The organism is Methylomonas rivi, from assembly GCF_024505165.1.
In the GTDB taxonomy this organism is placed as follows: domain Bacteria; phylum Pseudomonadota; class Gammaproteobacteria; order Methylococcales; family Methylomonadaceae; genus Methylomonas; species Methylomonas rivi.
In genome coordinates this window covers 1-57,671 of sequence record NZ_JANIBK010000002.1, presented here as the reverse complement: position 1 = coordinate 57,671, position 57,671 = coordinate 1, and the positions used below count along the sequence as shown (strand labels likewise).

Annotated in this window: 47 protein-coding genes; 26 read left to right on the top strand and 21 right to left on the bottom strand. The window is 52.7% G+C overall.

The genetic code is table 11. The features are described from left to right. Window positions 1–592: 592 nt before the first annotated feature. Entirely contained in the window at window positions 593–2,485 is a 1,893-nt protein-coding gene (locus NP596_RS00900) for a thiamine pyrophosphate-binding protein (RefSeq protein WP_256613315.1), read from the top strand. A gap of 280 nt (window positions 2,486–2,765) precedes the next feature. Continuing rightward, window positions 2,766–3,254: a carbohydrate-binding protein gene (locus NP596_RS00895; protein WP_256613314.1), complete on the top strand. Its 489-nt coding sequence runs from the start codon at window positions 2,766–2,768 to the stop codon at window positions 3,252–3,254. A 29-nt stretch (window positions 3,255–3,283) separates the two neighbouring features. On the opposite strand, the gene NP596_RS00890 is transcribed toward NP596_RS00895, so the two are convergent. Then, entirely contained in the window at window positions 3,284–4,294 is a 1,011-nt protein-coding gene (locus tag NP596_RS00890; protein WP_256613313.1) for an asparaginase domain-containing protein, read from the bottom strand. A 48-nt stretch (window positions 4,295–4,342) separates the two neighbouring features. On the opposite strand from NP596_RS00890, the gene NP596_RS00885 reads away from it, so the two are divergent. From NP596_RS00885 to phoU, 6 genes are all read left to right on the top strand, one after another. Next, entirely contained in the window at window positions 4,343–4,837 is a 495-nt protein-coding gene (locus NP596_RS00885; protein WP_256613312.1) for a dihydrofolate reductase, read from the top strand. Between the two features lie 128 nt (window positions 4,838–4,965). Continuing rightward, the gene (locus NP596_RS00880) at window positions 4,966–5,955 is read left to right on the top strand and encodes a PstS family phosphate ABC transporter substrate-binding protein (RefSeq protein ID WP_256613311.1); all 990 of its coding nucleotides are present in this window, start codon (window positions 4,966–4,968) and stop codon (window positions 5,953–5,955) included. A 205-nt stretch (window positions 5,956–6,160) separates the two neighbouring features. After that, window positions 6,161–8,440: an ABC transporter permease subunit gene (locus NP596_RS00875; RefSeq protein WP_256613310.1), complete on the top strand. Its 2,280-nt coding sequence runs from the start codon at window positions 6,161–6,163 to the stop codon at window positions 8,438–8,440. Further along, window positions 8,437–10,092: a phosphate ABC transporter permease PstA gene (pstA, locus tag NP596_RS00870; RefSeq protein ID WP_256613309.1), complete on the top strand. Its 1,656-nt coding sequence runs from the start codon at window positions 8,437–8,439 to the stop codon at window positions 10,090–10,092. Before NP596_RS00875 ends, pstA begins: the two co-directional genes overlap by 4 nt. A 37-nt stretch (window positions 10,093–10,129) precedes the next feature. Next, window positions 10,130–10,963: a phosphate ABC transporter ATP-binding protein PstB gene (gene pstB / locus NP596_RS00865; protein ID WP_256613308.1), complete on the top strand. Its 834-nt coding sequence runs from the start codon at window positions 10,130–10,132 to the stop codon at window positions 10,961–10,963. 11 nt (window positions 10,964–10,974) lie between these two features. Then, a complete protein-coding gene (gene phoU / locus NP596_RS00860; protein ID WP_256613307.1) occupies window positions 10,975–11,697 on the top strand; it encodes a phosphate signaling complex protein PhoU in 723 nt (240 codons plus the stop codon). Between the two features lie 61 nt (window positions 11,698–11,758). On the opposite strand, the gene NP596_RS00855 is transcribed toward phoU, so the two are convergent. Next, window positions 11,759–12,088: a chaperone modulator CbpM gene (locus NP596_RS00855; RefSeq protein ID WP_256613306.1), complete on the bottom strand. Its 330-nt coding sequence runs from the start codon at window positions 12,086–12,088 to the stop codon at window positions 11,759–11,761. Window positions 12,089–12,091: 3 nt separating this feature from the next. Beyond that, window positions 12,092–13,048: a DnaJ C-terminal domain-containing protein gene (locus NP596_RS00850; RefSeq protein ID WP_256613305.1), complete on the bottom strand. Its 957-nt coding sequence runs from the start codon at window positions 13,046–13,048 to the stop codon at window positions 12,092–12,094. 110 nt (window positions 13,049–13,158) lie between these two features. Here NP596_RS00850 and NP596_RS00845 point away from each other — a divergent pair, with 110 nt between their 5' ends. From NP596_RS00845 to NP596_RS00825, 5 genes are all read left to right on the top strand, one after another. Beyond that, window positions 13,159–14,154 carry a hydrolase gene (locus NP596_RS00845; RefSeq protein ID WP_256613304.1) on the top strand — a complete coding sequence of 332 codons (996 nt, stop codon included), beginning with the start codon at window positions 13,159–13,161 and terminating at the stop codon, window positions 14,152–14,154. A 117-nt stretch (window positions 14,155–14,271) separates the two neighbouring features. Then, a complete protein-coding gene (gene glyQ / locus NP596_RS00840; protein WP_256613303.1) occupies window positions 14,272–15,186 on the top strand; it encodes a glycine--tRNA ligase subunit alpha in 915 nt (304 codons plus the stop codon). 2 nt (window positions 15,187–15,188) lie between these two features. After that, on the top strand, window positions 15,189–17,252 hold the full coding sequence (glyS, locus tag NP596_RS00835; protein ID WP_256613302.1) for a glycine--tRNA ligase subunit beta: 2,064 nt from the start codon (window positions 15,189–15,191) through the stop codon (window positions 17,250–17,252). Continuing rightward, window positions 17,249–17,791: a D-glycero-beta-D-manno-heptose 1,7-bisphosphate 7-phosphatase gene (gmhB, locus tag NP596_RS00830; protein ID WP_256613301.1), complete on the top strand. Its 543-nt coding sequence runs from the start codon at window positions 17,249–17,251 to the stop codon at window positions 17,789–17,791. The genes glyS and gmhB overlap by 4 nt, the downstream gene beginning before the upstream one ends. 103 nt (window positions 17,792–17,894) lie before the next feature. After that, the gene (locus NP596_RS00825) at window positions 17,895–18,518 is read left to right on the top strand and encodes a lysophospholipid acyltransferase family protein (protein ID WP_504129434.1); all 624 of its coding nucleotides are present in this window, start codon (window positions 17,895–17,897) and stop codon (window positions 18,516–18,518) included. Between the two features lie 397 nt (window positions 18,519–18,915). Here the strand turns inward: NP596_RS00825 and NP596_RS00820 are convergent, their stop codons facing one another. The 4 genes from NP596_RS00820 to NP596_RS00805 form a co-directional block, all read right to left on the bottom strand. After that, window positions 18,916–19,053 (bottom strand): hypothetical protein, encoded by a 138-nt coding sequence (locus tag NP596_RS00820; protein WP_256613299.1) that lies wholly within the window; start codon window positions 19,051–19,053, stop codon window positions 18,916–18,918. Window positions 19,054–19,230: 177 nt separating this feature from the next. Next, window positions 19,231–19,368: a hypothetical protein gene (locus tag NP596_RS00815; protein WP_013821086.1), complete on the bottom strand. Its 138-nt coding sequence runs from the start codon at window positions 19,366–19,368 to the stop codon at window positions 19,231–19,233. A gap of 111 nt (window positions 19,369–19,479) precedes the next feature. Further along, entirely contained in the window at window positions 19,480–21,387 is a 1,908-nt protein-coding gene (locus tag NP596_RS00810) for a DCC1-like thiol-disulfide oxidoreductase family protein (RefSeq protein WP_256613298.1), read from the bottom strand. Window positions 21,388–21,521: 134 nt separating this feature from the next. After that, window positions 21,522–21,650 (bottom strand): hypothetical protein, encoded by a 129-nt coding sequence (locus tag NP596_RS00805; RefSeq protein WP_013821084.1) that lies wholly within the window; start codon window positions 21,648–21,650, stop codon window positions 21,522–21,524. A gap of 266 nt (window positions 21,651–21,916) precedes the next feature. Here NP596_RS00805 and NP596_RS00800 point away from each other — a divergent pair, with 266 nt between their 5' ends. Then, complete coding sequence (locus NP596_RS00800; RefSeq protein WP_256613297.1) at window positions 21,917–22,282, top strand: hypothetical protein; 366 nt, start codon at window positions 21,917–21,919, stop codon at window positions 22,280–22,282. A gap of 63 nt (window positions 22,283–22,345) precedes the next feature. Here the strand turns inward: NP596_RS00800 and NP596_RS00795 are convergent, their stop codons facing one another. Continuing rightward, on the bottom strand, window positions 22,346–22,534 hold the full coding sequence (locus tag NP596_RS00795; RefSeq protein ID WP_256613296.1) for a DUF2970 domain-containing protein: 189 nt from the start codon (window positions 22,532–22,534) through the stop codon (window positions 22,346–22,348). Window positions 22,535–22,614: 80 nt separating this feature from the next. Here NP596_RS00795 and metH point away from each other — a divergent pair, with 80 nt between their 5' ends. The 3 genes from metH to NP596_RS00780 are packed head-to-tail and all read left to right on the top strand — an operon-like array spanning window position 22,615 to window position 27,061. After that, on the top strand, window positions 22,615–26,286 hold the full coding sequence (metH, locus tag NP596_RS00790; RefSeq protein ID WP_256613295.1) for a methionine synthase: 3,672 nt from the start codon (window positions 22,615–22,617) through the stop codon (window positions 26,284–26,286). A gap of 14 nt (window positions 26,287–26,300) precedes the next feature. Further along, window positions 26,301–26,801, top strand: a complete 501-nt coding sequence (locus tag NP596_RS00785; RefSeq protein WP_256613294.1) for a TIGR00645 family protein — start codon at window positions 26,301–26,303, stop codon at window positions 26,799–26,801. Further along, the gene (locus tag NP596_RS00780) at window positions 26,801–27,061 is read left to right on the top strand and encodes a glutaredoxin family protein (RefSeq protein ID WP_256613293.1); all 261 of its coding nucleotides are present in this window, start codon (window positions 26,801–26,803) and stop codon (window positions 27,059–27,061) included. Before NP596_RS00785 ends, NP596_RS00780 begins: the two co-directional genes overlap by 1 nt. A 104-nt stretch (window positions 27,062–27,165) precedes the next feature. Here the strand turns inward: NP596_RS00780 and NP596_RS00775 are convergent, their stop codons facing one another. Further along, window positions 27,166–29,070: a sensor domain-containing diguanylate cyclase gene (locus NP596_RS00775; protein ID WP_256613292.1), complete on the bottom strand. Its 1,905-nt coding sequence runs from the start codon at window positions 29,068–29,070 to the stop codon at window positions 27,166–27,168. Window positions 29,071–29,366: 296 nt separating this feature from the next. On the opposite strand from NP596_RS00775, the gene NP596_RS00770 reads away from it, so the two are divergent. Together NP596_RS00770 and NP596_RS00765 are read left to right on the top strand one after the other, a co-directional pair. Next, window positions 29,367–32,885, top strand: coding sequence for a sensor domain-containing phosphodiesterase (locus tag NP596_RS00770; protein WP_256613291.1), 3,519 nt, complete (start codon window positions 29,367–29,369; stop codon window positions 32,883–32,885). 180 nt (window positions 32,886–33,065) lie between these two features. After that, entirely contained in the window at window positions 33,066–34,586 is a 1,521-nt protein-coding gene (locus NP596_RS00765; RefSeq protein WP_256613290.1) for a fumarate hydratase, read from the top strand. 27 nt (window positions 34,587–34,613) lie between these two features. Here NP596_RS00765 and NP596_RS00760 read toward each other — a convergent pair whose 3' ends face one another. Then, on the bottom strand, window positions 34,614–35,051 hold the full coding sequence (locus tag NP596_RS00760; RefSeq protein ID WP_256613289.1) for an RNA recognition motif domain-containing protein: 438 nt from the start codon (window positions 35,049–35,051) through the stop codon (window positions 34,614–34,616). Between the two features lie 139 nt (window positions 35,052–35,190). Beyond that, on the bottom strand, window positions 35,191–35,457 hold the full coding sequence (locus NP596_RS00755) for a hypothetical protein (RefSeq protein ID WP_256613288.1): 267 nt from the start codon (window positions 35,455–35,457) through the stop codon (window positions 35,191–35,193). 171 nt (window positions 35,458–35,628) lie between these two features. Between NP596_RS00755 and NP596_RS00750 the strand changes: the two genes are divergently transcribed. Continuing rightward, entirely contained in the window at window positions 35,629–36,102 is a 474-nt protein-coding gene (locus NP596_RS00750; RefSeq protein ID WP_256613287.1) for an MEKHLA domain-containing protein, read from the top strand. A gap of 441 nt (window positions 36,103–36,543) precedes the next feature. Further along, window positions 36,544–36,789 (top strand): EexN family lipoprotein, encoded by a 246-nt coding sequence (locus NP596_RS00745; RefSeq protein ID WP_256613286.1) that lies wholly within the window; start codon window positions 36,544–36,546, stop codon window positions 36,787–36,789. A 338-nt stretch (window positions 36,790–37,127) separates the two neighbouring features. Here NP596_RS00745 and mpl read toward each other — a convergent pair whose 3' ends face one another. Beyond that, complete coding sequence (mpl, locus tag NP596_RS00740; protein ID WP_256613345.1) at window positions 37,128–38,477, bottom strand: UDP-N-acetylmuramate:L-alanyl-gamma-D-glutamyl-meso-diaminopimelate ligase; 1,350 nt, start codon at window positions 38,475–38,477, stop codon at window positions 37,128–37,130. Between the two features lie 14 nt (window positions 38,478–38,491). Further along, on the bottom strand, window positions 38,492–39,034 hold the full coding sequence (locus tag NP596_RS00735) for an ankyrin repeat domain-containing protein (RefSeq protein WP_256613285.1): 543 nt from the start codon (window positions 39,032–39,034) through the stop codon (window positions 38,492–38,494). Window positions 39,035–39,101: 67 nt separating this feature from the next. Here NP596_RS00735 and apaG point away from each other — a divergent pair, with 67 nt between their 5' ends. The 5 genes from apaG to fae all read left to right on the top strand — a co-directional run bounded on the left by apaG (window position 39,102) and on the right by fae (window position 42,586). Then, the gene (gene apaG, locus NP596_RS00730) at window positions 39,102–39,479 is read left to right on the top strand and encodes a Co2+/Mg2+ efflux facilitator ApaG/CorD (protein WP_013816821.1); all 378 of its coding nucleotides are present in this window, start codon (window positions 39,102–39,104) and stop codon (window positions 39,477–39,479) included. Beyond that, window positions 39,479–40,309 (top strand): symmetrical bis(5'-nucleosyl)-tetraphosphatase, encoded by an 831-nt coding sequence (locus NP596_RS00725; RefSeq protein WP_256613284.1) that lies wholly within the window; start codon window positions 39,479–39,481, stop codon window positions 40,307–40,309. The genes apaG and NP596_RS00725 overlap by 1 nt, the downstream gene beginning before the upstream one ends. Before the next feature lie 287 nt (window positions 40,310–40,596). After that, a complete protein-coding gene (locus NP596_RS00720) occupies window positions 40,597–40,998 on the top strand; it encodes an exosortase system-associated protein, TIGR04073 family (RefSeq protein WP_256613283.1) in 402 nt (133 codons plus the stop codon). Between the two features lie 35 nt (window positions 40,999–41,033). After that, a complete protein-coding gene (locus tag NP596_RS00715) occupies window positions 41,034–41,729 on the top strand; it encodes an OmpA family protein (RefSeq protein WP_256613282.1) in 696 nt (231 codons plus the stop codon). A 305-nt stretch (window positions 41,730–42,034) separates the two neighbouring features. Further along, window positions 42,035–42,586: a formaldehyde-activating enzyme gene (fae, locus tag NP596_RS00710; RefSeq protein WP_256613281.1), complete on the top strand. Its 552-nt coding sequence runs from the start codon at window positions 42,035–42,037 to the stop codon at window positions 42,584–42,586. Window positions 42,587–42,635: 49 nt separating this feature from the next. Here fae and NP596_RS00705 read toward each other — a convergent pair whose 3' ends face one another. From NP596_RS00705 to NP596_RS00670, 8 genes are all read right to left on the bottom strand, one after another. Further along, the gene (locus NP596_RS00705) at window positions 42,636–44,321 is read right to left on the bottom strand and encodes a BatD family protein (RefSeq protein ID WP_256613280.1); all 1,686 of its coding nucleotides are present in this window, start codon (window positions 44,319–44,321) and stop codon (window positions 42,636–42,638) included. A 78-nt stretch (window positions 44,322–44,399) separates the two neighbouring features. Further along, window positions 44,400–45,836: a TolC family protein gene (locus tag NP596_RS00700; protein ID WP_256613279.1), complete on the bottom strand. Its 1,437-nt coding sequence runs from the start codon at window positions 45,834–45,836 to the stop codon at window positions 44,400–44,402. Between the two features lie 7 nt (window positions 45,837–45,843). After that, complete coding sequence (locus NP596_RS00695) at window positions 45,844–49,002, bottom strand: efflux RND transporter permease subunit (protein ID WP_256613278.1); 3,159 nt, start codon at window positions 49,000–49,002, stop codon at window positions 45,844–45,846. Window positions 49,003–49,021: 19 nt separating this feature from the next. Continuing rightward, the gene (locus NP596_RS00690; protein WP_256613277.1) at window positions 49,022–50,134 is read right to left on the bottom strand and encodes an efflux RND transporter periplasmic adaptor subunit; all 1,113 of its coding nucleotides are present in this window, start codon (window positions 50,132–50,134) and stop codon (window positions 49,022–49,024) included. A 538-nt stretch (window positions 50,135–50,672) separates the two neighbouring features. After that, window positions 50,673–52,487, bottom strand: coding sequence for a VWA domain-containing protein (locus NP596_RS00685; RefSeq protein ID WP_256613276.1), 1,815 nt, complete (start codon window positions 52,485–52,487; stop codon window positions 50,673–50,675). Further along, window positions 52,487–53,473: a vWA domain-containing protein gene (locus tag NP596_RS00680; protein ID WP_256613275.1), complete on the bottom strand. Its 987-nt coding sequence runs from the start codon at window positions 53,471–53,473 to the stop codon at window positions 52,487–52,489. The genes NP596_RS00685 and NP596_RS00680 overlap by 1 nt, the downstream gene beginning before the upstream one ends. Then, a complete protein-coding gene (locus NP596_RS00675) occupies window positions 53,470–53,934 on the bottom strand; it encodes a DUF4381 domain-containing protein (RefSeq protein WP_256613274.1) in 465 nt (154 codons plus the stop codon). Before NP596_RS00675 ends, NP596_RS00680 begins: the two co-directional genes overlap by 4 nt. A gap of 7 nt (window positions 53,935–53,941) precedes the next feature. Then, window positions 53,942–57,671, bottom strand: a 3,730-nt coding sequence (locus NP596_RS00670; RefSeq protein ID WP_256613273.1) for a bifunctional diguanylate cyclase/phosphodiesterase, incomplete at its 5' end; no start/stop codon positions are given.

Below are 57,671 nucleotides of genomic sequence, written 5' to 3'. Positions count from 1 at the left end.
GCTTGGCTGGAATGGGATATCCGCAAATTGCGGATTATAAATATTCCGCATGAATATCGGAACCATAGTCCACGGTTACGCGACCGGCACAATTAATCTTTGCAATTCAATTTGTTATGTGGTTTCCGGGGCTGAATGCGGTACGACGGTAATTTTACATGAATATCTTGTCTAATTGGCGACCGGATATTGGTTTGAAATATTTTTATTTCGGCCTTTATTATTTTTTTAGAAAAATTTAAATGAATAAATAATGGCGCCGTGAATTATTGATTTATGCGAATACCGATTTTGGTATTTTGCGGTTAAACTCCTCTCGCATTGCTTGTTTCGGTACAAAACCAAGGGCCTTTAAAAAAGCTTGCAAAGCGCGATTTAATGGGTGTAAGGTTGAGCCCAACGGCATGGAAAATTTAATTTAAATTAGCGACTTATAAACAACGTCTTTTGTAAAAAAGCATCAATAATGTTGCTAATTGGCAAATTATTTTTTCAAGGTTTTAATGGCCGTTGTAGTTTTATACAGGGGTAAAATGACTGCACAATCCGATTGTGCGTCTATAACAATAATATATATACCAAGAGTTTGACTATGTCCCAATTTCCAATTGATCTCGGCGCTTATCAGCGCATCGCTTTAAACCCAAACAATCCAACTTTAACTGCCGAGCAAAGAGCCAGCCTCAAAGCCAATATCCAGCTTTGTCGCGACGCTATCGTATTTTTCACTGCCACGGGTGCAGCTCGCGGCGTGGGCGGACATACCGGCGGGCCTTACGATACGGTACCCGAAGTCATGATCATGGACGCGTTGTTCCGTGGTTCCGATAGCTTCGTGCCGATATTTTTCGATGAAGCCGGGCACCGGGTGGCTACCCAATATTTGATGTCTACCCTGAACGGCGATTTGCCGGCCGAACGCCTAATGGAATACCGCGCCGCGCATTCGCATTTGCCCGGCCATCCGGAGCTAGGTTTTACGCCGGGGGTAAAATTCAGTTCCGGTCGTTTAGGCCACATGTGGCCGTATGTAAACGGTGTGGCTATCGCCAACCCTGGCAAGATTTTATTTTGTCTGGGTTCCGACGGTTCGCAGCAGGAAGGTAACGATGCGGAAGCCGCCCGTCTGGCGGTGGCGCAAGGGCTGAATGTAAAACTGATTATCGACGATAACAATGTCACCATCGCCGGCCACCCGTCCGATTATTTAAAAGGCTGCAGTACCGCCAAGACTCTGGCAGGTCAAGGCGTTACCGTTCTGGAAGGTGACGGCGAAGATCTCGACGATTTGTATCAACGCATTTGCACGGCTATCAATACGCCGGGCCCGGTGGCGGTCATCAATCACAGACCGATGTGCCCGGGTATTGTCGGCCTGGAAGGTTCGACGCACGGCCACGACGTGGTGTCGGTCAAAGTCGCACTGGAATATCTGGAATCGCATGGCCAGCAGGCGGCGGCGGACCATTTGAGAACCGTACAAGCGCCTAAAAACGACGCGGTATTCTTGGGTTCCAGCGATAAATGGGATGCCAACCGCAATGTGTTCGGCGATGCTTGCGTGGAAATCCTCGGCCGCATGAGCGATGCCGAAAGAGTGGAAAAGGTGCGGGTGGTTGATAGCGATTTGGAAGGCTCTTGCGGCTTGATCAAAATCCACAAAGCCTTCCCGGAAGTGTTCATTTCCTCCGGTATCATGGAGCGGGGTAATTTCGCCGCCGCCGCCGGTTTCGGCATGGAAGCGGGCAAGCAAGGCATCTTCGGTACATTCAGTGCGTTTTTGGAAATGTGTATTTCCGAAATCACCATGGCGCGTCTGAACAATTCCAATGTGCTGAGCCATTTCTCGCATTCCGGTATCGACGACATGGCGGACAACACCTGCCACTTCGGTTTGAACAATATGTTCGCCGATAACGGTTTGAGCGACGGTTACGCTACCAATCTGTATTTCCCGGCCGATCCGCTGCAGATGAAAGCCTGTCTGGAAACCATTTTCTTCAACCCGGGCCTGCGCTTCGTGTTCTCAACCCGCTCCAAGGTGCCGACCATTCTGGACAGCAACGGCAACGAGTTCTTCGGCGGCGATTACAAATTCGTCTCCGGCAAGGACGAAGTGATTCGAGAAGGTAGCGCGGGTTACATCGTCAGTTTCGGCGAAGCCCTGTACCGGTCGCTGGATGCCGTGGAACGCCTGAAACAACAAGGTATCGATGTCGGCCTAATCAACAAACCGACGTTGAACGTCATAGACGAAGATATGCTGGCCAAGATCGGCAAATCGCCGAAAGTAATGGTGGTTGAAGCCTTCAATCGCAAGACCGGCTTGGGTAGCCGCATGGGGACCTGGTTGCTGGAACGCGGTTATACGCCCAAATACGCGCATTTGGGTACCCATAAAGAAGGCTGCGGCGGCTTGTGGGAGCAGTTCCCTCATCAGGGTATCGATCCCGCCGGCATTATGACCAGCTTCTTAAAAGATTAATCCCCCTCCTTAATATAGGGCACAGGATGTGCCCGTTCTTTAAGGGAATAATCTTATTCAGTTAATATCGATTTGTTCAATAAAATTTAAGTTATGTCTACAATTATTTATGCTTTAACCGTGCTTTATTTTTCTTATGTTATTTACGTTGTACTGGGAGATAAAATAAGCGTTTTTTTTAAAAATAATGTCTCCAATTATTTGTCGGGGTTACCGAAGTAACGTAAATCCTCGGTAAATAGACGGATTATTTCCGGGGATTATTAACGTGCGAGCGAAAATGGAAAAACGCGTCAGCGGCGACATTAGAACCGCCACAACGGCCAAGGCGGAAAACTGGCTCGACCTGGATACTCTTGCCAGCGTTGAAGTGAGCTCTGAAAATCCGGACCGTCCCATAGAAGCGGCTTTGCTGCCCGGTTTTAAGCAAGGCTGGCAAGCCGGCGGGCCGGGCGAGCAAACCATTCGTCTGTTATTCGGGCAAGCGCACTATATTCGCTGCGTACAGCTCGAGTTTTTGGAAGTCGCCGTTAGCAGAACCCAGGAATATGTGCTGCGCGTGTCCCAGGACAGCGGCGCCACATTCAGAGAAATAGTCCGGCAGCAATGGAATTTCAGTCCCGACGGATCGACTGTGGAATCCGCAATGCATTTTGTCGATATGGCAGGCGTAACGACTCTTGAATTGAAGATTACACCGGACATCGGCAATCCCTTGGCGGTTGCCACGCTAGAGAAAATGCGAGTGTTCGAGGTATTTTCAAGATGAACGCTCCGGCGAAAATGGGCAAATAAAAATTAAACCTGTTCCCAGGCGACATTCCGGGACAGAAAATCATCTATCGTTTTTATGTCGGTAAAGCTGGCAAAAGCCAAGCCAAGTTTGGCATAGGCCGATTCGATGGACGTATTCCAGATCATCTTGCCGCCGCAGTCGAGTATCTGCTGGGTGGAGCTATAAGCCGCGGCGGATTTGATGGCCGGCGCCATATAAAACGGTATGCCTTCTTGCCGGCAGCGTTCGCAAAAAGCCGGCAGGCTGTTGGCTAAGCTCCATTGTGCCGAGGCACAAGCCGTGCCTGAATGGTAAAGGTCGTGCAGTACGGCATCGACATTCGCCAAATCGAAACAACTGTAATTCAGGCCGGGATAAGGTTTGATCAACAAAAGGCGCGCAAATTGGTTTTGTAGATCGCTTACCGGGTTGTGTCTGGGCGGCAAGTCATGCAAGGGTGTGAGGCCGCCATTTTCAAAAGTCATATAGGGCTTGGATTGCACGCTGATAAAATCGCTGCTGAGGGGCTGGCAACTGTTTAGACGGGTGCCGATATGCACGTGCATGGATTGCCCGGGGTTTTGATAAGGCACGAAAACGCCGGCTTGGCGTTGTTGTCGGATGAATTCCACTGCGCAGATAAAATTGTTCAAGCCGTTTGCTTGCTGGTGTTCCAGCGGAAAATTGCTGGATACCAGCAGTATTGGGATGTTTAGGCCGTGAAAATAAATGCCGAAGCTAGCCGCGCTATAGGCTAAAGTATCCGAACCGTGGGTGACGATAATGCCGTCGAATCGGGATAAATCCTGGCTTTCTATGCCGGCAATGATGTGTTGCCAAGCATTCGGATGCATGTTTTCGCTGAGAATTTGCACCGGCCGTAAGCAGGTAAAATGAATTCGGCCGTGATCGGCATAATGGCGTTCGAATAGCCGAAGCAATTGAAAGCCGGCATTGGCATCGGTGTCGATAGTGCCGTGTTCGGCCCGGGAGCCGATGGTGCCGCCCGTAAAGACTAAAAGGATATGTTTCATATAAAATGCGCAGCCAAAAAGTTAAGCTGCGCATAGTAATCACAAACCATGAAAATTTCATTGATTGTCGCCATGGCCAGTAACCGGGTCATCGGTTTGAATGGGACGATGCCCTGGCACTTGTCCGCGGATTTAAAGCGCTTTAAACAAATCACGCTGGGTTCGCCCATTATGATGGGGCGTAAAACTTTTGATGCCATCGGCAGGCCGTTGCCGGGCCGGGAAAATCTCGTCATCAGCCGTAATCCGGAGTATCGCCAGCCCGGTTGCCGGGTCTTCGCCAATATCGATAGCGCGTTACGCTATGCCCAAACCTGTTCCGAAGTATTTGTAATCGGCGGCGCCACACTTTACGACGCCTTGCTGCCGCAAGCGGATTATCTCTATTTAACCCTGATTCAACGCGAATTTGCCGGCGACACCTATTTCCCGGAGATAGACTATTCGGCCTGGCGGGTGCTGGAGCGGGTCGATGTGGCCGATGATTCGAATGTGGATTTTTCGTATAGTTTTTTGAAGTTGGCCAGGCCAAACGGGGTTTAACGATAGCAAAAAGCCCAATAGCGGCTTACAATTGCATATTGTCACAAAACTGTCATATTCGCTTCATACTATTGTCACGCTCAAAGGGCAGTATAGACACTGGTTTTAAACATTGATTGAGAAATAATATGAAAAAAACATTTCAGCTGAAGTCACTCATCCTTGGATTTGGCTTTGCTTCTACCGCATTTATGGCAAGTGGCGTGGCGGCGGCCCCCGCATCCGTTGACGCCGCATTGCCGGAATATGCGCCAGCTAGCGGCGTATCGGGTAATATCTCCAGTGTCGGTTCCGATACCCTGGCAAACCTGATGACTTTGTGGGCTGAAGAGTTCGGCAAGTTATATCCCAACGTCAATATTCAAATTCAAGCGGCGGGTTCGTCCACCGCGCCGCCGGCGCTGACCGAGGGCACTTCAAACCTGGGACCGATGAGCCGTAAAATGAAAGACAACGAAATCGACGATTTCGAAAGCAAATACGGCTACAAACCGACCGCGATCCCGGTTGCGATCGACGCCCTGGCCGTATTCGTCAACAAGGATAACCCCGTTAAAGGTTTGAGCATTCCGCAAGTGGACGCCATCATGTCATCCACCCGCAAATGCGGTTATGCCTCGGACATTACTACCTGGGGCGAAGCGGGTCTGACCGGCGGTTGGGCAGGCAAACCGATTCAATTGTACGGCCGTAACTCGGTTTCCGGTACTTACGGTTTCTTCAAGGATGAAGCGCTGTGCAAAGGCGATTACAAAAGCAACGTCAACGAACAACCCGGTTCGGCTTCCGTCGTGCAAGCCGTCACCACATCCAATAACGGTATCGGCTATTCGGGTATCGGTTATACCACTTCCGGCGTAAAAGCGATTCCCTTGGCCGCCAAAGACGGCGCGCCTTTCGTCGAGGCAAATCCCGAGAATGCCATTTCCGGCGCCTATCCGCTGTCTCGTTTCCTGTACGTCTACGTCAATAAAAAACCAAACGAGCCGTTAGCGCCATTAGAACAGGAGTTCATCAAAATGGTACTGTCCAAAACCGGTCAGCAAGTCGTGGTCAAAGACGGTTATATTCCGCTGCCGGCTAAAGCAGTAGAGAAAGCCTTAACATTGATTCAATAATCATCATTTACGGACGAGTGATACAGGGAATTAATGGCAAGGATGCTCCAAGGAATTAAAGTAAAATCAATAATTTAAACATAATGTTTGATTTTACGCCCTCTTTAAGGCCGATAAATTACCCTGGTGATTTGTCGGCTTTTTTATACTTCAAATCCTTGTAGTGTGATACAAGGACGCCACGTATTATTACTTATGTTTTGTTATGTCTGAAACTCAATCTTCCGCGCCGAAATCGACGTTGTTGCAGCTGTCGTCAAGCGATTCTTATCAGCGTTGGCGGCTATTAAAAGATAAAATCGTGGCTCAAGCCGTTGTGATCGGCGGTTTGAGTATTATTCTGGCGATTGTGTTGATCTTTTTCTATCTGCTTTACGTGGTATTTCCGTTGTTACTGCCGTCGCATGCGGAATCGGTAAGCAGCTACGACACGCCGGAAGCCGCGATGGGCAGCACGGTGTTTCTGTCCATGGAAGAACAAAACGAGATCGGGGTTCGCTTTACCGATACGGGTAAAGCTATCTTTTTTGCCGTGGCGGACGGACAAGTAAACCGGGTAGTCGATTTGCCGATACCGGCAGGCGTCCGGATTACCAGTTATGCCCATGGCAGCGTCGATAAAGGCATCATCGTCTATGGTTTGTCGGATGGCAGGGCATTAGTCGTCAGGCACGAATACAAATTATCTTACCCCGAAGGCAAGCGTTTAATCACGCCGGCTATTTCTTATCCGCTCGGTACCCAGCCCATGATTATCGACAACAGCGGACAGGCATTGACCAAAATTACCGTTAAAGTCGGCGATAAAAACACCAGCTTTCTGGCCAAAACCGCGGATAGCCGCCTGCTATTTGTGACATTGGGCAAAAAAGAATCGATGTTTGACGATGAGGTGACCTGGGACCGCACCGATGCCGTATTGGATATGATGGCCGGCGATGTGGATTTCATGCTGCTGGACAAAGAGTTTCGTAACCTTTATTTGGCCGGCCGCGGCGGCGATTTGGCCGTGGTGGATGTCTCCAATAAGAGCGAACCGGTCATCAAGCACAAACTCAACGTCATGAAACAAGGCGGCGAAATCACCAGCATGGAGTTTCTGAACGGCGATATTTCCGTGCTGATAGGCGATAGCCGTGGCGATCTGGCGCAATGGACTATCGTGCGCGACAAACAAAATCATTACAGCGTGCAGAAATTGCGCTCGTTCAAGGTATCCGGCCAGCCCATCATCACCATCAATCCGGAACAGCGCCGTAAAGGCTTGTTGGCGGTCGACGCCAATGGCGAAATGGGTATCTACAATACCACCGCCGAGCGGGAATCGATCAGGGAAAAAGTGGCGGATGCCAAGCCGGTTGCCGTAACCTTATCCCCGCGCGCCAATGCCTTTTTGATGCAAACCGAAGACGGTAAAGTCCACCACTGGAAAGTGGAAAATGAACATCCCGAGGTGTCCTGGTCGTCGTTGTGGCAAAAAGTCTGGTACGAGAGTTACCCCGAACCCGACTACATTTGGCAATCCTCCGCGGCCAGCAATGACTTCGAACCGAAAATGAGTTTAACGCCGTTGGTGTTCGGCACCTTGAAAGCCTCGTTTTATGCCATGATAGTGGCCATTCCGCTGGCGCTGTTCGGGGCGATTTATACCGGTTATTTCATGGCGCCGGGCATGCGCCAGTACGTTAAACCCGGTATCGAAATCATGGGGGCATTGCCCACGGTTATTCTGGGTTTTCTGGCCGGTTTGTGGCTGGCGCCGTTTGTGGAAATGCATTTGACCGGCATCTTTGCCCTACTGATGATCGTGCCGTTGGGCGTGATGATTTTTGCCTATGTTTGGCAGTATGCGCCTAAATCGGTTCGCAATAAAATTCCCGAAGGCTGGGATGCCGTTGTGCTGGTGCCTGTCATCATCTTCTGCGGCTGGCTGGCGTTCGAATTGAGTCCTTTTATCGAAGAGCTTTGTTTCGGCGGCGATTTACGCACCTGGATGCGTAACGAATTCGGTATCGGCTACGACCAGCGCAATACCCTGGTGGTGGGTTTGGCCATGGGATTCGCCGTAATTCCGATGGTGTTCTCGATTGCCGAAGACGCCATCTTTAGCGTGCCCAAACATTTGACAACGGGTTCTCTGGCCTTGGGAGCAACCCCGTGGCAGACCTTGGCCAAGGTCGTGATTCTGACCGCCAGCCCCGGTATCTTTTCCGCCGTGATGATAGGCTTGGGCCGCGCGGTAGGCGAGACCATGATCGTATTGATGGCAACCGGCAATACGCCGGTGATGGACATCAGCATTTTTCAAGGCTTGCGCACCTTGTCGGCCAATATTGCCGTGGAGATGCCGGAAGCCGAGGTCAACAGCACCCATTACCGGGTGCTGTTTTTAGCAGCCCTGGTGCTGTTCATGTTCACTTTCATCGTCAATTCGCTGGCTGAATTGGTGCGTCAGAATTTGAGACAAAAATACAGTTCGTTATGATTAAAGCATGGTTTAAGAGCGGTTCGCCGTGGATTTGGATGACCGCGGGCGCGGTCAGCATCAATTTGCTGCTGGTCGTGGGTTTGTTGCTGCTGATTGCAATACGCGGTCTGGGGCATTTCTGGCCGGCCGATATCCTGGAATATCAATACCAAAATCAACAAGGCCAACACTCGGTCATCATCGGCGAGGAAGTCGACGAATCCTTGTTGCATGAAGCTCAAGCCAGGGCGGCTGGATTCGAGGTGCTGAACGATGTCGAATATCTGCATCAGTATCTGGTCAAAACCGGCAACCGCGACATTCTGGGCAGCGATTTCCGCTGGATTCAGGATCAATATATCCGCGAAAAAACCGCTCCGGACGACCTGATTGCCGTGGAGCGCAGGGAGTGGGGTAATTTTTACGGCCGCTTGCGGGCTGTGAAACAGAACGGCGAAGTGATCGCGGCAGGCGAGCAAGCCTGGCCCGTGGCACAGGAAAAACTGGCTAAAGACTTGGTCTTGTTCGACGAGATAGACCGCCTGCAGGATAAAGATGTGGGAGCGATCAATTACAATCTGGAACGGCTGCGCTTAAAGCAGCGCGCGCTGGAATTGAAAAATCAATGGAACGATACTAAAGCTCAGGAGTTTGCGGCGCTAAAAACAACTTACGAAGCGCAATATAAAGTCATTCAGGCGGAACTGAGCAAGTTGAACCGGGAAATCAAGACCTACAGCATCGTGGTTTCCGAAGCGGGCGGCCGAGAAATCGACATTCCGCTGAACAGAGTGGTGAAACTGAGCCGACCCAATGCCATGAGCGTGCTGGATAAATCCATCGAATACGTGAAAAACTTTAAAGCTTTCATTACCGAGGAGCCGCGCGAAGCCAATACCGAGGGCGGTATTTTCCCGGCGATCTTCGGCACGGTATTGATGGTGATGTTGATGGCTGTGGTGGTGACGCCGTTCGGAGTGATTGCGGCGGTTTATCTGCGGGAATATGCCAAACAAGGCTTGATTACCCGTATCATCCGCATTGCGGTCAATAATCTGGCCGGGGTGCCGTCGATTGTTTACGGCGTGTTCGGCTTGGGCTTTTTCGTTTACATCATCGGCGGTAGCATCGACAAGATATTCTTTCCGGAAGCGGCCCCTGCCCCGGTATTCGGCACCCCGGGTTTGCTGTGGGCGTCCTTGACCCTGGCATTATTGACCCTGCCGGTGGTGATCGTCGCCACCGAGGAAGGTTTGTCCCGCATACCCAAATCGATTCGGGAAGGCAGCCTGGCGCTGGGCGCCACCAAGGCCGAAACCTTGTGGCGTACCGTGCTGCCGATGGCCAGCCCGGCCATCATGACCGGCCTGATTTTGGCCGTGGCGCGCGCGGCCGGCGAAGTGGCGCCCTTGATGTTGGTGGGGGTGGTCAAACTGGCCCCGACTTTACCGCTGGACGGCAACTTTCCCTATCTGCATCTGGACAGAAAATTCATGCACTTGGGCTTTCATATTTACGACGTGGGTTTTCAAAGTCCTAACGTCGAAGCGGCGCGGCCATTGGTTTATGCCACCTCCCTGCTGCTGGTGATGGTGATTGTCGGCCTGAATATGTTCGCGATCGCCATCCGTAACAATTTAAGAGAAAAATACCGCGCACTGGAAAATTAACGTTGTTCATCAACACGACACGTTTGGATTAAACACAATGACAACAGAAGCAAGAAAAACCCATGCCATTGATATCAATGCGCTGAATCGAGCGGGCAAGTCCGGCCGCGACAAGTTCGATACCTGTATTTCGGTACAGGATTTGAATTTGTTTTACGGCAGCAAACAAGCGTTACACAATGTCAACATGGAAATGCCCCGTAAAAAAGTCACCGCTTATATCGGCCCCAGCGGCTGCGGCAAATCGACCTTATTACGCTGCATCAACCGCATGAACGATCTGGTCGATGGCGTCACCATTCAAGGCAAATTATTGCTGGATGGGGAAGATATTTACGATAAAAACATCAATGTAGCGGCCTTGCGGCGGCGGGTGGGCATGGTGTTTCAAAAGCCCAACCCGTTTCCGAAAAGTATTTATGAAAATGTTGCCTATGGTTTAAGGATTCAAGGCATCAATGACAGACGGGTGTTGGATGAAATCGTCGAAAAATCCCTGCGCGGGGCGGCGTTGTGGGACGAGGCCAAGGACCGCTTGAACGATAACGCCTTGGGCTTGTCGGGCGGTCAGCAACAGCGTTTGGTGATTGCCCGCGCCATCGCCATCGAGCCGGAGGTTATCCTGCTCGACGAACCGGCTTCGGCATTGGACCCGATTTCCACCTTGAAAATCGAGGAATTGATAGACGAGCTGAAGGAAAAATATACTATCGTCATTGTTACCCACAATATGCAACAGGCAGCCCGGGTCTCGGATTACACTGCATTTATGTACATGGGCGAGCTGATCGAGTTTGGTGAAACCAGCGAGCTGTTTACCAATCCGGCAAAAAAACAAACCGAAGATTACATTACCGGGCGTTACGGTTAGGAGCATCATTCATGGATAACAGCAGTTTCATCAATCAACACATTTCCCGTCAATTCAACAAGGAAATGGAAGACATCCGCAACAAGGTGTTGACCATGGGCGGCTTGGTCGAACAGCAGGTCGATCTGGCCACCAATGCCTTCATGAGTTACGACATGGAAAGCGCCGAAAAAGTGATTCAGCAGGATCAGCTGATCAACGCGCTGGAAAAAGACATAGACCACGAATGCACCGAAATCATGGCCAAGCGCCAGCCGGCGGCGTTCGATTTGCGCATGTTGATCGCCACCATCAAGATCATTACCGATTTGGAACGTATCGGCGACGAGGCGGCGCGTATCGCCAAAATGACCATGCGAATCGAGGCGGCCGATTATTATCAGGATAAATACTACGAAATCGAGCACTTGCTGGAAATGGTCAAGGAAATGCTCAACGGCGCGCTGGATGCATACGCGCGGACCGATACCGAGGAAGTGATCGCCATTACCGCTCAAGACCATAAGGTAGACCGCGAGTACACCAGTATTACCCGGCAGTTGATCACCCAGATGATGGAAGACCCGCGCAATATCACCCGCGCCCTGGATATGCTGTGGACCGCCCGTGCCCTGGAACGGATAGGCGACCATTCCTGCAACGTCTGCGAGCATGTGATTTATATGGTCAAAGGCAAGGATGTGCGCCATCTTAGCCATGAAGAATTGGAAAAGACCGTCAACGAGGCGCGCTAAGCAGGCAGTCCATTCCCGACGGGTTAGCCGCAAAAGGATTTGCGGCTAAATTAGGTACTGTCTAACGTTGCCGGTAACAGGGCTCCGTTTTACCTGCCCGTAACAACTGGCGCCGTAACTGATCGAGTTCTTCCTGCAGATCGGCTACCAAGGCAGCTAGTTCCGGTTGGGCTTCGAAATTGCGTTCGATGCTTACCATGCGTTTGGCCCGGGTCAGTTCCATGGCGGTGAAGCACCATTGATCCGCTTCGCACTTAGTGGCGGACAACAAGCCCTCCTCGATGCGCCGCCTCACCCACTCGGGTTCGACCGAGCACAGCGCCGCCAATTGCTCCACTGTTAGATAAGTGTCTTCAATTACAGCGGTTAACGTCATTTCGGTATGTGACATGATTTAACTCCTTGCCGCGCGCGGATCGAAGGCCAGTTCCTGTGCCATATTCCGGTAAAGTTGCCGGGCTGTTTCGGTGTCGGCGGGCGGTAATACCACTTGAATATCCAGTAACAGGTCGCCCGGAGGCCGGCTAGGAATGCCCTTGCCGCTCAGACGCAACTGCCGGCCGCTTTGCGTGCCTTCCGGTACGCGTACTTTCAATTGGCTATCGATCAGATTGACATTCACCGTTGCGCCCAATGCGGCTTCCCAAGGCGCCACCGGTAAATTGAGATGCAGGTTGCGGCCGTCGATACGGAATCTGGGGTGCGGGTTGAAACAGACTTCCAATAATAAATCCCCGGCCTTGCCATCGCCAACGCCGGGCGCGCCCTGGCCGGCCAAGCGAATGATTTGGCCTTCGTAAACGCCTTGGGGGATTTTAATATTGAGCAACCTGTTTTCCAGTAACACATGGCCTTGTTGGTCCATGCGCGGCACGCGCAGGCCGATTTGTCTGGACGTGCCTCTGAAGCTGTCTTCCAGGTCCAGCATGACCTTGGCGTGGTGGTCTTCTCCGCGGGCGCTAAAGTTTCCATGGCTGTAAAATCCGCTTTGTTTGCCCGCGCCGCCGCGCATTTTGCCGAACAGTTCCGCAAAAAAATCGCTAAATTCTGCCGCTTCTCCGGCATTAAAGCCACGGCCGGAGAATTCGAATCCGGCATCCCAGTTAGGCGGCGGTTTAAACTCCTGCCCGGGTTGATAGCCGCGGCCCAGCTGGTCGTAAGCGGCGCGTTTTTCGACGTCGGACAGCACGGTATAAGCCTCGTTGATTTCCTTCATTTTCGCTTCGGCATTCGGCTCCTTGGACACGTCGGGATGATATTTGCGGGCGAGTTTGCGAAAGGCCTTTTTAATATCGGCCAGCGCGGCATCTTTCTTCACGCCCAAGATTTGATAATAATCCTTGTATTGCAATGATCCCCCTTGTGATTGCTGTCACGCCAGGTACTCTGAGTGGGTAAATCCGTCCGAATAAAAAATAGCATACAACATCAACTGTTAAATTGTTGTCTGGAAAATAAGCCATGCCCATTACTCGACATTACTTTCAATCCGCATGGTGGTTGAATAACCCCCATTTACAAACCTTGTATCCGGCCTTATTACGTAAAGTGCCGTCGTTGCAGCGAACGCGGGAACGCTTGTCGACCCCGGACGGCGATTTTATCGATCTGGATTGGCATGGGGAAAACCACGGCGTTATCGTGATATTGCTGCACGGCTTGTCCGGCAGCTCCCGGTCGGGGTACATAATCGGCTTACAACGTACCTTGCAACAAAATGGTTTTGCTAGTGTAGCCATGAACTTTCGCGGTTGCAGCGGTGAGCCGAATCGCCTGGCCCGTTGTTATCATTCGGGAGAAACCGAGGATATCGATTTTGTCTACCGGACCCTCGGGCAACGCTATCCGAAAGCGGTTTTTGCGGCGGTCGGGTTTTCCCTGGGCGGCAATGTTTTGTTGAAATGGTTGGGCGAACAAGGCGACAAAGCCGGTTTAGCCGCGGCCGTAGCGGTGTCGGTGCCATTACTGTTAAACGAATGCGCCACTAAATTGGATCACGGTTTTTCCAGAGTTTACCGCAAGCATTTGCTGGATGAATTAAAGCATTACATGCATACCAAACAAGGTTTTTTGCTGGCCAACGGTCTTGAAAAAGAGGCTGATAAGTTGGCCAGTTTAGGCAGTTTGGCGGACATTCATTCGTTTTGGCAATACGATGACCAGGTGGTGGCCAAATTACACGGATTTAAGGATGTGCATGATTACTACCGTCGTTCCAGTTCTCGGCAATTTCTCTCGGCGATCCGCGTGCCGACCTTGCTGGTGCAAGCGGAAGACGATCCATTTATGACGCCGGCGGTCTTGCCGGATGCGGGTGAACTGGCGCCGCTGGTGCAGCTGGACGTGTGCAGCGGTGGCGGCCATGTCGGCTTTGTCAGCGGGCGAAACCGTTGCGGAGCCGACTATTGGCTGGAGCGGCGGATTCCGTTATTTTTAAGGAAATATCTGCCGAATTAGCGGATTTTCTGAGGGTTTAGGCTCGGTGAGCAAGCTGGCATAAACCTTGTCCAGCCTGCTTATACAAGCTTTTTCAGGTATAATTCAGCGATTTTTATCATTCAAGTGGCTCTCAGCGTGTCGACTAGCAAAAACGATGTCTCAACTTTTCAGGGCCTGATTTTGACCTTGCAGGAATACTGGTCGAATCAGGGGTGTGTGTTGCTGCAACCTTTGGATCAGGAAGTGGGCGCCGGTACCTTTCACCCCGCCACTTTTCTGCGCGCTATCGGCCCTGAGCCCTGGAATTCCGCTTACGTACAACCTTCGCGTCGCCCTACCGACGGCCGTTACGGCGAAAATCCCAACCGCTTGCAGCATTACTATCAATTTCAGGTGGTGATGAAGCCGTCGCCGGCCGATATTCAGGAGCTGTACTTGGGGTCGCTGCGTCATCTGGGCTTGGACTTGCTGGAACATGACATCCGTTTCGTCGAGGATAACTGGGAGTCGCCGACGCTGGGCGCCTGGGGCTTGGGTTGGGAAGTGTGGCTGAACGGCATGGAAGTCACTCAGTTTACCTATTTTCAGCAAGTCGGCGGTTTGGAATGCAAGCCGGTTACCGGCGAAATTACCTACGGACTGGAACGTATCGCCATGTATCTGCAAGGCGTGGAATCGGTGTTCGACTTGGTCTGGACTCGCGGCCCGCAAGGCGTGGTGACTTATGGGGACGTTTTCCATCAAAACGAGGTGGAAATGTCGGCGTTCAATTTCGAATACGCCAATGTCGAATTCCTGTTCCAATGCTTCGACACCTACGAAGCGGAATGCCTGAAATTACTGGAACAAAACCTGCCTTTGCCTGCCTACGAAATGGTCTTGAAAGCTTCGCATTCTTTTAATTTACTGGATGCGCGTCACGCCATCTCGGTTACCGAACGTCAACGTTACATTTTACGGGTACGCAACCTCGCCAAGTCTGTGGCCGAAGCCTACTATGCCCGCCGCGAAGCCTTGGGTTTCCCGATTCTTGCCAGACAGGGAGCGTAATCATGAGCAACAACGATTTATTATTCGAACTGGGCGGCGAAGAACTGCCTCCCAAATCCTTGAAAAAACTCAGTCAGGCGTTACTGGACGGCATGATCGCCGGTTTGCAGGATGCCGGTTTGAACTTCGGCGAAGCCAAAGCCTACGCCACTCCACGTCGTCTGACGGTGTTGATCCGCGATCTGGACAGTCGGCAGGCCGATAGGGTGGTCGAAAAGCGCGGTCCGGCGCTACTAGCCGCTTATGGCGCCGATGGCGCGCCGAGTAAGGCGGCATTGGGTTTTGCGTCGAGTTGCGGTGCCGGCTTCGATCAGCTGGAAAAACTGGAGACCGACAAAGGGGCGTGGTTGATTTTCAAGCAAGCGGTGAAAGGCCAAGCCACTGCCGAACTGATCCCGGACATCATCCGCAAAAGTCTGGCGCAATTGCCGATCGCCAAGCGCATGCGCTGGGGTGCCTACGAGCACGAATTCGTAAGGCCGGTGCACAGTGCGGTATTGCTGTTCGGTAACGACGTGATAGATGCCGAGATTTTGGGCTTGAAAACCGGTCGCATCAGTTTCGGCCATCGCATGCATGCGCCCGGCGCTATCGAACTGAACCATCCAAACGATTATGTCGAAAAATTGTTGGCGGCTAAAGTAACGGTCGACTTTGAACAGCGCATGGGGCAAATCGAGACCGGCGCGCAACAGGCCGCAATTGAGCTCGGCGGCGAAGCGCATATCGAAGCGGACTTACTGGAAGAAATCGCGGCGCTGAACGAATGGCCGGTACCGGTAGTGGGAAATTTCGATGCCCGTTTCCTGGAATTGCCGAAGGAAGTGCTGATCACCACCATGCAATCCAATCAAAAGTATTTTCCGGTCAAGAATGCGCAAGGCGGTTTGCTGCCGCATTTCATTACTTTCGCCAATATCGAAAGTTCTAATCCGGTTTCGATTCAGCAAGGTAACGAGCGGGTGGTGTTGCCGCGTTTGTCGGATGCGGAATTTTTCTGGAAACAGGATAGAAAGCAGACCTTGGCCGATCGGGTCGAGAGCTTAAAAAGCATCGTATTCCAGAAAGACTTGGGTACTTTGTTCGACAAGACCGAGCGGGTAACCGGTCTGACGGCACTGATAGCCGAAAAATTGGATGCCGATGTTGCGTTAGCCAAACGCGCGGCATTGCTGGCCAAGACCGATCTGATGACCAGCATGGTCGGCGAATTCGCCAATCTGCAAGGCACCATGGGTTTTTATTATGCTAGGGCGGATGGCGAGGATATATCCGTAGCGCGGGCGCTGGAAGAACAGTATTTTCCCAAGCAATCCGGCGGCGAAATCCCGCGCGCGCCGATCAGCGTGGCGCTGGCGTTGGCGGAAAAAATCGATACCTTGGCCGGCATATTCAGCGCGGGTTTGATCCCGACCGGCGATAAGGATCCTTATGCCCTGCGCCGAGCCACCTTAGGCATTTTGCGGATCATCATTGAAAACGGCTTGCGGTTGGATGTAGTCGAACTGTTGGATGCGGCGCTGGAACAATTCAGCCATGCTTTTAACAAAGCCGAAACGCGGCAAAAGGTGAGCGGTTTTATCTTCGACCGTTTGAGAGGTTATTGTCTGGATCAGGGCTATAGCGGCGATGAATTCGAAGCGGTATTGGCGGTCAATCCGACCCGGCCTTTCGATTTTTGGCAGAGAATTCGGGCGGTACAGACATTTAGGCAGTTGCCGGAAGCGGAAAGTCTGGCGGCAGCCAACAAACGCATCATCAATCTTTTGAAAAAATCCGAACAAGCGGTTTCCGCTGCTATCGGCGTGCTGGTTGCAGCCGAGGAAAAGAACCTGTTGGCCGCGGCCGAAGCGTCGGAGTCGGATATCGTGCCTTTATTGGCCGAGCAAAATTACCAGCTGGCATTGAACCGCTTGGCGCAACTGCGCGACAACGTGGACGCATTTTTCGACCACGTTATGGTAAATACCGATGATGTCGCCTTGCGCAACAGCCGTCTGGCTCTGTTATCCATGCTGTCCAATCAATTTTTACAAATTGCCGACATATCAAAACTGCAACCGTGACGGAGCGTTGGGTCATACTGGATCGGGACGGCACGATCAATGTCGATTCCGATGAGTTCGTTAAATCGCCCGAAGAATGGCTGCCGCTACCCGGTAGCCTGGAAGCCATCGCCGAGCTGAATCGGCATGGCTTCAAAGTGGTTGTCATCACCAATCAATCCGGGGTGGCGAGAGGCTTGTTCGACCTGTCTACGCTGTCGGCGATGCACGACAAAATGCAGCGCATGGCGGCGGCGCTGGGCGGACGAATTGAAGCCATTTATTTTTGCCCCCACGGACCGAAAGATCGATGCGGTTGCCGAAAACCCAAGGCGGGACTGTTCGAGGCTTTTGCCAGAGACAAGCAGGTTGATTTACAGACGGTTTATGCTGTCGGTGACTCATATCGCGACATAGAGGCCGCTCAGGCCGCGGGCGCTTGTCCCGTGCTGGTTAAAACCGGCAAAGGTCTGAAAACCCTGCAGAACCATCCTCGGCTCAATTTACCCATATTTGATAACCTTTATGACGCAGCACACTACATCGTCTCGACAAGCTGATTTCAAAGTCTATTTAGGCTCGACTTTATTTTTTATCTACGTTTTATTTTCCACGCCGATTGTCGGTGTAGCGATTTTAGGCGGTTTTTTTCTGCCTTTTTCGATGAGGTATAGATTTGCGGACATCTGGATCGATTGTCTGTTGTACATGCTGAAATTATGTTGCGGCTTGAGCTACGAAGTGGAAGGAACGGAAAATATCCCTAAAAACCAGGCGGCCGTCATTCTAAGCAAGCATCAGTCGGCTTGGGAAACCATCGCCTTACGGCAAATTATCTCTCCGCAAACGGCGGTTCTGAAAAAGTCGTTATTGCAAATTCCATTCGGCGGCTGGGCGTTGGCCACCCTAAAACCGATTGCAATCGATCGCAGCAACCAGAAAGAAGCTTTGAAGATGCTGCTCGAACAAGGTGTCGAGCGTTTGCGGGAAGGTTTGTTCGTGCTGATTTTTCCCGAAGGGACGCGGGTAGCGCCGGGCGCGTATAAAAAGTTTAATGCCGGCGGTGCCATGCTGGCCAATAAAACGGGTTTTCCGGTGATTCCTTTGGCGCATAATGCCGGTGAGTTTTGGCCGCGTAACAGTTTCGTGAAATACCCCGGGGTAATCAAAGTCAAAATCGGTCCCATGATTTCAACGCTAAATAAAAGTACCAAGGATATTAATGCGGAGGCGGAGGCTTGGATTTCTCAAGCCATGCTGAATATTTCAGCGGAATCCGGTAAATAATCGGTTTTCGCGAGTGGGGGTATTGAAAGGAGGATTATGAAAAATAAGAAGGCCCACCTAGGTGAGCATGAGCCTTACGTCTAAAAGTTACAGCTGTACTGAAGTAGAGCTGGAAACTTTTTGTTTTGACGCATCAGGATCATCCATGCAACCGCTCAAGCCAACAATCATCAGGGTCATCGCTAAAAGAGATAATACTTTTTTCATAACATCCTCCAAATTAAGTTTTTTATTTTTGGTTGTACTAAATATATTAAGCACTGTTATTTATAACACGGAATACCGCGCGTGTACCAAAAAAAAGCAATTTTGAAGGTAAAGGCCCTAAACGCATAAGGCCCACGGATGTGGGCCTTACAATGGATTTAAACCAAATCCTGTCAACGCGCGCTACTACTTAGTTGACTCCAGAGCCTACTTGGTTGGGCGTGCCGTAATTTTTTGGTTTTGGATTGCCTTGATCAGGGTCGTCCATGCAGCCGCTCAAACTAACAAGCATCAGACTCATCGCTAAAAGAGATAATATTTTTTTCATAACATCCTCCAAATAGGTATTTTTATAGTTTTGTTTGTACTAGATATATTAAGCACGGTAAGGCTTATAACACGGAAAGCCTTGGCTGCAAAATAAATATAGGCTTGGAGGAAGGCATAAGGCCCACGGAAGTGGGCCTTACAAAGGATTTAAGAGAAATCCTGTCAACGCTATTGCTTAGTTGACGCCAGAGCCTACTTGGTTAGGTGTGCCGTAGTTTTTTGGTTTTGGATTGCCTTGATCAGGGTCGTCCATACAACCGCTCAAGCTGACAATCATAAGCGCCATAGCTAAGACAGAAAATACTTTTTTCATAACATCCTCCGAGTAAAATAAGGTTTTTATAATTTTGTGCACTTAAGTTAAGCACATAAAATTTATAGCATGACCAAAAGCAGCATGCAAGACCCAATTTAAATGTGATTTTCAAAGCATGTCGATATCCCTGGGCAGATTGATCTTGAACTCTTTGCCGCTCCATTGCGCCGAGCCTATGGCCTGCCACGCTCCCGATAGGTTCTTATTCCTTAGATCTTTTTCCCAAACGGACGGCGCGTCGGTTTTTTTCATTTTGATGATGAAGCGGGTGTTTTCAAAATCAAGATCGAGTTTTTTGCCCCAGAATGCGGTTAGTTTCATGATGAATTTTTTTAAGCGCAATTCATCGATATTGGGGGTGACGGCTATGTTGGCCCACATCGAATGGACTCTACCCCAATTGGGTGCCAGCAGCCGGCCTTGTTCGTCGACAAAGGGTAGCCAGTGTTCGATGCCGTTTGCATCCAGGTAGGTAATCGCCAGCAAATGGTTGTAGCCTTCGAAATGGTCATGCAGATACAAGGCATGTGGAGTAATACCCAGGAAAGTATGCGAGAACATCAGTATGGCATTGCTCATATCGGCCATGACGCTGGCGATGGGCGATTGCCGGGTGTCCACTTTTAGACGGTACAGTAAGCCATAGTGCAAGCTGCTGTTCAGTTGCAGCAAAATGATGGCTAACAGCACCTTGCTGATTTTATGAGCGTTGCGTTTTTGTTGTTGGGCTGTTTCCGCTTCGAAAATCCGCTCGTAGAGCGTGGGCTGGAAAATGCTTCGCGGCTCATTTATGCAACTGACGTCGCAGTTCAGGCGGGCGCGATTGTCGGCGATGCGGCGGTAGCTGGCGCCGGCCAGGGAATGGACCAAAGGCAGTTTGATGATCCAGCCGATTACCGCCGTGTAGCCCATGGCAATAAAAATTTGCGCGTAGGTGTCGATACCTGCGTACAGCTTGTCTTGGGCGTCCAATGCGTAGAGATCGGTTAATAAAGTGGCGTCGTCCAGTTGATCCAGTGCCGAATATTGGCGGGCATAGGTTTGGGCCGGCTTGAAGTCGACGGCGTGCAGAATATCGAAATGATTCAAAATCAGCACGGTGCGATTGCACAGCGGGCATTGTTGGTCGAAAAAAACCGTCAGGATGGGCCGCGGTTTTCTGAGCCATTCGCCTAGTTGTTTATACCAGGAAAAGGGCATCATCAGCGTGTAGAAAATCAACATGCCCATGCCGAAGGGGTAGATGTTGAAGGACAGAGTTATACCCAGATGTAAGCCAGTGCCTATTAAAAAATACAGCGGCCGTAATAATTTGAAATAAAACAAAGGCAAAAAGCTGAATTGGAACGCAATGATGGTGTAGCCAATGAGTTTTTGCAGCGGCTCGACGTTTAATAGCCGGGACATGTCCAGCGCGGAAATGTAATAAGGCATGGACGACGGCAGCCAAGCGCCAAGACCGTTGCGCCAGTGCTCGGCGAACATTTTATGGATGGCCGAATCGAAATACAGAAAGCCTAGGCAGGCGATCACGGGCAGATAATAGGCTAGTTTGGATACGTGCGCGGCGGCATATTGGGCATAGTGAACAAAAGGCGTGGCCAGTTTTTTTCTGAGTCCGTCAATTGCAAACGCCTTATCGGTGGGCATAAAGATCAGAAAAAAATTGGCGCCGATCATGAATAAATCGAAACCGCCGTCGAAATCCCGTTGCATGGGGGTGAAATTGACGAAAACCAGCCAAAAAATGTAATTGGCGATGCTGCTGGCCTGGCAGCGGTAGCCAATCGTCAGGCAAAAGGCAATGGCGGCCCATAGCCACAGAAAAAAAACGATCATCGGAAACTCGACGTCCATATAGGGTATGGGGTCGAAAATCAGGTGGTTAAAATAAATCAGGAAAAGTATTTCCTGTAAGGTGATCAGGCCGAACAGCAGTCTGAAGAGGCCGATGCCGGTGGCGGGTGCTTGTTGTTGATAAAGGGTGTGAATTTTGGATGCGAACAAGTTAGACATCTAATCGGCCAGACAAAAAATATACAAAGTATAAGGTATTTTGGCTGGTGAAATCGCTCGGACACAAAAAAGGCGGCCCCGGGAAACCGTGCCGCCTTTAATCAGAAAAACTAGGCTCCGAGAAGCTATCTAGCTTATTCCTCGTCTTTAGGCTCTTGGAACACCCATTTTACGAAGAAGTATCCTGCAGCGATAATTACTACCGCTCCAATCATACCTGATGGTTCTTTTAACATTTCTGTTAAGTCTAAGATCGCTCCCATGGGTGCCTCCTACCTTTTGTTTAGTTGTTATAAAAATTGCCAGCCAACCGGCCTTCGAGGCTGATATGTTACTTTAGCTGACTTTAATGTCAAGCGATTGATAGCTATTTAAGTAAAGATGCCGCCACAAATTGCCAATGCGTTGGTTTATGGTAGTATGAAGTTTCAGACTGACTTTACAAAAATAAAAACAGTTAATTAAGGGGAAAGATATGATTGGCGGTATTATTATGGTTTTGACAGTGATCTGGGTTTATCAATCACTGATGAAAGCGAAAAAAGATAATGTGTTGATGTGGGTGGGCATTTGCGCCATCGTCTATTTGGTGGTTCAGGTGCTGTTCTACAACATCAACATCATGATTATCGACGGTTTGGACGGCAGAGACGTTGGCGGCGAGTATGACCGCGAATTAACCAGCGTTGGCGACCGTAAAACTCAGGAAGGCGCGGGGGGATGGATTATGCCGGTAATTTTCGAATTATTACCGCCTATCGCCGGCTTTTTGGCGGTTTCGGTGATCCGCTCTTTGTTTATATTTAAAGAAGCTCCGACGCCCGCCAATCTGTTCGGCGGCGTTAAGGAAATGTTCGAAAGCATTAAAAACAGCTTTAAAACTTCCGGCAATTAACTTGTTGGCGGCCTGAAAAAAGCCCAAGTTTTCTTGGGCTTTTTTCGTTAAAAGCCCCCAAGATCAACCGGTAACCAGCGATACTATCGTTACAATAGCCAAAATAAATAACACTGTCCCAATCAAGCCAACAATGATATAGGCGGGCAGCGAGCCGTGCTTGAAATCCACTTCCCGATTTTTGTCGCTTTGTACGCCAATTGCGGCGGCAAGAACGCTTTTTACAACATGTAGTAGATTGGGTTTGGACATGATTTCCTCAATTTCCAAGGTTCAAAAAACAATGCGGCTGTTACGGCCCATTCAGAATTAACATCGATTTATTCCCGCCAATGAACAGCATACAACGATTAAACCAGCAATTAAAACAACGGATTTTATATCTGGATGGGGCCATGGGCACCATGATACAGAGCTATAAGCTGGGAGAAAAGGACTATCGAGGGGCGCGTTTTGCCGATTGGGATAGCGATCTTAAAGGCAATAACGATCTGTTGTCGCTGACTCAACCGGACATCATCAAGGCCATTCATAAGGCCTATCTCGAGGCCGGTTCCGACATTATCGAAACCAATACCTTCAACGCCACCAAGATAGCCATGGCCGACTATCGCATGGAAGACTTGGCCTATGAAATCAATATCGCTTCCGCGCGCTTGGCCAAGCAGGCCGCGGACGAAATGTCCGCATCGACGCCGGACAAACCGCGATTTGTCGCGGGCGTATTGGGGCCTACCAATCGCACATCCTCCATGTCGCCGGATGTCAACGATCCCGGCTTCCGCAATATCAGCTTCGACGACTTGGTCGATGCTTACAGCGAAGCCACTCAAGGCCTGATAGACGGCGGGGCGGACATCATTCTGATCGAGACCGTCTTCGATACCCTGAATGCCAAGGCGGCGATATTCGCGGTCGAACAAACTTTCGACAAACTCGGTTATAAATTGCCGGTGATGATTTCCGGCACCATCACCGACGCCTCCGGCCGCACGTTGTCCGGGCAGACCGCCGCCGCGTTTTGGTATTCGTTGAAACATGTGCAACCGATTTCAATCGGCTTCAACTGCGCGTTGGGCGCTCGGGAATTGCGCCAATACATCGAGGAATTATCCGGCATTGCCGATACTTACGTCTCCGCCCACCCCAACGCCGGCTTGCCCAACGAATTCGGCGAATACGACGAAACGCCTGAACAAATGGCCGCCGAACTGGCCGACTGGGCGGCCAGTGGCTATTTGAATATCATCGGCGGTTGTTGCGGCACTTCCCCGGACACCATCCGCGCCATCGTCAAGGCCGTTAGCAAATACCCGCCGCGGCAAATTCCCGAGCAGGAAAAGCGCTGCCATCTGGCCGGACTGGAAGCCATGAGCATCGGTCCCGAGACCTTGTTCGTCAACGTCGGCGAACGCACCAACGTCACAGGTTCCGCGGTCTTCAAGAAAATGATCGTCGAAGAGCGTTACGAAGATGCTCTGGAAGTCGCCAAGCAACAAGTCGAAAACGGCGCGCAGATCATCGACATCAACATGGACGAAGGCATGCTGGATTCGAAAGCCGCCATGGTGCGGTTTTTGAATTTGATCGCCGCCGAGCCGGATATCGCCAAGGTGCCGATCATGCTGGATTCCTCGAAATGGGAAATTCTGGAAGCCGGCCTGAAATGCATTCAGGGCAAGGGGGTCGTCAACTCCATCTCGATCAAGGAAGGCGAGGACAAATTCATCGAACAGGCCAAACTGGTGCGCCGCTATGGCGCGGCGGTGATCGTGATGGCCTTCGACGAACAAGGCCAGGCGGACACCATGGCGCGCAAGGTGGAGATTTGCGGCCGCGCTTATAAAATTCTGACCGAACAAATCGGCTTCCCGCCGGAAGACATCATCTTCGACCCCAATATTTTCGCGGTCGCCACCGGCATCGAGGAACACAACAACTACGGCGTCGATTTCATCGAAGCCACCCGTATCATCAAGCAGACCTTGCCGCATGCCTTGATTTCCGGCGGCGTTTCCAACGTGTCGTTCTCGTTTCGCGGTAACAATCCGGTGCGCGAAGCCATCCACGCGGTATTTTTGTATCACGCGGTGCAAGCCGGCATGGATATGGGCATCGTCAACGCCGGCCAATTGGCGATTTACGCCGACATTCCGGAAGAATTGCGTAACGCCGTCGAAGACGTGATCCTGAACCGCACCCCGGAAGGCACCGAAAAGCTGCTGGAAATCGCCGAAAAATATCGCGGCAGCGGCCAGGCCGCCAAGCAGGAAACCCTGGAATGGCGCGAATGGCCGGTCACAAAACGCTTGGAGCATGCCTTGGTGAAAGGCATTGCCGATTACATCGATGAAGACACCGAACAGGCTCGGCAGGAAGCGGAAAAACCCCTGCATGTTATCGAAGGGCCGCTAATGGACGGCATGAATGTGGTCGGCGACTTGTTCGGCGAAGGCAAGATGTTCCTGCCGCAGGTGGTGAAATCGGCCCGGGTCATGAAAAAAGCCGTGGCTTATTTAATGCCGTTCATGGATGCCGAAGTGGACGGTTCCGTGCGTCAAACCAACGGCAAGGTATTGATGGCCACCGTAAAAGGCGATGTGCACGACATCGGCAAGAACATCGTCTCCGTGGTGTTGCAATGCAACAACTACGAAGTCATTGACTTGGGGGTAATGGTGCCGGCCGACACCATTTTAAAAACCGCCCGCGAAGAAAAAGTCGATGTGATCGGTCTGAGCGGCCTGATTACCCCATCGCTGGATGAAATGGTGCATGTGGCCAAGGAAATGCAGCGCCAGGGTTTCAGCATTCCGCTGATGATAGGCGGCGCCACCACCTCGCGCGCGCATACCGCCGTCAAAATCGAACCGAATTACCGGCATCCGACTATTTACGTTACCGACGCCTCCCGTAGCGTGGGGGTGGTCAGCGCCCTGCTCAGCGAGGACTTGAAAGCGGATTTCGTGGCAAAAACCCGCGAAGAATATGAGCAGGTGCGCGAACGGCACAAAGGCCGCCATGCCAAAAACCCGCAGCTCGATCTGCAAAAAGCCCGGCATAATAAATTCGATTTTGCAGGGTATCAACCGGTAAAACCCAAATTCCTCGGAATCCGGGTTATCGATCATTTTCCCCTCGATAGCTTGGTTTCGTATATCGACTGGACGCCGTTTTTCCAGACCTGGGAATTGTCCGGGCGTTATCCCGCCATACTGAGCGATCAGGTGGTCGGCCAGGAAGCAAGCAAGCTGTTCGAAGACGCCCGGGCCATGCTGAAACGCATCGTCGATGAACAATGGCTGACCGCCAAAGCCGTGATCGGTTTCTTTCCGGCCAACAGCGTCGATGACGATATCGTGCTGTACACCGACGACAGCCGTAGCCAGCAACGGGAAGTGCTGCATCATTTGCGTCAGCAAAACGTCAAGGCGCCGGGACGGCCCAACTACTGTCTGTCCGACTTTATCGCGCCGGTCGGCTGCGGTATCGCCGATTATATGGGCGGCTTTGCCGTGACGGCCGGTATCGGCATCGAAACCAAGCTGGCCGAATTCGAACAGGATCACGACGATTACAGCAGCATCATGCTGAAAGCCTTGGCCGACCGCTTGGCGGAAGCGTTTGCCGAATACATGCATCAAGCGGTCCGCAAGGATTATTGGGGCTATGCCGCGGACGAAACGCACGAAAACCATGCCTTGATCGAGGAGGCTTATCAGGGCATTCGCCCTGCTCCCGGTTACCCGGCCTGCCCCGATCATACCGAGAAAGCCAAGTTGTTCGAGCTGTTGAACGTGACCGAGTCGACGACCATCGAATTGACCGAAAATTTCGCCATGTACCCTACCGCGGCGGTCAGCGGTTGGTATTTCTCGCATCCCGAGTCGCAATATTTCAATGTCGGCAAGATAGACCAAGACCAGTTGCAGGATTACGCCAGACGTAAAGGAATCAATATTGAAGTCGCCGAGCGCTGGTTGGCCGCGCATTTACACCATTAACCACGGTAAACCGCATGCAATTACGCCTCGAACATTTTATGGAACGCCTGATGTATGCCAGCCGCTGGATCATGGCGCCGGTTTTTCTGGGCATGAGCCTGATCCTGTTGGTGCTGGCGGTTAAGTTCTTTCAAGAGCTGTACCATTTCATCCCCCATGTTCTGGACATCGACGAAGGCCAGATCATCCTCAAATTGCTGACCTTTATCGATTTGACCCTGGTCGGCAGTTTGACACTGATCGTGATGTTCAGCGGCTACGAAAACTTCGTCTCCCGGCTGGATATCGGCAGCGAGGCCGAAAAGCTGGAATGGCTGGGCACGCACGATTACGGCTCGTTAAAGCTGAAAGTGGCGACTTCCATCGTGGCCATTTCGTCGATCCGCTTGTTGAAAGTGTTCATGGAAGTGGAAAATATCAACAACGAGAAGATGCTCTGGTATGTAATCATTCACCTTACCTTGGTGGTTTCGGCTTTCATCATGGGTTACCTGGACAAAATTTCCAAACACTGATGGCCGACTTGGTTTTATTCGGTACCGAGGGCTGCCATTTGTGCGAGGACGCCGAGGGTTTGCTATTGCGGACCGGTTTGAGTTTTGAGAAGCAAGACATCATGGCCGGCGAACAATGGCAGCAACGCTATGCGATTCGCATACCGGTATTGCTGCATCCGCCGAGCGGCTCGGAACTGGGATGGCCGTTCGACGAGGAAGGGATTCGGGATTTCTTGGTGCAAACCGGGATTGAATTCGGGAGCGAAATATCGCGCTAGTTTGCCGTGAAAGTGGGGAACGCCTGCAGGGAAGTATTCACGGCGTCCTGTACGGCAAGCAAGCGTTCTTGCATGGGACGAGGCGATTGTCCAGGCTTTAGAACTTAGGCCGCGATACGAATGCAGTTGCGGCCCTGGTTTTTGGCGGCATACAAGGCTTGATCGGCGCGCTCCAGCAACGGCTCAATGTCGGTGTCGTCCGCCCATGGGGCGATGCCGATACTGACGGTAAAGCCTACATCCGCAACCCGGAGCTCCAATATCCTGGCTTTCAGGCGTTCGGCAACGTTGACGGCTTCGTCCAGTAGGGTTTCCGGCAACAGAATAAAAAATTCCTCGCCGCCAAAGCGGGCGAAAATATCGGCGGGACGCAGCGCGTTTTTAGCGGTTTCGGTCAACGCGACCAATATTTTGTCGCCGGTAACATGTCCGTGTTGATCGTTAATTAATTTGAAATGATCGATATCGATGGCAATAACCGACAGCGGGCGCCGATGCCTAATAGCGCGCTCGAGTTCCTCGCCGGCATGCGTTAAGAAATAGCGGCGGTTATAGGCCCCGGTCAACGGATCGGTTGCGGCCAAGCCTTCAAGTTTCCGATTGGCTTGTTGAAGTTCTCGGGTGCGTTGTTCTATGCGTTGTTCCAGATCGCGATTAATCTCTGCAAGTTCATCCCTGGCACTACGCAAGGCGGTTTCGGTTTCCATGATGTCGGTAATGTCATGCTGAATGCCGATGAAATGGCTGACCTGGCCTCTGTCGTCGCACACGGGATCGATGATGATATTGTTCCAGAAAATCGAGCCGTCCTTCCGGCGGTTTCTTAATAAGGCGCGTACCTGCCGCCGGCCGGCAATGGCCTGCCTGACTCTGTCGAGCACGGCCGGATCGAATCCTGCCTGCAAAAAACGCGGATTCCTGCCCTTGACTTCGTCGCCCCGGTAACCGGTAATAGCTTCGAAACCGCTGTTGACGTAAATAATCGGGTTATCCTTTGCTCTGGCGTCGGCGATCAGAATGCCGTCGTTGACGGCGTCTATGGCGCGTTCCAGAATTTTGAGCTGCTCGTTTTGTAAATTCAGTTCCTGCAGTAGCGCGGCCAGTGTCAGCGACGATAAAGCCAAGGCGGCAATATATTCCTGCAATCGGAGTACATTGTCGGCCGCCTGCATCGAGACGAATGGGCCCATCTGATTGATGGTGCAATAAATGCTGATGGCGGCAATCAGCAGATTGATCGAAGCCGCCCCGCGCATGCCGAAACGCCCGGCGGCCCAAATCGTCATCGGCAGCAACAGCATGGGGCTGATCGGAAATTGGTTGGTCAAATACTCGGATTGAGAAAATATCCATATACCCACGGCAATGGTTGTAACCAGCAACAGCGCGGCTTCGGGCAGGCGTTTGGCCGTAGGTGAGGGTTTGTCTTGGATTTGAGGCTGAAACCAGCTCAGCAATACCGGCGTGATAATCAACAGTCCCAAGCCGTCGCCAAACCACCAGATGCGCCAATTCGCCCAGTAAGAAACCTCGCCGTCGGCCGTTGCCGTATAAACGGCGGCTCCCAGCAGGGCCGCCAAGCCGCTGGCCAAGACCAGGGCAAAAAAACCGAATAATGCGACATGCCTTAGGCGATCCAGCTTGACCGGCAGGCCGATGCTATGTTTCAGAAAAACAGCGGTCAGGACGGCTTCCAGAATATTGACCGCTGCAAACATCAGTGCTTGTTTTATGCTGAAAGTCGGCCAGTCCGCCAAAATTTCGGCGGGAACGATGGCGCATGCGAAGGCGGGCCAGTACCGTGGCGGCGACAGCAGCAATGCCGTCAGTAAAAACGCATTCGGCGGCCACAGAATGGCGATGCCTTCCGACATGATCGAAGCCTTAACGCCGAGCACCGCGCCAAGATAATAGCCGATGCCGACCAGGATGGGTGCAAGGTAGGCCGCATGCGCCGGGTGAGAGAATAAGGCGCTGGCAATGGTTCGGATTCGGGAAAGCGAAGGCATAGAATTAAAAAACAATCCTTTAACGGTCAAACACGCGGGGATGCAATGAGCAACAGTATATCCGAAGCCGATTGTAAGTCGTTACCTACACAAGGGAAGTTTAGAAGCCGAATATACGGGCTTGTCGCTGAGCGAACTTGAGCGGCTGTTTTGCCCGCTCGATCCGTTCATCCCTGGCCCGAGGCCATTAATATTCGTATCCGCCTTTCTAATTCACATAGAATAAGCATTAAAACAATATCGAATTTGATGTTTTTTGCAGGCAATATCCAACGCCTAATAATCTAAAAGACACCATGACGTCTCTCAAGCAGTATTTGTTCCGATTCTCCGCCGGTCTTTGGCTGACCATGGCGATGTTCATCGTATTCGCGGTTGTGTTTGCGATCTATGTCCGCTCCGAAAAACAAATCGATGTAGCCAACGAACAACGGTTCCAATCTTTTTTGTTGGCGGACGAATTGCGCCAATCGTCCGACGATTTGACACGGACGGTTCGCAGTTATGTAGCAACCGGCGACCCCATCCATAAACGCCACTTTCAAGAAATCCTCGATATCCGTGACGGCAAGCAGGCAAGACCGGTTGATTATCATTTGATCTATTGGGATTTGGTGTTACAGGACGATCGCCGGCCCAGGCCGGACAGCTCAAGGAATATTCCCTTGTTGGACCTGATGCGACAGGCCGGATTCACCGAAGCCGAATTTGCGAAGTTGGCTGAAGCCAAAGACAAATCGGACGCGCTTGCTCGCACCGAATATGCCGTGATGCAGCAGCTCGAGTCCGTTTCTTCGCCAACCGAGGCCGATCGGAACCGAGCGAACCTGATGCTGCAAGATACGGCGTATTATCAAGCCAAGGCCGAGATTATGCGGTTGATTGATGAGTTCTATCGGAGTGTGGATAGCCGTACCTCGGCGGCGGTTCAAAATGCATTGTTTAAAGCCGGACTATTGAGAGGGGTGTTCATCGCGTTCGGCCTATTGTTGGTGCTGATGTTATGGCGGGCTTATCGGAGTTTATTCAACATTTTGGGCGGCTCGCTTGATCAACTGCATGACGCTCTTGTCCGCCTGGGCAGCGGCGATTTTTCATCGGTGATTCCGGCCGGCCGCGGCAGGAAAAACAACATCATGGCGTGGGTGTCCGAAACGCAAGTCCAGCTGGCCCAACTCGATGCCGAACACCGGCAGGCCGAAGCCAAAAATCAGCGCTTGACGCAACTCTATGCCGCCTTGAGCCAGTGCAATCAGGCTATCGTGCGTTGCGGTAACCAGCAGCAGCTGTTTTCGGAAATCTGTCGCGCCGCGGTGACCTTCGGCGGCATGAAGCTGGCCTGGATTGGTTGGCTGGATAGTGAGAGCGGGAAAATCAAGCCCGTGGCTTGGTATGGCAATGACGCCGATTATCTACAAGACATCGAGATCTCGATCGATCCCGATAATCCGTTCGGTAGCGGGCCAACCGGCACGGCCATGCGCGACAACCGTCCTTTCTGGTGCCAGGATTTTCAACAAAACCCCGCTACCGCCCCCTGGCGCGAGCGCGGTGCCAAGTTCGACTGGAAAGCGTCGGCCGCGCTGCCTTTGCATGGAAATGGCGGAGTGGTTGGGGCGCTGACGCTTTATGCCGCCACCGTCAACGCCTTTGACGCAGATGCGCGTAACCTGTTGGTGGAAATGGCGATGGACATCGATTATGCCCTCGATAACCTTGAACGAGAAAGTCAGCGTAGGCAAGCGCTGGCGGAATTGGCGGACTCCCGTAATTTGCTGCGGACCATCATCGACACGGTACCGCTGCGTATTTTTTGGAAAGATTCGGAATTGACGTATTTGGGCTGTAATCCGGCCTTTGCCCGCGATGCGGGCGCCGACAGTCCCCGGGACATCATCGGCAAGAACGACACTCAATTGGCGTGGCGGGAGCTGGCCGAGTTATATCGAAACGATGATCGCCAAGTGATGAGTTCCGGCGTGCCCAAGCTTTTTTATGAAGAGCCCTTGACCAAGCCGGGTGGCGAGGCTATCTGGTTGAGAACTTCCAAAGTGCCTTTGCTGAGCTCCGAGCGGCAAACCATGGGCGTACTGGGCGTCTATCAGGATATAACGGCGATAAAGCAGACCGAGCTGGCACTGCTGCGTAGCGAAGCCAACCTGAATCGGGCGCAGGCCGTGGCCAAAATCGGCAGTTGGCGTCTGGATTTGGGGCAAGGCAGTTTGGAGTGGTCGGCGGAAACCTATCGCATTTTCGGATTATCCTCGGATATTCCGGTGGACTACCCATTATTCCTATCCCATGTGCATCCGGATGATTTGGACCATCTCAATAATGCCTGGCAAGCCGCGCTGAAAGGCGCGCCTTACCGCATCGAGCACCGCATTGTCGTAAAGGGCGACATTCGCTGGGTGGAAGAGCGGGCAGAATTGGAGTTCGATGCGGCCGGTAACTGTTTAGCGGGTGTCGGCACGGTGCAAGACATCACCGAACGCAAGCTGGCACAGGCGCGCATCGAACTGCTGGCTAACTTCGATCCATTGACCGGTTTGCCCAATCGGGCTCAGTTGGACGACCGCGTCAGGTATGCCGTTAGCCTGGTCAAACGCGGTCATGGATATTTGGCTTTGATGTTTCTCGATCTCGACCGCTTCAAGGATATTAACGACACGCTGGGCCATAGCGTCGGCGACGCTCTGTTGGTTAAGCTCGCCGATCGTTTGCGCCGATTGCTGAGGGAGGAGGATACCGTCACGCGCCTGGGTGGGGATGAATTCATTTTGCTGTTGCCGGGCATCGATGCCAGCGGAGCCGCCTTGGTGGCGCAAAAACTGTTGGATGCCATCGCGGAGCCGTATTCGATCGGGCACTATAACTTGACGCTGACCGCATCGATCGGTATTGCGCTTTATCCCGGCGATGGCGAGGATCCGGAAACATTATTCAGAAGCGCGGATGCCGCGATGTACAGCGCTAAACAGGAAGGCCGCCAAGGCTATCGGTTTTTCACGCCGGAGATGCAGGCGAGAGCAACGCGTAATCTGCTATTGTTAAATGCCTTGCGCCACGCGCTGACACTCGAGCAATTGCAGGTCTATTACCAGCCGCAAGTTTCGATGTTCGACGGCCGTATCATCGGCGCGGAAGCCTTGTTGCGTTGGCGGCATCCGGCTTTAGGTATGGTCTCGCCGGCGGAGTTCATACCGGTTGCGGAAGATAGCGGATTGATTCTGCCGATCGGAGAATGGGTGTTGCGTAGTGCCGTGAGGCAGGCTAAGGCCTGGCAAGCCGAGGGACTGGGCTCATTGGTGATGGCCGTCAATTTATCCGCGGTACAGTTCCGCAACCGAGAACTGCCGGACTTGGTCACGCGCGTGTTGGAGCAAGAAGGCTTGGCGCCAGACTATCTGGAATTGGAATTGACCGAAGGCGTGGCAATGCTGAATCCGGAAAGCGCCATCGATTTGATCGACAATCTGCATGAACGCGGAGTACGCATGGCTATCGACGATTTCGGCACCGGTTATTCCTCGCTGAGTTATCTGAAAAAATTCAAGGTCTACAAGCTCAAGATCGACCAATCCTTTGTGCGCGATATCGGCACCGACGCCGAGGACAAAGCCATCGTCAGTGCCGTGATCAGTCTAGCCAGGAGCCTGGGGTTGCAAACTATCGCCGAAGGAGTCGAAACCATAGAACAACAGACTTTCTTGAATCAGCAAGGCTGCGATGAAATGCAGGGCTATTTATTCAGCCAGCCGCTACCGGCCGAGCAGTTTGCCGCGTTACTAAAACGGAGTTTGACTATTGAGTAATCGGTTATCGTATCGCCGCAATGCCGATAATCGGTGTTGCCAAGTTCAATCCGCGGGATCGAACTTTTGTCGGCTCGGTTTCGAGCATCGTCCGGTTTCGAAGTTTCGGCATGGGATTGGTCTTGGCGAGGGCTGCCGTGATAAATTTCCCGGATTATGTTAATCCTATCGGAACCAGCCATGACCACTATCCGCCAAGACGATTTCATCCAAAGCATTGCCGATGCCTTGCAATACATTTCTTATTACCATCCCCAGGATTTCATCAAGGCCTTGTATTCGGCCTATCAAAAAGAACAAAGCCCGGCCGCCAGGGATGCGATGGCGCAAATTCTGATCAACTCCCGCATGTGCGCGGAAGGCCGGCGGCCGATTTGCCAGGATACCGGCATAGTGACGGTGTTTTTGAAGATCGGCATGGAGGTGCGTTGGGATGCCAATCTGGATGTAAGCGAGATGGTCAACGAAGGCGTGCGCCGCGCTTACTTGCAGCCGGATAACGTGTTGCGGGCTTCGATTTTATCGGATCCGGCCGGCAAGCGCATCAACACCAAGGACAATACCCCTGCGGTAATCCACATGGAGCTGGTAGCCGGCGACAAAGTCGAGGTGGAACTGGCCGCCAAGGGCGGCGGTTCGGAAGCCAAAGCCAAATTCGCGATGCTCAACCCTTCCGACAGTATCGCCGACTGGGTGATGAAAACCGTACCGACCATGGGTGCCGGCTGGTGTCCGCCCGGCATACTCGGCATCGGCATAGGCGGCACCGCCGAAAAAGCCATGATACTAGCCAAGCAGGCCTGCATGGGTTCCATTGATATTCAGGATTTGATCGTCCGTGGCCCCGGCAATGGGTTGGAAGAGTTGCGGCTGGAGTTGTACGAAAAAGTCAACGCGCTGGGCATAGGCGCGCAAGGTCTGGGCGGCTTAACCACGGTATTGGATGTGAAAATCCTCGATTATCCGACCCATGCCGCCAACAAGCCGGTGGCGATGATCCCCAACTGCGCCGCCACCCGCCACGCGCATTTTGTCATGGACGGTTCCGGCCCGGCGCTGTTGACGCCGCCAAAACTGGCGGATTGGCCGGTCATCACCCAAGCGGCCGGCAATGCCCGCCGGGTCAATATAGACACGCTCAGCAAACAGGACGTCGCAGACTGGAAACCCGGTGAAACCCTGTTGCTCAGCGGTACCTTGTTGACCGGGAGGGATGCCGCCCATAAGCGCATCGTCGATCTGTTGGCAAAAGGTGAGTCCTTGCCCAGCGGTGTCGATTTTACCGGCAAATTTATCTACTATGTCGGCCCGGTCGATCCGGTGGGCGACGAAGTGGTCGGTCCCGCCGGCCCCACCACGGCGACCCGGATGGATGGCTTTACCGACACAGTGTTGGAAAAAACCGGTCTGCTGGGCATGATAGGCAAGGCCGAGCGCGGACCGGCGGCGGTGGAGGCGATCAAGCAACATCGGGCCGTTTATCTGATTGCGGTCGGCGGCGCGGCGTACTTGGTGTCCAAGGCCATTCGCAAGGCCCGTATCGTGGCCTTTCCGGACCTGGGCATGGAAGCCATACACGAGTTTGTGGTTGAGGACATGCCGGTCACGGTGGCAGTGGATAGCCGCGGCGAATCGATTCATAACACGGCCCCGAAATACTGGCAGGCCAGGATCGGCAAAATTCTCGTGAAGTTGGAATGAAGCGGACGGCGGCATGCCGAACGCGGCCTAAAGGGTAATGTCGGTTTCCCAGCCTTTGATGGTTTGGCTGTTGGCCAAGGTTTTCCTTTCCGCGGTAATATCGGTCAACTGCAAATCCGAACGCCTGCGGTCTTTCCGGCGCCTGTCGGTGAGCGGTTTTTGACCGCTGCCGCGGCGGTCATTGTCGCGCAACCGCAAATAATATTCGGCTATGTTGATGGGCTTGCCGTTCAGCGGTTTTCTGTTTAACTGTTTGATGACGCGTTTGGCCGCCGCGTCGGGTTCTATGCGGACCAGCGCATTGAATTCCGCTGCCTCGCAATTGGCCGCCCGCAGCATCTGAATACTGATTTTTTCCAGGTGGCCGGATTTTGCAAACAATCCGCCTTTAAGCGCGGGTAGGATGAATACTTCGATATCGGGAACCAAAGTGGAATGACTGATTCTTTTTAAAATTAGGATCATCGTGCTACACCTTGTAGAGAACCGGGGCCAATTAAAGCTAAAGGGGGGTAGTAATTACCTGCCGGGCGATAGCGGCATTTGGCCGGCGGGCTTGAGAGCGAGAATCTCCGGCGGTATCCAGCCGCTCAACTAAGCGGCTTTATTCGGATAAACGCTTGGCGATACGCTGATAAGTTTCCTTGAGTTCCTCGCCGACGATTTTCGCTTTGGCGATGAAGTCTTCCGATGTCTCAATGGAGTCGTCGGCGATTTCCGCCGCCTTTTGCTTGATTTGTCGCCAATGCTGCTCGGCCTGCTCGAATTCATCCTTGGCTTCCAGGCCGGCAAGATGCAGTTTTAGTTGCAGCTCTTCGCGCTCGGTGTTCAGTTTGGAGAGCAAATTTTCGAACTCGTTTTGTATGGACATGAATCACCTCGGTTAGTTATGGCTGAGAGTCAACCGCATCAATCGACAGTTGCTACTCTGCAAAGTTTAGTCCTTATAAGGGATAAATGGATTTTTTTAATCTAATGGTAATATTCCGACAACGATACATGTCAAAAACGGTCATGGCGATCATCAAATCGAGGCTGCCAAATGCAAAAAATGCTAGCGCCCTGCGCGGGCAATCATTTTTACCGGGACCATGTGGCTTTGCTGATCGATAGTTATCAAAACCTGTTGCACCGGTCTTTTTTGGAAAACATCGGTGAAGACACCTTGGGGCGGCGGGTGTTTACGGCTGAATTTGCGCTGCTGTCGCACAATACCGACCCCGACCCTGTGTTTAATTATGCCAATGAAAAGGCCTTGGATTTGTTCGAATTGAACTGGGACGAACTGATCGGCATGCCGTCCCGGCTGTCGGTAGAGCCCGAAAATCAACAAGCCCGCGAACGTCTGATGGCGGCGGTCACGAATAATGGTTTTGTGGAAAATTATACGGGTATCCGCGTCTCCAAAACCGGCCGACGCTTTCGAATCAACAATGCAGCGATCTGGAATGTCCATGACCGGCATGGCCTGTATCGAGGACAGGCGGCCTGCTTCAGCGATTGGATTTATTTGTAATCCGCTTTGGCTAAGCGAGCGCCCGAAAGATAGCGATCAGCCAAGTAGATGCTTTTGTCGCAAGGCACACAACTTGATTGGCAATCTCATTGATGGATACCGGTCGCGGAAATACATCCGACGGATTTTTTCCAGGCTGTTTAAATAAATACTGGAACAGGCGGTCAAATTGATCGCCAGCTAAAATAAAACCAAGCGCAATAGAAACTTCATGATTATCTCCCGTGAACGAAGTCAGCCATTATAGTAATTGGCTCAGGCAGTATAAACGCCGATTTTATCGAGTCTTGAACGCGCAGTTTCCTAGCAACCAAACTCGTGACAATTTGTCGCGCGGCAATCCGCCACATTTTCCGAAATTCGGTTATTGGTTAGACTTTGGGCCGCTCGGGGATCCCGGATTTGCGAGCATAAACCAGCAATTTTATAGGGAGATAAACCATGAAAAAAAACAGTATCATTCTGCTTGTTGCCTCGTTGGCATTAATGTTAAGCGCATTTAAAGTGATCAGCGCGGAAGAGGCTAAGCCGGCAGAGCAGGCCAAATCCATAGCTTGGTATGTGGCTAATGTCAAAGAAGCACGCGCCAAAAACCAACAATGTTTCGACGATCCCAGCCTGAAGGCCACGGAAGATTGCGAAAATGCCCTGCACGCACTCCAGATCAGCTTTAAGGGCGGTAACTAAGCCGATTCAAGTCCCTCCCGTAGGCCTGTTGGGCGGGCTGTCGCTCGGCGAATCCGCCCATTTTTTTAGTTAGGTTATTTTGTTTGGCTACTGCCTTCGCGGGCGGCTCTTAAATCCTCATATTCGGCCGTTAAATATAGACAATGCCATGGTTTATTACCCGTATGCGACAGTTTGCCGCACGTGACAATCGGTCACATTTCGGATTAACTATGCGTGGTCTATAATTTGCCCAACTCAAGTATTGTTATGCGCGACTGAGTTGCTTTACCCTTCTTTCCTAAGCGGCCCCTTCAGGCCGCTTTTTTTTGCCCGTCATTTACGATGACACCCAAAAACTATAATTCCGTTCTCAGGCGTTGATAAATGCCGCCGAAACTGCCGTTACTCATCAGCAATATATGGCAGATATTTCCCGCTTCCGCCTTGATGGTTCGAATGATGGTGTCCAAGTCGGTACAAATTCGAATGTTGTTGGCGTATTGCAATAATTGGCTCAAATCCCAACCCAGGTTATCCGGCTGATACACAATGGCCTCGTCGGCTTCCGATAAGGATTCGGCCAACGATTGAGTGTGAACCCCCAGGCGCATGGTGTTGGAGCGGGGTTCGACGATGGCGAGTATTTTTTCTTGGCCCACTTGTTTGCGCAAGCCGTCCAGTGTGGTTTTAATCGCGGTCGGATGGTGGGCAAAATCGTCGTACACGGTGAGCCCCTTGGTTTTGACGATGACCTCCATGCGGCGCTTGACGTTTTGGAATTGTTGCAGTGCCGATATGGCATCTTTGGGCGCGATACCGATATGGCGGGCGGCCGCCAGGGCGGAAAGCGCGTTGTATACGTTGTGTCGGCCGGTCAGGTTCCATGTCAGCGTGCCCTGAGATGCTCCGGCAAAATGGACATTAAAGCAGCTGCCGTCCGCTTTAATTAATTCGGCTTGCCAGTCGGCCTCGGCGCCGATGGCGGTTTTCATCACCGGTGTCCAGCACCCCATTTTCAGCACTTCGTCGATGTGCTGTTCGTGGGACGGGGCGATGATCAGGCCTTCGCCGGGAACAGTGCGAACCAGATGATGAAATTGTTTTTTAATCGCGTCCAGGTTTTCGAAAATATCGGCGTGGTCGTATTCCAAATTATTCAAAATTGCGGTGCGGGGGCGGTAATGCACGAATTTAGAACGTTTATCGAAAAAAGCGCAATCGTATTCGTCGGCTTCAATCACAAAAAAATCCGACTCGCCCAAACGGGCGGAGATGCCGAAATTCAAGGGTATGCCGCCGATTAAAAAGCCGGGCTTGAAACCGTTGAATTCCAATATCCAGCTCAACATGCCGGTAGTCGTGGTTTTGCCGTGGGTGCCGGCCACGGCCAGCACCCAACGTTTTTGCAGGACATGCTCAGCCAACCACTGCGGGCCGGAGATATAGGGCAGATTGCGGTTTAACACTGCCTCCACTTCGGGATTGCCTCGCGACATGGCATTGCCTATCACCACCAGATCGGGTTTGCAATCCAGGTTGGCGGCTTGATAACCGTTCATCAGGCGGATGCCTTGCTCTTCGAGCTGGGTGCTCATGGGCGGATAGACGTTTTGATCGGAACCGCTAACGGTATAACCCAATTCGCGGGCGATCAAGGCCAAGCCGCCCATAAAGGTGCCGCAAATGCCTAGGATGTGAATGTGCAAAGGTTGTTGTGCTGTCATGGTTTGGGGTCCGCAGGTTTCTCTTCTGTAGCGGGTTGACTGTCCGGTTTGGTTTCGGCATCGGCCGCCGGAGGGTTTTCCGCCGGCGCTTCAGCCGCTTTGGCGCCGGCATCTTCCAGTAATTTTACGATGTCGGGCCGGCCGATTTTTTTGGCTTTATCCAGAATCGTGGCTTTTTGGCCGTCGGCGGCATTGACGTTGGCGCCGGCGACAATCAGAAGTTTGACGGCTTCCGCATTACCGAAAAGCACGGCGTCGGATAAGGCGGTCGAGCCGAGCTTATCGGCCAGATTGACATCCGCGCCGTAGCCCAATAGTAGTTTGATGATGCGTTGATTGCCGTTAAAGCTGGCGGCCATCAGGGGGGTTCTGTCCTGCTCGATTTTGCTGTTGACGTCTATGCCTTGAGCCAACAAGGCCTGCACCCGCTCCAGTTTTCCGTCGGCCGCCGCCGCGAACAAGTCCTTGCCGTCTTCGGCCGTCGATAAAGCCGGCGATAGTGCCAGCATTAAGGCAAACAAGAGGCGGTTTATCTTCATGTGTCGGCTTGCGTTTGCAAATCAGTTGGGTTGAAATACGGCGGATACGGAATGACATAATCTATCAATGAGCGAAAAAAACAAAGTATTAGTTGAGGCGAAGCCGCAATACATCGAGAGTCAATCGTCGCCCGAGCAAAATCGTTTTGTGTTTGCCTATACCATCACCATCACGAATGTCGGCGCCGTACCCGCGCGTCTGCTGACCCGGCATTGGCTGATTACCGACGCCAACGGTAAGGTGCAGGAAGTGAACGGCGACGGCGTTGTGGGCGAAAACCCGCACTTAAATCCCGGAGATTCATTCCGTTATACCAGCGCGGCCATGATCGAAACCCCGGTGGGCGTTATGCAGGGTAAATATAAGATGGTGTCCGATACCGGCGAAAATTTCAGTGCCGCTATTCCTAAATTTACCTTGTCGATTCCCAGAACCCTGCACTGATGGCGATTTATGCGATTGGCGACATTCAGGGGTGCTATGACGAATTACGCCGTCTGCTGGATGTCGTAAAATTCGATCCTAGCCAGGATCAATTATGGCTGGCGGGCGACTTGGTGAACCGCGGGCCGAACTCCTTGGAAACCTTGCGTTTTATCAAAGGCTTGGGCGATTCGGCCGTCAGCGTTTTAGGTAACCACGATCTGCATTTGATCGCCACCGTGGTGTCGTTAAGCAACGCCGGCAAAAAAGATACCCTGGGCCCCATATTGCGCGCCGCGGACTGCGATGAATTAATCGATTGGCTGCGCCGGCAACGTCTATTTTATTTTAACGATCGGTTTTGCATGTTGCATGCGGGTCTGCCGCCGCAATGGGATTTTCAGCAAACCAAAGCGATGGCGGCGGAAGTCGAGCAGGCCATCGGAGGCGACGATTACCGGCGTTTTTTCCGCTCCATGTACGGCAACAAACCGGCGGCTTGGCAGGATGATTTTCCCAAAACCGAAAAACTGCGCTTTGCGGTGAATTGTTTCACCCGCTTGCGCTATTGCACGCTTACCGGCGAGCTGGATTTTCATCAAAAAGGCCCGCCGGGCAGCCAGGGACCGGATTTGGTGCCTTGGTACGCCGTGCCGGGACGCAAAAGTCTGGATATGCGGATTATTTTCGGCCATTGGTCGACACTGGGCTTTTACGAAGGATACAACGTCTATTCGATAGACACGGGTTGTTTGTGGGGCGGGCAGTTGACGGCGTTAAAACTGGATGCCGTTAACCCGCAACGAATCAGTATCGACTGCCGGTGTGCGCAAAAACCGGTATTGGCCTGAGTGCATAGTTAATCAAGATGTTAAATCGGTTGCAAAAATAGCCTTGAACATATCGGCGGGCGCATAAAATCCCGGTATAGTTTCAAGCCCCAAATGTAGTGCAATTTCGGGTAAATCAAATTTGACAAATTCCCGTATTAGGGAGCATTGTTGCGTTACAGCCTTTCCAATCTTGCGGTTAGCGTCTATGCTTAGGGTTGAAAGGTCGAAACAACCGTTGCAAGTTTTTTTTCGTGCCGGCCCGCGCGGTATCGGGCGGTATAAATCTGTAAAACAAGGAGCTACTCATGAATAAAAATAAAATATTGGCCGCCTGCGTTTTATCCGGCGCATTAATGGCGGCACCAGCTGCTCATGCGGAAAGTTATATTCAGGGCTTTTCCAACAAAGTTAGCCAAGGCTTGGCAAATATTGCTTTTGGGTTTGTCGAAATCCCCAAAAACATTATCAACATCTCGAGCGAACAAAATATTTTTGTCGGTATGAGCTGGGGACTTTTGCGCGGGGTTGGACATACTGTCGGACGTACCTTGGTCGGGACTGCCGAGCTGGTGACCTCCCCGATTCCAACCAAGGAATTTGCCGCGCCTGCTTATGTCTGGGATCGGTTCAGTGAGGACAGTCGTTATTTCGGTTTGCATTATCCAGGCTATTGGACCACTTACGGTCCATTGGACGATGGCGAGTAAACGATTACGACTAATTGAATCACGAGGATAACATCATGAAAAAACAACATTTATACCTGCCGCTTGCGGCTTTGGCTCTCGCGTTGACTGCTTGTTCAACACCCAAAATGGATTCATCCGATCTGAAAGCCGAAATCGATACGGCAAGAGCGGGCCACTATGGGCAAGCGATGCTGCACGAGGAAATGTCCGAAGAAGCCCTGGAAGATGCCAACAAGGTACTGAGCCATATCGAGAAAGACTGGTACTGGAACATCAACGAAAAACAAAAGGGCCTGGATGCGGCAAAATCGGCCGCCGAGCACCGTATAGCATCCGAAAAGGAGATGTGCCTGTGGTTGACGGAAGTGCACTCGCAAAACCACCACATGGAAGAAGCGCTTCATGAAACCGTGGCCTACTTCAAATCCGGCAGTGCGGTGCCTTTTAAAGTGAAGGATAACGCCATTCAGCACATCGGCCATTGGCTGCACCATCATCCCGATGCGACCGCAACCGTTACCGCGTCAGCCGACACCGTGGGCAAGCCGGCCGCCAATCAGGCTTTATCCGAGAGACGGGCCAAGGCGGTGGCCGACCGTTTAATTGGCAAAGGGGCAAGACCTAGTCAGTTGGATGTCAAAGCGATTGGCGAGGCGTCAGGTCCCGATAACACACCGAATCAAGAACATCGTGTTGCCATCGTCATTACCTCTCATCCAGAATACATCGATTGCCCTAATCTGAAATAAGGGTTAACCGCCGCTCCGCAAGTCCAGGTACTTGCGGAGCGGCCTATTTGTTATCCCCTTCCACTTTAAACTGGCGTTTGTCTTTTTCCGCGATTCCGCATTTTTCAATCTCCCGCTTCACTACTTTGGCTTTTCCTCGTTATTAGCGAGGAGCTTACGCTTTGGACATGGCCTTACCAGTATAAAGCGCTCATAAACTCAGCTTTTCGTTAATGCCCATAACTCTAATAATGACCGGCTGTTGCCGATTACGAGATCGAGGGCATAGAATGAGCGCTTTACTCAACCAGCATAAGGATAATTCCATGTCAGATTCATATTGGTTCAGAACCGGCGAAGCCACCGTATTTTCCAGCGAAGGACAAGGGACCGATGCCATGCCGGAAATCTTGATCGGCGACGTTAAGGGGCCGGCCGGGCATGCGTTTGCCAATTTGATGGGGCAAACCGAGGGACACACGCGCATGTTCGCTATTCGAGCCTGTAATCAGCAAGTGCGGCCGGCCACTATTATCGTGCCGAAGGTCACGATCAAATCCTCGGCTTACGTTAACCTGTTGGGTGGCCCCGTGCAATCGGCCGTGGCCGACGCGGTGATAGACTGTGTCGCCGACGGCGTGATACCTCGCTTGCAAGCTAACGAGTTATGCATCATTGCCATGCTCTGGATAGATCCCGCCTGCGCATCCAATCCGAATCTGGACCGGAAAGATCTGTATCGGACTAATTATGAGGCCATGAAATTGGCCATACAGCGGGCCATGAGCAATTCGCCCAGCATTGAGGAATTAATAGCCAATCGGCATAAAATATCGCATGAAATGTACGACCCGGAGACCGGCGAATCCCAGTGGTAAAATGAGCGGGGTTTGCCGGTAACCGGCCGGCGTTACCGGTTTTGGGCGCCTAAATTTTATACAGCGGCGCTAAAACCTCGTCCGGTTCGGCATGGGTCTTTGCGGCTATGCCGGTTTTGCTAAACGCATCCCAGAGCGGCCGCCCGTCCCAGTCGGTTTGGGCGGCGGAATACAGATATTGATTTAATAACTGTATTTCCGCCCGCAACGGCTCCGCACAGCGGTCGGCAAGCGCGGTTAGATTATCCGCGGCAAAATGCTGTCTCCCCCATTCCAACAAGGCCTGCTTGGCTGCTTGCGGATTGTTATGCAGGCAGGCGGTTTTCAGTGGTTTTTGCCGGTCGGACTTGGCTTGTTTTTCGGACTGGAGAGGCTCCGAAACCCGGGGGATCTTGGCGCGGCGATAAAGCCATAACAGGTGCGTTAGCCAGCCGAGCCCTAAAAATCCCGATAAAGCTTGCCAAAACAAAGCGTTGCCGGATACATCCGGGCCGGGCTTTTCGGCGGCCGGTTGCTGTTGCGGTTGAGTGTCCGGCATAGCGGCTTGGCTGTTGCCGCTGGCGCCCAAGGCAGTCAATTCAAACGCGGGCAGGCGGGCCACCTCGGTTTGTTGCGTTTTGGTGTTGAACCAGCTGATAGCCAGGGCCGGCAAGGTATATCGACCGGGTTGGCCGGCAATATAAGCGATTTTTTCTTCCCGTACGGCGATTAAACCGTCGCTTTGCTTATCTTCTTTCAACAAAGGTTGATCCGGGTAGGTCTTAATGCCTTGAATGGCCGGGGGTTTGGACAACTCCGGCAACTGGCCTACTGTTGCGCCTTTTGCGGTCAGGGTAATGGTGCGGGTCAGCGGCTCGCCAACCTTGGACTGTAGCGACTGGGCGGACCAGGTTTCCTTGAGTTCCAATGACTCCGCGCTTAACCAAGCCGGATCGGTAAAGCTCGGCGGTACCGGTAATACATTTAGGGTAATGGCATCGGAGGATACCCGGCGGGTTTCGGTAATCTGGCGGTTGAAAAAACCGTTGAAGCGCGGGCGGCGATTGTTGGCGTTGCTAACGACTTCGGCGGTCAATGTCAGCGGGGCTATGGTAAACAAGCCGCTTTGTTGGGGGAAGATCGCGTATTTGCGTTCCGTTACCCAATAGTCCATGCCGTTAATCTGCGTGCTGTAAGTGCTGTCGTCGCCCAATTTTTCCACCAAGGCGTCCTTGATTTCCGGGTCGTTCAGGCTGGCTTGGGTAATCTGCACTCTTCTATACAATTTCAAGGTGTACAACACCTGGGACTGCACGTAAGGCTTGTCGGGAGTGGCTTCTACTGTTAGAAATACCTCGTCGTTACCGCCGGGTTGCGCTTGCGAAGCGTCGCTCACCGACACTTTACTGGGTTGGCTGCTATCGGCGCCGAAAGCGATCGGCGGGATCAATAATTCGCCGGGCTGCTTGGCCATCACGCTGACAACCCATTGTTCGGTACGGCTGCTTTTACCGTTTACCCAAGACATATTGGTGCTGCGTTCTTGGTTCAAAATCTCGAAATTGGCCCGCAGCGGGGTGAAGTCCGGATTGCCGTCCGGCGTTTCCGCGGCGGTAAAGGTAATTTGAAAAGACTCGTTCAGGCCGACGGGGTTGCGATCGATGCTGACCCGGATGTCGGCGGCCAGCGCCGCGCAGGCCAGCAGCCAGCCGGACACCGCCAAAAGCCACTTTACGGTATTGCAACTATTCGGCATCGGCATAAAAGTATGATTTCCCGGAACGCATTAAATCGGCTATCGCCTCAACCAAGCTAACCGAAAGCCGCCATGCCATTATTGCCATCCTCCGCCCAAGGCCTTGTACAGATTGATTCGGGCAATACGCTGCTGCTTGGTCACGTTGATCAATTCGATATTGGATTGCAACGCACTCTGTTGCGCTATCAGCACTTCCAAATAGCTGGCCTTGGCCGACCGGTATAGTTCCTTGGAAACGTCGACCGACTGTTTCAAGACCTCGCTTTGCTGCTTTTTGAGTGCATTGATTTGCTGCAAGTTTTTAATATTGGCCAGTTGGTTGGCCACCTCGACATAGGCATTCAGAATGGTTTTTTGATAATTATACATTGCGCTCAATTGATTGGCTTGGGCCGTATTGAAACGCGCTTCCAGGGCTTTCATGTTAATCAGCGGCGCGATCAATGTGCCCATAACCGAATAGGCGATTGAAGCCGGCGAGGTAAATAAAAACTGCGGGTCGAAGGCTTGAAAACCGAAGGTGGCCGTAATATTGAAATTTGGGTAAAAAGCCGCCTTTGCGGCTTTTAAATCGAACTTAGTCGCTTCAATCTGAAATTCCGCCGCCCGTATGTCGGGGCGGTTTTCCAGTAGTTGCGAAGGGATGCCCACCGAAATTTCATGCGAGTTTTCTTTAAAAAAGTCGTGTTTGGTTCTTTCAACCGCTTGCGGGAAACGGCCGAGTAAGTAATTGATTTTATTTTCGGTTTCGGTGATTTGCTGCAGAACGTTGGTTTCCAGTACCTGCATGCTGAGCAACTCCGCCAGGAATTGCTGCACCGCCAATTCATTGGCTCTGCCGGCCTCTTTTTGCAATCTGATGACATCCAGCGCTTCTTGCTGCTTGCCTATGGTTTGCCGGATAAATTCCAGTTCATTATCCAGTGCCAATAAGTCGTTATAGTGAATGGCGACATCGGATACCAAATTGGATATGACGAAGTTGGTGCCTTCGATACTCGCCAAATATTCCGAAGCGGCTGCCTTGCGCTGATTTTCCAATTTGCCCCAGACATCGATTTCCCAGGACGACTGTAAACCGACAAACATGTCCGGCAAATGCTCCGGCACGGTGTTACCGGGGGTAATTTGGGTCGAGTCGTTACCGGCCCCGTCCATGGTGTACAGGCCGAATTTCCGCATGCTGCCGCCGACCAGCAACTCGACTTTCGGCAGCATGGCGCCGTTGGCCAGCTTCACGCTGGAGCGGGCCGTTTCTATGCGCTGCAGGGCAATCTGCATATCGAGGTTATTGCCGATCGCCGTATCGATCAAACTCAGCAAATGCGGATCCGCAAAGTACTCGCGCCAGTTGATGTCGGTTACCTTGGCGGCCTGCCGGTTTTCCTGCGGGGCGGGAAAATCGGCGGGGATGGGTTGTTCCCGGATGGATAGGTCGGTATTCAGGCCGCAGCCCTGTATCGATAATGCCAACAGGGAAATAGCTAAAGAGGGGGAGTATGTACGCTTCATTGAACAATTAAAAAGTTTCGGTAAAAGGGGCTTCTTCTTTCTTGCCGTTGTGATGGTGCTTATCTTGAATGCCGGCAAAAGCCACATATAAGCCCGGAATAATAATGACGCCGAAAATGGTACCGAAAATCATGCCGCCGGCCGCCGCGGAGCCGATAGTGTTGTTGCCGATCTCGCCGGCGCCCGAGGCAAACATCAACGGAATCAAGCCGGCGATAAATGCGAACGAGGTCATCAAAATAGGCCGCAAACGCAACACGCCGCCTTCGATGGCCGCTTCGAAGGACGATTTGCCTTCCTTATGTTTCAATACGGCGAATTCTATGATCAAGATGGCGTTTTTACCGAGAATACCGATCAGCATGATCATGGCGATTTGCGCGTAGATATTGTTTTCCAGCCCCATCGCCATCAGTAAAAACAGGGCGCCGAACACGCCTATCGGCAGCGAAAAAATCACGGCGAAAGGCAGCAGGAAGCTTTCGTATTGCGCGGCCAGCAGCAGGTAAACGAAAACCAGGCAAATCAGGAAAATATAAATGGCTTGGTTGCCGGCATTGGCCTGATCGCGCGACGAGCCGGCCCAATCGTAGCCGAAGCCCTTCGGCAGAGTTTGCGCGGCCGCTTCTTTAATGGCCGCAATTGCCTGCCCGCTGCTATAACCGGGCGCCGGCTGGCCGTTGACCATGGCGGCGGTATACATGTTGTAACGGGTAATCTGCTCGGGGCCGTAAACCTTTTCCACGCTTAAAAATGACGAAAACGGCACCATGTGACCGGCGTCGTTTTTGATGTAAAGTTTTAACAAGTCGTCGGGTTGGGCGCGGTATTCCGGCAAGGCCTGCACCATCACTTTATACATCTGTCCGAAGCGGATGAAGTTGGTGGCGTATTCGCTGCCGATCAGGGTTTGCAGGGTGCTCATGGCATTGTCCGCGGTTATCCCCTTTTGCGCCGCCTTATCGGTGTCGATATGCAGTAAAAACTGCGGGAAACTGACATTGAAAGTGGTAAAGGCGTTGTTAATTTCCGGACGTCGATTGAGCGTTTCCACAAAAGCGTCCGCCACTTTCTGCAATTGCCGAAGATCGTCCGAACCGGTTTTGTCCAGCAGCCGCATTTCAAAGCCGCTGGAATTGCCGTAGCCCGGTACCGGCGGCGGCGTGAAGAACTCGATACTGGCGTCCTTGATGTGGCGGGTTTTCTCTTCCAATTCGCGAATGATGTCCTTATCGGACGCCTCCCGTTCCTCCCAGTTTTTCAAGCTGATCAGGTTCATGCCGTAAACCGCGCCGGTGCCTTCGGAAAGCAGGCTGAATCCGGCCAGGCCGGAAACCGATTTGACGCTATCCAGGCTGGAAGCGACCTGTTGTACTTCATTCGACACTTTTTCGGTACGCTCCAGCGTGGCGCCGGAAGGCGCGGTGATGTTGGCGTAGATGGTGCCCTGGTCTTCTTCCGGAATAAAACCGGTCGGTACGACGCGTCCGATTAAACCGGCGCCGACGGAAAAGCCCAGTAAGATGAGGAAGGTGACGATGCGCCGGTTGGCGATCAGGCGGATCAGATTTTGATAACGCTCGGACAGCCCGTTGTAGCGCCGGTTAAAACCGTCGAAGAATTTTTGCAAGACCGATTTTTTTTGGCCCGGCTCGTGGTGGTGTTTCTTCAGGAATACCGCGCAGAGTGCCGGCGTTAACGTCAAGGCGGTAATCCCCGACAGCACAATCGAAATCGCCATGGTCAGGGAAAATTGCCGGTAAAACACCCCTTCGGGACCGCCCATGAAGGAGACCGGTAAAAACACCGCCGACATCACCAGCGTTATGGCAATAATAGCCCCGCTGATTTCGCGCATGGCGTGTTCCGTGGCCCGGCGCGGTCCCATGCTGGTATGTTCCATTTTGGCGTGTACCGCTTCGATCACCACAATCGCATTGTCCACCACGATGCCGATGGCCAGTACCAAGGCGAACAGCGTTATCAGGTTGAGCGAAAACCCCAATAATTGCATGAAGAAAAAGGTGCCGACCAGCGATACCGGCACGGCGATAATCGGGATGAGCGTGGAACGAAAATCCTGCAGGAAAATGAACACCACCAAGGCCACCAGCACGAAGGCTTCCAGCAGGGTTTTCAGCACCTCGTGGATGGAGGCGTCCAAAAACTCGGACACATCGTAGCTTAGGGTGTAGTCCATGCCCGGCGGGAAAGAGTTGGCCTTGATTTCCGCCATGGTGGCTTTGAGATTGTCGATAACCTGCTTGGCGTTACTACCCGGCCGTTGCTTTAACAGGATGGCGGCGGAAGGCTGGCCGTTTTCCTTGGACAGCACGTTGTAATCCTTGGAATCGAATTCGACGTCGGCCACATCCTTCAGGCGCAGGATCTCGCCTTCTTCCGTACTGCTCAGGACGATGTTTTCGTAGGCCTCCCGTGTGTTGTGCTTGCCGGTGTACTTTAAAACGTATTGCAGCGCTTGCGCCTCCTTGCCGGAGCTTTCGCCGATTTTACCCGGCGCGGCCTCAACGTTTTGCGCTCTGAGTTTGTCGATGACTTCCGTCGCCGAGATGTTATACATCAACAATTTGTCCGGCTTTAGCCACACCCGCATGGCGTACTCGCGCGCGCCCAAAATCTCGGCAAAACCCACCCCTTCGATACGTTTCAGTTCTTTCAGGACATTGATGTCGGTAAAGTTGAACAGAAATTTTTCGTCCAGCGTGGGGTCGTCGCTGAGGATGTTGATGTACAACAGCATACTGTTCTGCACTTTTTCGACGATAACCCCGGCCTTGATCGCTTCTACTGGCAGTTCGTCCAGAACCGTGGACACCCTGTTCTGCACGTTGACCGCGGCGACTTCCGGATCGGTGCCGCCTTTAAAAATAATCTGAATGGCCGCGCTGCCGTCATTGCCGGAGACGGATGTCATATAGGCCATGCCGGGTACGCCGTTGATGGCCCGCTCCAGCGGCGTGATAACCGCTTTAACCACCACTTCCGCGTTGGCGCCGGTAAATTTGGTATTGACATTGACCTCGGGCGGGGCAATATCCGGAAATTGGGTAACGGGCAATTGAGTCAGGGACAATAAACCCAGCAAGGTAATCAGCACCGATATCACAATGGACAATACCGGGCGGTGAATAAATTTAGACGTCATAATAGTTTGTCCGGCCCGGTTAATCGTGTTTATTTTGCGACATGGCTTGCGCCAAATCGATAATGACAGGTTGTATTTTTTCGCCGTCCTTTAAGTTTTCCACCCCTTCGAATATTATTTTGTCTTCTTTGGTTAAGCCGGATTCGACCGCGTAATAATCGGGAAAGCGCATTTTCGGCGTAATATTGCGCTGTTTTAACGTATTATCTTTATCGACTACGAATACATACAGTTTTTCCTGAATTTCGAAGGTCGACTTTTGCGGAATGATCAGTGCATTCTTCAATTCTTTATTGATAATAATTTCCCCATTGGCGCCGTGTTTTAACATGCCTTCCGAATTCGGAAATCTGGCCCGGAAAGCGATATTGCCCGTTTGCCGGTCGAATTCGCTTTCGATCATTTCGATTTTACCTTTGTGGGGGTATAGCTCATTATTGGCCAGCCGCAAGCTGACGATTTTCATTTCTTCTTCGTTATTGGAAATATAATTCAGATAATCGACTTCCGAGAGGTTGAAATAAGCGAATATCGCGCTGTTGTCGGAAATGGAGGTCAACATGTCGCCTTCCTCGATCAAGCTGCCGACTTTGTGCGGGATACGGTTGATGACGCCGTCGTATGGGGCCTTAATCTGCGAAAAAGCCAAGTGTAAAGCCACCTGCTCCTTATTGGCCTGGGCTTCCTCTACCTTGGCCTTTAAGGCGTTAATCTTGGCGTCCAATACTTCAAGCTCCGTGTTCGAAACTATATTTTTTTCCACCAAGCGCCTGACGTTGGCCAATTCGACTTCGGAAGCCTTTAAATCGGCGATGGCCGCCTTATAATCGGCGTTGGCTTTTTGCAGTTCCTTTTCGTGTTCCATAAAACTCAGGCTAAACAACAGTTGGCCCTTGCCGACTGTTTGGCCCTCGTCGACATAGTTTTTTTCGATGAAACCTTTAATTTTACTCCTGACTTCGACGTATCTTACCGATTGAATTTCAGCCACATATTCGCTGGTGTAAGGGGTATTTTTTACGATGGGGTTGACGACTTGATAGCTCTCGGGCTGTTTTTCGGTTTCTTTTTCCGATGAGCATGCCGAGGCGATTAAACATGAGGCAATTAATAGTATTCGACTAGTTTTCATTTTGAAAGGATGGGTGATGAGTTACTTCCCGTAAAACCGGCCTAATTGCGCGCGGCTTAGCAGCCGTTGCGTGTAGTAAGGTTTCAATAAGGGGATTAAGAATTCGGTCCCGAGCCGTGGCGCGGGGTATTTGCTTAACATTTGCTTGCGTCCATGCCCGGCCAAGACAACGCGGATTCGGAGAAAAAGTTATTCGGAAAATTGCACGCAAAATAATATCGAATAAATACAAACTTGCTCGGCCAAATAACATTCGCCGAATATTTCCCGGACGGAGCGGAAAATTCGAAAAATGCCGGCTATCGCTTGATTTTTCAAGAAAAATATTATTTGCGTATCCCATTTCTATCATAAGTTTTTGAGTTTCTTATTTCAATAACTTTTTCAGAATAACCCGCCTGCATCATGTTGCCGCAGTGGAGGGAAAATACCCTTTTTACCAAGCGGCAACCGCCGGCGGACGGCATCGGAACGGAACTTTACGGCCCGCGCTTACAAGCCGAGAGCCCTGCTTATCCCGTGGCTGGCGAGTTAGCGGTTACCAGTCCGGGCCGCTATGGGGAGGTGGGGCGCGCTGGCCGTATTGATATTTGAACTTGCGTTTCAACAACCCGGTGGGTTCGTCGGGAATGCGTTTTAATAATTGTTGGTTGGCGCGTTTGGTTTCGTCTAGTTCGGTAGCCGGCCGAGCCGCTTGTTCCTGGTTGGATGACTGATTCGGTTGGGGTTTTTTAGGTTCGCGGCGGGCGTCGTCCGGTTTGTCGGTCTGTTGCTCCGGTTGCGGTTGTTTGTCCTCGGTTTGTTCGGGCTTGTCCGCCGTCTGGGATTGGCTTTGGTCCGGCTTTTGCGGCTGTTGGTCTTGGTTCGGCCGCCGGGATTGATCCTGATTTCGCTCCGGCTTTGGCTGCTCCGCTTGCTCGTTTTGCCGATCTTGCGGTTTATTTTGTTCGGATGACGGATCTGAAGACTGCCGATCCCGATTCTGCTGCTTCTGTTGTTCCTGCTGTTGTTTTTCCAGCAGCTCCTTGTTGTATTTGGCGTCGGCGTGATTGGGGTCTAGCTTTAGCGCTTCCCGATAAGCTTGTAAGGCCTCCTGCAATTGCCCCGTTTTGGCCAGGGCGTTGCCTCGGTTGTAATGGCCGTCCGCGCTCCGGGTGTCTTTTAGGGTTTCCGCCGCTTCCTGAAAGCGGCCGGCTTTATATTGGGCGGCGGCCCGCCAGTCGGGGTTGTCGAATTGTTCCGCCGCTTGTTGGAATTGTTGCTGCCGAAACGCCTGTTGGCCGCGCTGGTCCGGGGTTTGCCACAGGCCGTGCCAATCCAATGCCGAGGCCGGTCTGGGCAGCGGCAACAGGCACAGCAAGGCAAGGGCCAGCAAACCTTTTCTAAAGTGCAGCGCCGCCCATGGCAAGACCAACAATAACAGCCATGGTCCGACTTCGTGCCATTGCTCCAGCATTAAATCGGTTTTTTGGTTGGGGTCGTTGCGTTTTACTTGATTAAATAAGCCGCCCAGCCGCTCGATGTCGGCATCGTCTGCGGTAACCTGCTGAAAAATACCGTGCCCGTCGACGGCCAGTTGCGATAATGCCGCGCTATCCAGCCGGGCCAGCACAATATTGCCCCGGGCGTCTTTCAAAAAGCCGCCGCCGGGAAGCGGGATGGGCGCGCCCTCCGGGCTGCCCAATGCCAATACCGATAGGCGGTAGTCGCCCAACAGCCGGCCGGTTTGGCGGGCGCCGTCGGCATCGGCGCCGTCAGTCACCAGCAGAATATCGCCTTGCGCCAGACCGGCCTGGTGCAATAAATCCGCGGCCTTTTCGATGGCAACGCCGGTGTTGCTGCCCGGACTCGGCATGATGTCGGTAGTCAGCGCCTCTATTTGGCTATTGATGGTGGCCGTATCGGTAGTCAGCGGGGTGACGGTAAAAGCGTCGCCGCTATACACCAGCAATGCGGTTTGGCCGTCCTTGCGCTGTTGCAAAATATCGCTGATTTTGTAGCGGGCCCGGCTGATACGGCTGGGCTTGATATCGTTAGCGTTCATGGATTGGGATAAATCCAGCGCAATCACCAACGCCGAATCGTTGCGAAAGGCCGGGCTCGGCAAGCGTTCCCAAGTGGGGCCGGCCAAGGCCAGAATGCACAGCAAGCAGGCCAGCGCGGCCGCGAACCAGCCGCCGGGACGGATTTGGTCCGGTTTGTCTTGCAGGATGAACGGTAATAGTTCCGCATCGCAGACGCTCGTCCAATCGCCGCGCTGGTATTTGTGCCGGGCCAGCAAGTACAGCAACGCCGCGGCCGGGACGATGGCCAGCAGCCACCAGGGCCGCAGGAAATGAAACGCGGTCCACATCAGCGCCACCTCAAACGGCTGACGGCCAACAACGCGGCCAACGCCATGGACAGGGCCAGAGGCCAAACGTACAGCTCGGCGCGCGGGCGGAAAAACTGTTTATCCTTTTCCACCGGTTCCAGTTGATCCAGAATTTGATAGATTTGCTCCAGCTCCTCGGTATTGCGGGCTCGGAAATACCGGCCGCCTGTGGTGTCGGCGATGGCTTGCAGGGTTTTTTCGTCCAGATCGGCGGAGGGATTGACGCGGCGGGTGCCGAACAGGCTGCGTACCAGTATTTCGTCGGCGCCGATGCCTATGGTGTAGATTTTCAAGTGATGTTCGGCGGCGATCTCGGCGGCTTTCAGCGGCGTCAGTTCGCCGGCGGTATTGGCGCCGTCGGTTAGCAAAATCACTACCCGGCTGTCGCTTTTTTCATGTTGCAGGCGTTTGACGGCCAAACCGATTGCGTCGCCGATGGAGGTTTGCGGTTCGTCCTCGGTTATACCGATAAAGGCTTCGTTAAGCAGCGTTTCCACGGTTTGGCGGTCGAAAGTCAATGGCACATGCAAATAAGCTTGGGTACCGAATAATATCAGACCCAGCCTGTCGCCCACCCGGCGTTTGACAAAATCGCTCACCACGTATTTGGTAGCGGTAAGCCGGTCGTAGCGTTTATCGTTAATGACGAAGTCCTTTTCCTCCATGCTGCCTGACACGTCCACGGCCAGCATCAGGTCGCGGCCGTTCACGGCCAGTTCCAAAGGCTCGCCCAGCCATTGCGGGCGGGTGCAGGCAATAACCAGAAAAATCCAGGCAAACGCGGCCATGCGTAGCGGCCAGCGCTGTTGACGGCTAAAACCGCTGGGCGGGTTGGCGGGCAGATCGTCCAGAAAGGGCACGATCAGCGCGGCTTGCCGGGTTTGCGGCTTGGCCGGCAGCAGCCAGCGCAATAAAAGCGGCAACGGCAGCAATAGGCCTAGCCAGGGCCAATGAAACACCATCATGACGGCTTGCCCTGTTGCTTTAACCAGCGTTCGCACAAGGCGAACAAGGCTTCGAGGTCGATATGTTCCGGCGCCGTGGGACGATAATGCGCATCGGCCAGACAACGGCCGGCGCCCCGGCTAAAAGGGGTGTCGGGGAGTTTGCTGTCCAGATAATCCAGCCAGGCCTGGCCGCGCAAGCCGGCCACGCCGCCGCGCGTATCCGTACTGATGGCGGCGCGGCGGAGCAAGGCCGATACAGCGGTTAGGGTTTGCAACGGGTCGCCCGGGTGTTGGCGTAGCTGTTTTAACAAGGTTTGCGCGCGGTTGATAGCGGTTTTTCGGGTCAGGCGGCGGTAGGCGTATCGAACCGCCAGCATCGATAAAACCAGCAGAACGGCCGCCAGCCACCAGCCGGGCGCCGGCGGCCACCAGCCTATGGTTTCGGGTAAATGGATGTCTTTTAACGGTAAAGGTTCCATGGCTTAATCAGGCGTGCTCCTTAAGGCAGCTATCCAGTTGTTGTTGGAGTTTTTCCAGCTCCATGAAACCGGCCCGGGCTGCTTGCGCTTCGCCCTGCCAAAACTGGTGCATCAGCACATCCCCTTTATGCAGTAGTTGTTCATGTAAAGCGCTCAATTGGCGCAGCCAAGCCTTATTATACTGTTCCTGCTGTTGGACTTGCCTGAGCCAGCGGCCGAACTGGCTTTTACGGGGATGCATGATCGGCCAGTGGGTCATGCTGTTCTGGTTGCCGGTCAGGCATTGGTTGACCCGCTGCAGCCATTGCCGGAGATCGAGCCGGCGCAAGGCAATTTGGGTTTGATCGGCCGAAAGCTCCCTATTGGCGTAAGCCTGCCAGAGCGGAAAAGGCCGGTATTGATTGATCCAATCGGCCATTTCGTCCGCCGGCATGGGCTTGGCGATAGCAAAACCTTGCGCAATATAGCAGCTCAATAATAACAAGGCCAAGCCTTGCTCCTGGGTTTCCACGCCTTCGGCGACGACTTGGTTGCCGAAGGCCTGGCTCAGGCCGATCACGCTTTCCACGATGGCGAAATCGTCCGGATCGTCAAGCATGTCCCGCACAAAGCTTCTATCGATTTTCACCGTGTCCACAGGCAAGTGCCGCAGATGGGTCAACGACGAGTAGCCGGTACCGAAATCGTCCAGCGCGGCGCCGATGCCCAGAGCTTCATGGCAGGTTTTGACGATGCGGTTGACCGCCGCCAAATCGTCCAATGCGGTGCTTTCCAGAATTTCCAGCTGTAGATAATGCGAGGCAATCCGCGGATGCTTGGCCAGTATGGTCTCCAAATGCGAAACAAAGCCCGGCCATAGCAAATGATAAGCGGAAATATTGACGCTGACTTCGATTTTCAAACCCTGCCGGTGCCAAAGATACAATTGCTGCCATGCCTGCTCCATCACCCAATTTCCCAATTCGATTTCCAGCTCGGTGGCCGCCATGGCGGGCAGGAAGCTTAGCGGCGATACCATGCCTTTCTCGGGGTGCAGCCAGCGTATCAGCGCTTCGACGCCGGTGACCCGGCCGGTTTTGAGGCTGATTTTAGGTTGGTAATATAAACAGAATTGTTGTTTGGCGAAGGCGGCTTCCAGCTCGTGCAGTTGATTGTGGTGGTCGAGCAAGAGTTGGTCCCGGCCAGCGTCGAACAGCCGAAAGCGGTTTTTGCCGGTCAATTTCGCTTGATACATGGCTTGGTCGGCATGGCGGACCAAGGTATCCGCATCGGCGTCATCCAGCGGGAACACGCTGACCCCGGTACTGGCGCCGACGTTTACGGTTTGGCCGTTTATTAAAAAAGCTTCGGCAATGGCCTGGTGAATACGCGACAAAGTTTGACTGATTTCATCCACGCTATGCAGGCCGGTCAGCAGTAGGGCAAACTCGTCGCCGCCGTGCCGGGAGACGGTATCTTCCTCGCGCAGGTTTTGTTTGATCCGGTTGGCCACCTCGATCAACACTTGGTCGCCGGCGCCATGGCCGAGTTGGTCGTTGATGGGCTTAAAGCCGTCCAAGTCCAGAAAACAGACCGCCAGCAGCAATTTGTCGCGCTTGCTGCGGGCAATGGCCTGCGACAGGCGGTCGCTGAACAGGGTGCGATTCGGCAGGCGGGTGAGCGGATCGTAATGCGCCATCAGCTCCAGCAGTTGTTGCTGGTGTTTGATCTGAGTGATGTCGGAGAACAAACCGACGAAATAAATAATCCGGCCCCGGTCGTCGCACAGCGCCGATATGCTCAATAACTCGGCATACAGTTCGCCGTTTTTCTTGCGGTTCCATACTTCACCCTGCCAATGCAGATCGGACATAATGGCTTGCCACATATCCCGGTAAAAAGCAGGTTCCTGCCGGCCGGACTTGAGTAAGCTGGGCTTTTTACCGATCACTTCGTCCCGGCTGTATCCGGTAATGTCGCAAAAAGTGGGGTTGACGTCGATAATGTTACCGGCGACGTCGGTAATCAAAATACCCTCGTGGGCTTCGCCGAATACCCGTGCTGCCAATTTCAGCCGTTCATCGGCCGTTTTTCGTTCCGTGACATCCCTGGCCATGCACAGCAGGGCGGTAATATGGCCGTCATCGTTGCGAAGCGGAGCCAGCGTGCTTTCCAGCCAGCAGGTGTCCCCCTTAAAGTTGCCGATCTCTAATAGCAAGGAACGGTTTTTGCCGGCAAATACCTGTTCGACGGCCGCGAGAAACGTCTGCCGGTAAGAGGGTAACAGTAAATTTAAAGGTTTAAGCGCTTTTACCTGCTCCAGGTCGTCGGCGCCAAGGATAGCCAATCCGGCCGGGTTTATGTCCAGCAATTCGCCCTCGGAGGACGTCAACATGATGCACTCGGGCACCGACTTGAGAATGGTGCGCAGATAGGCTTCCGACTCGCGCAAATGCCGTTCGGCGGCTTGCAATTCGGTGTTGGCTTTTTGCAGGTCCCGGGTGCGGCTATCGATTAAGGTCTCTATTTGCGCCGTGCGTCCGCTGATGGTCAGCAATAAAATGCCGAGCAGGCCGGTAAAGCCCAAGCCGCTCAATAGGGTAAACCAGGGCAGCAGGGAACTGCGCTCGCCAAGAAAGCGGGTATCGGGAATGATGGCGAGCCGCCAGATACGGTCGGCGAACGGAAAATCCCGTTGCCAGGGTTGCAGTCCGCCGCCCGCCCGAATCGGCTGGGCGACGTCTTTTCGATACAGTACGGCGGGCCCGGCAGGCGCGCCGGTATCCGTTATCGTGATGGCGAACGCTTGCAGGTCCAGCTCTTTTAAAGCCGTTTCAACCAGGCGCTTCGGTAAAATCACGGCTGAAACGAAACCGGTCAAATCTTGCGCGGTGCGCCGGGCCGGATCCGCGAAAACCGGAATGGACAGCAAGACGCTTTGCTCGGTGCCGTTGCCCTGGATCAAGGTCGAGGCTTGGCTGACGCTGGGTTGGCCGCTGGCAAGCGCCCGCCGTTTGGATTCCCGGCTCGGCGAATTGGCCGCCGAGTCCAGGCCGAAGGCGGGCTCGTTACCCCGCATCGGCTCGACATAGGTGACGGGGAAATATTCCGCGCGGCTTTTAACGGGCGTTAACGAGCCGTCGGCATTGCGTTCGACCACTCTAAAGCCGGGAAAGCCTTCGGTTTGTACTTGCCGTTCGAAATCGGCCAGTTCGGCCGGAGTGACCTTAGGCAGCCATTCCAACGCTTGCAGTTCCGGATGCCGGGCCAGCAGCGACCGCGAAAAACGGGCAAATTGCCGCCGATCCACCGAGCCGGCGGCGACATAAAGGTCGCGTAAGGCCAGGCTATTATCGATGGCATTTTCGCCGTATTCGATCAGTTTCCGACTAATCATTTGTGCCTGAGCGTCGAAATCCATTTGAATCCGGTCGTGTTCCGCCCGCTGAACCAGCATGAAGGTGACGGTCAGCGCCAACAAGGTGATGGTTAAGGGCAAGGCGACCCTTTGCCGTCTACTGGCCCAAAGTTTTTTGGGTTGCGCAAACAGGCAAAACATCAGCGGACCGATGATGATTACGCCCAGACTGTCGCCCACCCACCAATTCAGCCAGACGGCCGCCAATAACTCGGTAGGGGTCATGGCAAACCACCATAAGCAGGCCACGCCCAAGGTTGCGGCAATCAGGCTGGCCAGGGGGGCGGTCAGCAGAAAGAACGCCAGGATGCCGCGCGGGCCGTCCAGGGCGGGTACGCCG

Excerpts from the sequence above, each read along its gene's own strand:
- NP596_RS00685 (WP_256613276.1), bottom strand. The coding sequence starts at position 52,487 with ATGTGGACCGCGTTTCATTTCCTGCGGCCCTGGTGGCTGCTGGCCATC.
- pstA (WP_256613309.1), top strand. The coding sequence starts at position 8,437 with ATGATTAAAGCATGGTTTAAGAGCGGTTCGCCGTGGATTTGGATGACC.
- NP596_RS00760 (WP_256613289.1), bottom strand. The coding sequence starts at position 35,051 with ATGATCCTAATTTTAAAAAGAATCAGTCATTCCACTTTGGTTCCCGAT.
- phoU (WP_256613307.1), top strand. The coding sequence starts at position 10,975 with ATGGATAACAGCAGTTTCATCAATCAACACATTTCCCGTCAATTCAAC.
- fae (WP_256613281.1), top strand. The coding sequence starts at position 42,035 with ATGTCAGATTCATATTGGTTCAGAACCGGCGAAGCCACCGTATTTTCC.
- NP596_RS00825 (WP_504129434.1), top strand. The coding sequence starts at position 17,895 with ATGAGGTATAGATTTGCGGACATCTGGATCGATTGTCTGTTGTACATG.
- glyS (WP_256613302.1), top strand. The coding sequence starts at position 15,189 with ATGAGCAACAACGATTTATTATTCGAACTGGGCGGCGAAGAACTGCCT.
- NP596_RS00775 (WP_256613292.1), bottom strand. The coding sequence starts at position 29,070 with ATGCCTTCGCTTTCCCGAATCCGAACCATTGCCAGCGCCTTATTCTCT.
- apaG (WP_013816821.1), top strand. The coding sequence starts at position 39,102 with ATGAGCGAAAAAAACAAAGTATTAGTTGAGGCGAAGCCGCAATACATC.
- NP596_RS00795 (WP_256613296.1), bottom strand. The coding sequence starts at position 22,534 with ATGTCCAAACCCAATCTACTACATGTTGTAAAAAGCGTTCTTGCCGCC.
- NP596_RS00900 (WP_256613315.1), top strand. The coding sequence starts at position 593 with ATGTCCCAATTTCCAATTGATCTCGGCGCTTATCAGCGCATCGCTTTA.
- NP596_RS00895 (WP_256613314.1), top strand. The coding sequence starts at position 2,766 with ATGGAAAAACGCGTCAGCGGCGACATTAGAACCGCCACAACGGCCAAG.
- NP596_RS00875 (WP_256613310.1), top strand. The coding sequence starts at position 6,161 with ATGTCTGAAACTCAATCTTCCGCGCCGAAATCGACGTTGTTGCAGCTG.
- NP596_RS00690 (WP_256613277.1), bottom strand. The coding sequence starts at position 50,134 with ATGAAAACTAGTCGAATACTATTAATTGCCTCATGTTTAATCGCCTCG.
- NP596_RS00885 (WP_256613312.1), top strand. The coding sequence starts at position 4,343 with ATGAAAATTTCATTGATTGTCGCCATGGCCAGTAACCGGGTCATCGGT.
- NP596_RS00725 (WP_256613284.1), top strand. The coding sequence starts at position 39,479 with ATGGCGATTTATGCGATTGGCGACATTCAGGGGTGCTATGACGAATTA.
- pstB (WP_256613308.1), top strand. The coding sequence starts at position 10,130 with ATGACAACAGAAGCAAGAAAAACCCATGCCATTGATATCAATGCGCTG.
- NP596_RS00770 (WP_256613291.1), top strand. The coding sequence starts at position 29,367 with ATGACGTCTCTCAAGCAGTATTTGTTCCGATTCTCCGCCGGTCTTTGG.
- NP596_RS00785 (WP_256613294.1), top strand. The coding sequence starts at position 26,301 with ATGCAATTACGCCTCGAACATTTTATGGAACGCCTGATGTATGCCAGC.
- NP596_RS00800 (WP_256613297.1), top strand. The coding sequence starts at position 21,917 with ATGAAAGCGAAAAAAGATAATGTGTTGATGTGGGTGGGCATTTGCGCC.
- NP596_RS00695 (WP_256613278.1), bottom strand. The coding sequence starts at position 49,002 with ATGACGTCTAAATTTATTCACCGCCCGGTATTGTCCATTGTGATATCG.
- NP596_RS00820 (WP_256613299.1), bottom strand. The coding sequence starts at position 19,053 with ATGAAAAAAATATTATCTCTTTTAGCGATGAGTCTGATGCTTGTTAGT.
- NP596_RS00880 (WP_256613311.1), top strand. The coding sequence starts at position 4,966 with ATGAAAAAAACATTTCAGCTGAAGTCACTCATCCTTGGATTTGGCTTT.
- NP596_RS00745 (WP_256613286.1), top strand. The coding sequence starts at position 36,544 with ATGAAAAAAAACAGTATCATTCTGCTTGTTGCCTCGTTGGCATTAATG.
- NP596_RS00805 (WP_013821084.1), bottom strand. The coding sequence starts at position 21,650 with ATGGGAGCGATCTTAGACTTAACAGAAATGTTAAAAGAACCATCAGGT.
- NP596_RS00700 (WP_256613279.1), bottom strand. The coding sequence starts at position 45,836 with ATGAAGCGTACATACTCCCCCTCTTTAGCTATTTCCCTGTTGGCATTA.
- NP596_RS00735 (WP_256613285.1), bottom strand. The coding sequence starts at position 39,034 with ATGAAGATAAACCGCCTCTTGTTTGCCTTAATGCTGGCACTATCGCCG.
- NP596_RS00815 (WP_013821086.1), bottom strand. The coding sequence starts at position 19,368 with ATGAAAAAAGTATTTTCTGTCTTAGCTATGGCGCTTATGATTGTCAGC.
- NP596_RS00675 (WP_256613274.1), bottom strand. The coding sequence starts at position 53,934 with ATGGAACCTTTACCGTTAAAAGACATCCATTTACCCGAAACCATAGGC.
- NP596_RS00810 (WP_256613298.1), bottom strand. The coding sequence starts at position 21,387 with ATGTCTAACTTGTTCGCATCCAAAATTCACACCCTTTATCAACAACAA.
- NP596_RS00680 (WP_256613275.1), bottom strand. The coding sequence starts at position 53,473 with ATGATGGTGTTTCATTGGCCCTGGCTAGGCCTATTGCTGCCGTTGCCG.
- NP596_RS00755 (WP_256613288.1), bottom strand. The coding sequence starts at position 35,457 with ATGTCCATACAAAACGAGTTCGAAAATTTGCTCTCCAAACTGAACACC.
- NP596_RS00890 (WP_256613313.1), bottom strand. The coding sequence starts at position 4,294 with ATGAAACATATCCTTTTAGTCTTTACGGGCGGCACCATCGGCTCCCGG.
- NP596_RS00720 (WP_256613283.1), top strand. The coding sequence starts at position 40,597 with ATGAATAAAAATAAAATATTGGCCGCCTGCGTTTTATCCGGCGCATTA.
- NP596_RS00845 (WP_256613304.1), top strand. The coding sequence starts at position 13,159 with ATGCCCATTACTCGACATTACTTTCAATCCGCATGGTGGTTGAATAAC.
- NP596_RS00715 (WP_256613282.1), top strand. The coding sequence starts at position 41,034 with ATGAAAAAACAACATTTATACCTGCCGCTTGCGGCTTTGGCTCTCGCG.
- NP596_RS00855 (WP_256613306.1), bottom strand. The coding sequence starts at position 12,088 with ATGTCACATACCGAAATGACGTTAACCGCTGTAATTGAAGACACTTAT.
- NP596_RS00750 (WP_256613287.1), top strand. The coding sequence starts at position 35,629 with ATGCAAAAAATGCTAGCGCCCTGCGCGGGCAATCATTTTTACCGGGAC.
- NP596_RS00780 (WP_256613293.1), top strand. The coding sequence starts at position 26,801 with ATGGCCGACTTGGTTTTATTCGGTACCGAGGGCTGCCATTTGTGCGAG.
- NP596_RS00705 (WP_256613280.1), bottom strand. The coding sequence starts at position 44,321 with ATGCCGAATAGTTGCAATACCGTAAAGTGGCTTTTGGCGGTGTCCGGC.
- NP596_RS00765 (WP_256613290.1), top strand. The coding sequence starts at position 33,066 with ATGACCACTATCCGCCAAGACGATTTCATCCAAAGCATTGCCGATGCC.
- metH (WP_256613295.1), top strand. The coding sequence starts at position 22,615 with ATGAACAGCATACAACGATTAAACCAGCAATTAAAACAACGGATTTTA.